We start from the raw sequence: 57,671 nt of genomic DNA, 5'->3' as shown, positions 1-57,671 counted from the left end.
TGTTGGGAAAGTGGCTGGCGTACCGCTCTGGATTGTGAAGTTCGACGACAAAGACAAGCGCTTGTTCAATTCGTAGATGGCTACGGCGGTAATGTTATGCGGTTTGTCGAAACGTGCGGGGAACCAATCATCATTATTAATAGATTCCACCAAACGCTCTGTTCTGGAAAGCGTGTAGCTTACCCAACCGGTCAGTCTGCCTTTATTTTTCTTAACATAAAACTCCGCCCCGTAAGCGCGACCTTTGCCAAACAGGAGGTCGCCGGTGAAATATTCGTTCAGGAGCAGGTCGGAAGCCGGTACATAATCGATTTGATTATACAGTTTTTTGTAATACACTTCCACAGAAGCTTCGTAGGTATTATCCTTGAAATTCTGGAACCAGCCTAATGCAACCTGGTCGGCCTTTTCGGGCTTGATATTAATGCCGCTCAAAGTCCAGACGTCGAGTGGTGAACTGGCTGCGGTGTTGGAAAGCAAGTGCAAATATTGCGATGTGCGGTTATAGCTGGCCTTAATGGACGCATTGCTGGTAATACCGATGTTCAATGCCGCCCTTGGTTCCAGGTTGCCGTAGCTTTTGATCACATCCCCTCTTTTATATTCTGTACCCGGGAAGATAGGGTCTTTCCGGACGCCTTTGCCCTTGTCGGCGTACTCATATTCTGTGGCCGGCCCGAGGCTGCGGAAGTAGGAGTACCGCGCGCCATACTGCAATGAAATGCGGTCGCCGAATTTCAATTCATTACCTATATATAAGGCAGATTCGTCGGCATAGCGTGGTTCGAGGCTGATGTCCTGCATATCGCCTTCCGAAACGAACGTCGCTTTACCGGGGCGTGTATCATAATAAATGTACTGGCCGCCGAATGTCAACTGGTTGTTAGGGGTGATGTAGAATGTGAAATCAGGTTTGATACTCGTGCTGATAATCTTCGATTTCCAGTCGAACTTGTCCTTCGCGTCGGGTTTGTTCTGGTTCTGGCCAAGGTTATAGTCGTAGTTGCTGTAATAACCGGTCAGGTTCATGAAAAGCTTGTTGGAGAAAATGTGGTTCCAACGTGCCGTTGCCGTTTTGTTGCCCCATCCGAAGCCGAAGTCACCACCGCCAAATACGTCTTTCCCAAAGTAGCCTGATGCGTAGAAGGTGTCTTTATCACCCAATTGATAATTGACCTTCGCCGTCAGATCATAGAAATAGAATTTCGAATCCTTCAAATCCGAGTTGAGAAACGGTTTGGCCAGAATGTCAATGTACGAACGACGACCAGCCACGATGAACGACCCTTTTCCTTTTGCAAATGGCTGTTCGTAGGTCAAACGGGAGAATATCGAACCGATACCACCGTTGATCTCGCGCTTTTTGGCATTACCTTCTTTCATACGCACATCGAGAATGGAGGAAATACGGCCACCATATTGCGAGGGAATACCGCCTTTGATGAGCTTCACATCCTTCACCGCATCCGGGTTGAATACCGAGAAGAAGCCGAACAAGTGCGAAGAGTTGTAAACCGGCGCTTCATCGAGCAATACCAGGTTTTGAGAAACATCTCCACCGCGTACGTTGAAGCCCGAGGCACCTTCACCGACGGTCGTCACGCCGGGAAGCAGCTGAATGCTGCGGATCAAATCCACCTCGCCGAGCAATGCGGGCATTTTGCGGATGGTTTTCATCTCCACCTTGTTTACCGACATTTCAATGCTGCGAACGTTCTCGTCCTCTTTTTTAGTCGAAATCGTCACCTCCGCGAGCTGGCTGCTCTCGTCGGACATTTCGATGCTCACAGTCTTGTCGCCGTCGAGCACCACTTCACGGGTCACTTTCTGGTAGCCGATATAGGTAAATACCAGCGTGTACTTGCCGTCGGGGAGGGTTAGTGAATAAAACCCATAAGGGTTCGTAACAACACCGGTTTCGGCTTCACGGACGTAAACGGATACACCGATAAGCCCTTCTCCGTTCGAGTTGTCTTTCACATAACCGCTCACCGAGTGCCGGTTCTGTGCGAGCGCCGGCAGGCTGATCAAGGCTAATAGAAGGCATTTGAGTATTCTGTTTTTCATGGACTGGATTTGTTTACTATCAAATTGGTTTATGTTGTTGTCGGCCGAGGCAGTCATTCTTACAGACGATCAAATTGAATTTTTCCTTTTCTCCGTGACAACTCAGTGTGGATATACCCCCTTTCAATGACTAAAAAATATTTCGACATTTTTTAGAAGGCCTGACAAAGCACGTGTTAATCAGCCTAAAAAGACAGCAAAAAATGATGAACTGGTAAAAAACCTGAATAAATGGCTTTAAGCCCGAAATGAAACAGAGAAAATACTTATGGTACTATTTCAAGGTATTTTTGACACGGCAGAGGTGTCGGGGCATTGTTCCAGTAGTTGGGAGGAGGTTTTTTGTAAAAGGGGATGAACAAAGTCGGGCGCGATCTCGGCTAGTGGCGCCAATACAAAACGACGGTCCTGAATGCGTGGGTGCGGTAATGTGAGTCGGGCGGAATCCATGACGACTTCGCCAAAATACAAAATGTCGATATCGATCACACGTGCGCCCCAGCGCTCGTAGCGTACACGCCCGAGGTCGTGCTCGATGTTGAGAATGATCCTGAGCAAATCCTCAGGCAGGAGGGAAGTTGTAATTTCGAGTACCTGGTTGAGGAATGCCGGTTGGTCGGTAATGCCCCAGGGTGCGGTTTCGTAGATCGCGGATTGACGGGTGATGTTTCCGGCCTGTTCGGCAATGGTCTCACGCGCGGCTGCGAGCACCTGCGGGCGATCGCCGAGGTTGGAGCCTAACAACAGAAAGACCTGGCCGGTTGCTGCCATCACGGAATTGGTTTGGAATAATCAATCCACGAAAAAAAGGACTTCCCGATGGAGGAAAGTCCTTTTCCAAATAAATTCGTAAAATTCCTTTTAGAACGTAAGCGTTCCTTTGTCGTATGCTTTTTGTATAGTTGCTTCGATACCGTTTTTGTTGATGGTACGAAGAGCAGAAGCTGCTACTTTCAACGTAACCCACTCTCCTGATGAAGGAAGGAAGAAACGTTTCTTTTGCAAATTCGGGAAGAATTTACGTTTTGTTTTATTGTTAGCGTGGGAAACGTTATTTCCGACGCGAGTTCTTTTACCTGTTATTTGACAAACCTTAGCCATGACTTACAATTTTTCCAAATGAGGGTGCAAAGATGCGTAATTAATTTTTGTTGAGCAAGTAACGGCAAAACAAATTTTCAAAAAAACTCCATTTTACCATCTCATCCTGAAACCTACACCGTGCACATTATCAATGCGAATATCCGGATCGCCCGAAAGATATTTGCGTAATCTCGAAATGAAAACATCAAGGCTGCGGCCCATAAAATAGTCGTCATCGCCCCAGATAGCCTTTAAAAGCTCGTCGCGGCGGATCACCTGATCGGTTCGTTCGGCCATAAATTTCAGCACTTCGGCTTCGCGGAATGTGAGGCTTTGCGACTTGCCGTCCAGCGTCAATGTCAGTTTCTGAAAATCAAATACATATTTCCCGATCTGTTTGCTGCCGGGTTTGACGACGAGTATCGAATCCGCTTTGCTGCGACGGAGGAAAACATCGATCCGGAGTTTCAGCTCCTCGATACTGAATGGCTTGGTAACATAATCGTCGGCGCCGAGTTTGAGGCCTTTGATCTTGTCCTCCTGCATCGAGCGAGCCGAGAGAAAGAGGATAGGTACCTGGCTATCGGAGCTGCGGATCTTCTCCGCTAATGTGAAGCCGTCCATTTTGGGCAGCATGATGTCGAGCACGCAAATGTCGAAATGTTCTTTTCCAAAAAACTCCAGCGCTTCTGCACCATCTGTCGCGTGCACGACTTCGTAATCGTATTGTTCGAGGTTATCCTTGGTGGCAAATGCCAGATTGGGGTCGTCTTCGACGTACAGGATTCTCTTTTTCATCAAGCGTGTTTCTGCGGAATAGTGATTTTAAATGTACTGCCTTTGCCCAGGGCGCTTTCCAGTCCGAGGTGCCAGCGGTGTGCCCGGACGATTTGTTTGACATAACTCAAACCGATCCCGAAGCCCTTCACATTATGCACATCGCCGTAAGGAATGCGGAAAAACTGGTTGAAAACCTTCTTCTGGTATTCGGGCGCGATGCCGATGCCCTGGTCGCGGACAGCTATAACGAGGTTATTGCCTTTATTGTATGTTTCGACGACCACATCCGGCACATCGTCGGAATATTTCAAAGCATTATCTACCAGGTTGCTGATCAGGCAGCGGAGGTGGAACGGGTCGGCGTCGATCATACTGTTGGTTGCATTGGCCTGGAAGCGAACTTTTTCCTCATGAGGCAGCAGAATGGATTCGATCATCTGCCGCGCGTCGAGCCGTTCTTTTTGCAAATGCAGGGCGTCGCGCTCAGCCTTGGCCATGGACAGTACCATTTCCACCTGGCCCTGCAAGCGGAGTATTTCGTCTTGCACGATCTGGACATAGCGCTTATGCCGCACGGGTTGGGACACGATACTGTCGGAATTGAGCACATCGGCGGCAATGCGAATGGTCGAAATGGGCGTTTGCAGCTCATGGGTCATGTTATTGACAAAATCGCGCTGTACTTCCGACAGTTGTTTTTGCCTTAAAATCACGAACAATGCATACGCAAAGAACGACACCGCCACCATGACCAACGCCGACGACCATATGGCGCCATTGATACTGCCCGCGAAATAGGTCTCCTGTTCCGGGAAGCGCACGCCGAAGTAATAGGGATACTTGTCGGTTTTTACCCAGTTAGTCGTTTTGGCGGGAATTTTATCGTTGTTCTTCGTACTCAACGACATGGCGTAGCGAATGCGGTTGGTAGTACAATCGTAAATTCCGATCTCGAAATTCGTGATCAGGTTATGTTTCTGAAAACTGTCCTTGATAAAGTGTTCCAGCATTTCGGGCTGGGTGGTGGCATTGGTATTCACCAGAAAATACTCCGGCGAAAGCTGCTCTACGGGATTGGTGGTTTGCATGACCCCGCACACATGGGCGAGTTTTCCTGCCACGTCCTGCAATGCTATGTGGGCATTCTGGTTGAACTGCCGGTGCCGGAGGTCGAGCGCCTGTTTTACCCAATAAATCTGCGTGATAACGACGCCGATAATGAGTAATGCAGAAAAAACCGTGAGGGATTGAATGGTACGTCTTGACATAACTAACTCGAAATGACCAATAAATATACGGCCATTCGTTCAATTAAACAGCCGTGCCAGCCGTAACATGACCGGCGCTGCGCTGTTTAACATTTCATTAACTTTTTAAGCTTTCAAATCGGTAAGATGGTAACCGATTAATCCTTCCAAAGGCGATTTCAAAATGCGCCCGGTTTTTAAACCATTATTTTCCAGCACTGTTCGAAGAATATCCTGGTAATAATAGGCAATAGAACCGGTGAAATGCACGGGATATTGTACTGCATTCGCATGTTTCAAAACGTATTTTTTTACAAATAACCCGAATGCATTACTGAGCAAATCCCGGATAAATTCATGGGTACGGTTTTCAGCAATGAATTTGGAATAGGAAGCGAAGTACCGGTTCGGATAAGGCTTTTTGTAGGCATGGTCGAGTACGGTAAGGCGGTCGAGGCCGGGGTATTCTTTGGTGAAACTTTCGTGAAGATCCGCTGGCAGCTCGTTTTGGAGATAATGCACAACCAATGTCTTACCCAGGTAGGAGCCGCTACCCTCGTCGCCCAGCCAGAAACCCAGTGAGCCAATGGAATGCGTAATACGGCTGCCGTCGAAAAATGCATTATTCGCACCCGTGCCCAATATGCACGCAAGTCCGGGCTCATGCCCGCATAACCCGCGCGCCGCGCCGAGCATGTCGGAAGCCACTTCCACAACCGCAGCGGAAGAGAAGCAGTGTTTCAAGGCATTGGTAACCGGCAGGCTCGACTGCTCGTTGGCGCAGCCGGCGCCGTAGAAATGGATTTCCCCGATATCCCCGCCAATGCCGGGCACGACCTCGCTTTGCAGGACAGGGATAATTTCCCCGGTTGTCTGGTAAAACGGGTTAATGCCTGCGGACTGCACCGTTTGATAATTGCCGGTTTCGGTGTGAATGTAAGCCCAGTCTGTTTTGGTGGAGCCGCTGTCGGCAATGAGGATGTATTTGGAAGACATGAAGGATCGTTCGGGTTATTCAGGTAATTGCAGTTTGCCAATGATATTGAACCGCTCGAAAACGCGGTCGGTATGCGGGGCGTCGCCGAGTTCTTTGGTGAGATCCTGGCCGGCCCAGTGCTCATAATGGTGGCCGTTGCGCCAGAGACGCGACGAGCTTACATCATAAATCATTCCTTTATATGCACACCATATTTCTTCCCGGTCCTGCCCATTGCGAAGCGCCAGTTGTGCCCTGGTATATACTTTCATTATATTGTTTTAGCGCGCAATTTAGCGATAAGGGTATTCCGTTGGAAAATTTAGAAAACGATCTGTCATGAATATTTTGATTATAAGACTAAAAAGTAAGAACTTGGCGTTTTGAAAAGACATTTACGAAAAATAAAATATGAGAAAAAGTTACGCTCTTCTTTGGTGTTCAGTGATGATTCTGGGACTGTTGGCTGCTGGTTGCAAAAAGAAAGTTGCGCCGGTATCCGAACGGATCGCAAAGGCCTGGACGGCAGAATCTGTTAAGCACGGTGCAACGGTGGTTTATACCCGTGGCGGTTCGGGCAATATCGAAGCCGCTTACTCCGGCTTCCGGCTGACGCTTACCAACAGCGGTGGTACTAAAACAGTGAGCCTGACCGACGTTGATGGCAAAACTTTCACAGGGAACTGGGATCTGGAAGGAGATACCAAGCTGGTACTCACCAACCTTACTCCGCAACCAACCGGCTCGGGAGGCAAACTGGAATTTACGATCAGCGGGCTGGAAGATTCGCGGGTGATACTTACGCGTCTCTCAGCAAGCCCGAAAACGGGAGGCACTATTAATGAATATACTTTGAGCAACCCGTAAGCGGAAAGTCAATATTACATATCCATCGCGAAGCCATTTCCAATGCGGGAATGGCTTCGCTTTTTTTGTCTAATTTTGCGGCATGGAAACAAGAACTGAAATCAGCAGCCTGGGGGAATTCGGGCTGATTCAACGAATAAATAAAGGGATACGGACGACATTGCCGGATAGCGTCCGCGGGATAGGCGACGACGCGGCGGTAATCGATCTGGGCGAAGAATTCGGGTTGCTCACCACCGATATGTTTCTCGAAGGAGTCCATTTCGATCTCACGTTTTTCCCGCTCAAACATCTTGGATACAAAATCATCGCAGCCGGCATTTCCGACATTGCTGCCATGAACGGTATCCCGCGCCAGGTTACGATCAATCTCGCATTGAGCAACCGCTTTTCGGTAGAAGCGGTGGACGAGCTTTATGAAGGAATGAAGCTGGCTTGCAAGGATTTTAATGTAGACCTGGTAGGTGGTGATACTACGTCATCCCGTTCGGGGCTGATTATATCCGTGAGTGTTTTCGGCAAGGTTAAAAAAGGCAAGATCGCGTACCGGAATACCGCGCAGCCGAACGACCTGCTTTGCGTAACCGGCGACCTGGGCGGTGCCTATATGGGCCTGCAATTGCTCGAAAGAGAAAAGCAGGTGTTCCTGGCCAACCCGAATATGCAGCCGGAACTGGAAGGAAAGGACTACGTAATCCAGCGACAGCTGCGCCCGGAAGCGCGAATGGACGTGGTTTACGAGCTCGACGAGGCCGGAGTGACACCCACCTCGATGATCGACTTATCGGACGGCCTCGCTTCCGATCTCCTGCACATATGCGCGCAATCGGGCGTAGGTGCGGTGATTTTCGAGGAACGACTGCCGATCGACGAGCAAACTTACCTGGCAGCCTCCGAACTGAATATCGGCGCGGCTACGGCGGCATTGAACGGCGGCGAAGATTACGAGCTGTTGTTCACGGTTTCGCAATCGGCCTACGAGCAGATTAAGAACAACCCCAAGATCACCTTTATCGGTTATATAACGGATAAAAAAGGTGAAGTGGAGCTCCATACGAAAGGCGATTCCCGCGTGCCGCTTACGGCGCAGGGTTGGTCTGCCTGAGTTGTCCCTGGTCCTAAAAGCCTTAAAGCATAACCCTCACCGGTTATGCTTTTTTGTTTTAATCCATACACGCAACCATCGGAAAGGTTTGGTCGTAATCGCGACGTATCCAATTCATCTTTAACAAATCACAATTAAATCCGATGAAAATCTTTTCAACTTCCAGAATGCTGGTTGCATTGGGACTGTTAATGGCCGTCAGCTTTTCCTGCTCGGACGACGACGACAAAACCGATCCTACACCAACCCCCACCAACGATGTTCAATTGAAAGACAATGCGACGCTGGGCAAGATCCTGACCGACAAAAATGGTAAAACACTTTATTACTTTTCAAAGGATGCATCCGGAGCCTCGGCTTGCTCGGGACAGTGCTTAGTTAACTGGCCAATCTATTCGGCAGGCGATCTGGCGGCGATTAAGCTCGATGCGGGTTTGGATAAGGCCGATTTCGCTACAATTACGACGAATGGGCAGTCGCAAACGACTTACAAAGGTTGGCCGCTTTATTATTACAAAGACGACGCGGTTGCGGGAGATGTGAAGGGAGAGAATGTGGGTACTATTTGGTTCGTTGCCAAAACAGACTACACCCTTATGATTGCCAGCGGCCAGCTCGTGGGCAATGATGGGAAATCGTACAAATCGGATTACACCGAGGGTACCGGTGCCACCCAATTTTTCACCGATGGAAAGGGCCGGACATTGTATGCATTTGCCAAGGACAAAAACAACAAGAATAACTACACCAAATCCGATTTCTCGAATGATGCGACCTGGCCTATTTACACGGCCGACCTGAAATCGCTGCCAACGGGCGTAGATAAGGCATTGTTCAGTACGATTGATGTGTTTGGAAAGAAACAGCTTACTTATAAAGGTTGGCCACTGTACTATTTCGGACCCGACGCTGCTACCAGGGGCGCCACAAAAGGCGTGAGTGTTCCTACGCCGGGAATCTGGCCAATCGTCAATTTGCAATCACCTATTGCGCCTAACTAAATTTGTGCTTATTACGAAGTGTAGTGGAAAAGTGGCTTTCCTGCCAGGAAAGCCACTTTTTTGTTATTTGCCCCAGCGGGCTACGAGGTCTTCAAATTGCTTTTGCAAATGTAAAGTCCGCTTGCCGGCCAGGCCATTTGCGACAGGCTGGTCACCGATTTGAACTACGGGCATGACCCATTTGGTGGTGCTGGTAGTAAATACTTCGTCGGCTGTCATAACCTCTTTGTAGGTTACCGGTCGTATTTCCACTTTAAAATCTGCCTTGGCAAGTTCGATCACCGCACGGCGGGTCACACCGTTGAGGACATTGCGGTCGGAGGTGATGAGCTTATCGCCCTGGAATGCGAACAAGTTGCTCCGTGTGAGTTCGCTTACTTCGCCGTCTTTGTGAAAAAGCAAATCGGCTGCATTCTGGCGTTTCATTTCGTCGGCCATAAGCACCATATGCACATAATTAGTGCTTTTGATCTCCGGCAAATCGCGAACATATTCGTAGGGTAGCACCTTGATGCCTTTCAAACGGCCGGCTGGGTTATCCTGCGGCAATGCTTCCGTGCGGATCAGCAAATTGGGCTGCACCACGTGCACGCCATCCGGCGCATAACCGCCCGTGAGTACAAACCGGAACGCTACTTCGGCCTCCCCGGACAGGGAATGCAAATCGGCCAGGATCTTTTCCGTCTCGCGCTGCGTCACCGGAAGCGGTAGTTTCAGTAACCGTGCCGAATTTTCAAAACGTTGCCAGTAATCGTCCCACCGGAACGGTACGCCATTATAAGTCCTGAAAAAATCGAATAATCCGTAACCCCGCAGTAAACCGAGGTCGCTGGTCTGGAAAACGGGCCGGTCGAGCGGCACAATTTCGCCGTTAAAATATTGATGAAAAGGCATTGAAAGCGGATTTTGTTGATTGGGGTAAAGTTATTGATAAAGGCTTTTCAAATACTGCTTTTGTAAATGTAAATGCCAATTTTTAGGTTTTATCTTTGCGGTTCACATAACCCGCCGGGCCAGCCATGAACCCGGCAATATTACGCTTCGCATGATCCAACCCACATCATTACTTGAAAAACTTCAGATTGAATTCGACGGGCATTCCTATGGCGACGCGCCTGTGGAGCTTTATGAGCCGATAACCTATATTATGTCGCTCGGGGGAAAGCGTTTCCGTCCGTTGCTGACGTTGCTTGCCGCTTCTATTTTTGATACGGATATTAAAAAGGCCCTGAAACCCGCCATGGCGGTGGAAGTTTTCCACAATTTCACGCTTATGCACGACGATATCATGGACCGCGCACCCCTGCGCAGGGGTATGCCTACCGTGCACGAGAAATGGGACGCGAATACCGCTATTCTGTCCGGGGATGTAATGCTGATTCGTGCTTACGATCTGTTGCTGGATGTGGCTCAAGACAAACTACGGGCCGTACTGAACCGTTTTAACCAGACCGCCGCCGAAGTATGTGAAGGCCAGCAGCTCGATATGAATTTCGAGACACGCTGGGATGTGACGGAGGAGGAGTACATTGGTATGATCCGTTTGAAAACTTCGGTACTACTCGGTTTTGCGTTGGAACTGGGCGGGATGATCGCCGGGGCTGATGAAGAAACTACGAAACTCTTGTACTCGGCAGGTGAGAATATGGGCATCGGCTTTCAGCTGAAAGACGATCTGCTGGATGTTTACGGCGATCCTGCGAAGTTTGGAAAGCAGGTAGGCGGCGATATTATCGCCAATAAAAAGACATTCCTGCTGATTGAAGCATTATCGAAAGCGGAAGGAAGTTTGAAAACGGAACTCGATCATTGGATAAGTCTTGAAACATTTGACAATGCGGAGAAAGTAGCGGCCGTGACCGGTATTTACGATGCGCTGGGCATCCGGACATTTACCGAACATAAAATAAATGAATATTTCTCGCGCGGAATGGCTAGTTTACAGCAACTGCGTACGGATAGCGTTCAGAAGGAAGTGCTTTTACAGTTTGTGGAGCAGCTGGTGGCGCGGGAAAAGTAATCTTATCAACCAATAACCCATTATATGTCGATTACCCTCATTTTAGTGATCATAACTTCGGGGATCAGCTATTACGCTTTCAATAATTACAGCTTGATGGACAAGCTGATCCTGAACCCTTACCGCGTGACGCAGCGCAACGAATATTACCGGTTCGTGACGTCGGGTTTTGTGCATGCTGATTTCGGGCACTTGATTTTTAATATGCTCAGCTTGTGGTTTGTGGGTGAAAGCATCGAGCGGCTGTTCGGCATGCTTTTCGGCCCGAGCGGGACCTATTACTATTTGTTTCTGTACCTGGTGGGCATTATAGTGTCCGACATTCCTACATTTCTGAAACACAGGAAAAACTCGAAATACAACTCACTAGGTGCCTCGGGCGGCGTGTCGGCGGTACTTTTCGCAGCCATCCTTTATGCGCCTTTGATGCAGATTTGCCTCTATTTCTTCATCTGTATGCCCGGATTCATATTCGGCTTGCTGTTCCTCGGCTATTCCTTTTATGAAGCGCGGCGCGGTACGAGCTATGTCAATCACAGCGCGCACATGTACGGGGCCATTTTCGGGATGGTTTTCATGGCTGTGGTATATCCGAGTGCGGTACCACAGTTTTTTGAGCAGATTCTGAGCTGGCGCTTATTTTAATGTAGCCAGCACAGTGACGCTACCTACTGTCTTGTCTTGAAGATTCACATTGATTTCGGCGTCCAGGGGAATGTAAAGATCGACTCTGGACCCGAATTTGATAAAGCCCATTTCGGTGCTTTGCTCCACTTTATCGCCTTCCTTCACATACCAGCGAATGCGGCGTGCCGCTGCACCTGCAATCTGGCGGAATAACACTTCGATACCTTCCTTATTGCGGATTACTACCGTCGTGCGTTCGTTTTCGGTACTGGATTTCGGATGCCAGGCCACGAGGTACAAACCCGGGTGGTATTTAAAATATTGAATCACTCCGCTGATCGGGTTCCAGTTGACGTGGACATTCAGCGGCGACATGAAGATGCTGATCTGGCGGCGTGGTCCTTTGAAATACTCTGTTTCCACTACTTCTTCAATCACAACGACCTTACCATCGCAAGGAGCCACGATTTCGCGGTCGCTTTGGCGTACCACGCGCGTAGGTACGCGGAAAAACTGCACGACGAGGAAGAAAATGACGACGCTGGCGATGAGCGTAAGGCGGGGGATCCAGTAGCCGTCGGGAAGGAGATAGTTGATCCCTAAATTGATCATGATCAGTACAATGGCCGTTACAGCCATGATCGTATATCCTTCTCTATGCAGTTTCATGCAGGCTTGTTTTTTGTTAATGATGGTCTCCGAAATGCAAATATCGCATAAATCCTGATTTTTCCGGCAACGAAAAAGCCCCGGCGCTCGGCGCCAGGGCTGTATTTTACCGACAGCTTTTGTCAAGTGTGGTCATTTTTAGTCATGTATTGTAGGGAGGTCATTTTTTGTTGTCAAGAGTAGTCATTTGTAGTCAGGTCTTGTCATTATTGTTTTGAGAAATTATTCTTCTCCCGCATTACTATCAATGTCAACAATTGACTATAAGTGACTACTCTTGACTAAAATAACAATTCTTGACTATTAATGACCACACCTGACCATAAATGACTACTCCTCGTGCACGTCAACCACGACGCAGTCGCCGTTTTTCACCTCGTGCTCCACTTTCTTGAACTTCACATCGCGGACAATGCGGCCATCGCGGTACTGAACCGAAACGCGCTGGTTACGGTCGGCGATTTTAATGGTGCGCACAGGCTGTGCTTTGGTAGTCGATTCCTGCGAATGGAATGTGTCCGTTTCTACGTCGTAGTCCTCTTCACGGTTGGTATGCAGTTCAGGTGTGGGCTCCGGCCTGCGTACCTGTTGCGCTACGGCGGTCGGTGGCGCGGCTTCCTCCTGTGGAATATCAGCCTTCATCAGGAAGGAAATCATATCAAAGTTCACTTTGCTCAGGAATCGCTTGAAGAGCTCCACCGATTCGAATTTATAGATCAGCAATGGATCTTTCTGTTCGAATACTGCATTCTGAACCGACTGTTTCAAATCGTCCATTTCACGCAAATGCTCTTTCCATTCCTGGTCGATGAGCGAAAGCACGATTGCCTTCTCCATTTCGCGGGTAATGTCTTTGCCTTCGCTTTCGATGGCTTTTTGAAGGCCTACTACGACACCTGCCTGACGGATACCGTCCGTGAACGGGATCATGATTTCGGAAATCACCGCGCCGCGCTCTGCGTAAATCGAGCGGAGGACCGGCAATGCTTTGCCTGAAATCGAGTCGTTTTTATCCTGGTATTGTTTTTCAGCAGCGTCGTAAAGTTTTTGCGAGCGATCGGAAGGCTTCATAGAGCCATATTCGCTCTCGGTGAAAGGCACTTCCATACCTAATGTGGTAATGGCTGCGAGTTCGAGCTCCGCGTAGCTTCCTGCGGTAGTAGCGATTTCGTCGCATACATCGAACAACGTGTTGGCAATATCCACTGCCAGACGATCCCCGAACAATGCATTGCGGCGACGGGTGTAGATCGCGTCACGCTGATAGTTCATCACGTCGTCATATTCGAGCAGGCGCTTACGCATTCCGAAGTTGTTCTCTTCTACTTTTTTCTGAGCTCTCTCGATTGATTTCGTGATCATGCTGCTCTGGATCACTTCGCCTTCTTCAAGGCCCATGCGGTCCATTACTTTTGCCATCCGGTCGGAACCGAACAAACGCATGAGGTTGTCTTCCAGAGACACGAAGAATTGAGATGAACCCGGGTCACCCTGACGTCCCGAACGACCACGCAGCTGGCGGTCGACGCGACGGCTTTCGTGGCGTTCCGTACCGATGATCGCCAAACCGCCTGCCGCTTTTGACTCAGGGGTAAGTTTAATATCGGTACCACGACCGGCCATGTTAGTCGCGATGGTCACCGTTCCTGGCTTACCTGCCTCTGAAACAACTTCCGCTTCGCGCTGGTGTTGTTTCGCATTCAAAACCTGGTGTGGAATCTTGCGGAGGGTGAGCATCCGGCTGATGATCTCGGAGTTTTCAACCGAAGTAGTTCCCACGAGTACCGGGCGGCCTGCTTCCACGAGTTCTACGATCTCGTCGGTTACCGCATTGTATTTCTCGCGAACCGAGCGGTATACTTTATCTTCCTGGTCTTTACGAACGATTCCACGGTTAGTAGGGATCGTTACCACGTCGAGTTTGTAGATTTCCCAGAACTCGCCCGCTTCCGTTTCCGCGGTACCGGTCATACCAGCCAGTTTGTGGTACATCCGGAAATAGTTTTGCAAGGTGACCGTCGCGTAAGTCTGCGTCGCGTCTTCCACGCGTACACTTTCTTTGGCTTCAATCGCCTGGTGCAAGCCGTCGGAATAGCGGCGACCTTCCATGATACGGCCGGTTTGCTCATCGACGATCTTTACCTTCCCGTCCATGATCACGTATTCCACGTCTTTTTCAAACAATGTAAATGCTTTCAAAAGCTGGTTAACCGTGTGGATGCGGGCTGTTTTTACAGAATAATCGCGGATCAATGCTTCTTTCGCGATCACACGGTCGTGCTCGCTGAGTGAAGTGTCTTTTTCGATTGCATCGAGGTCAACCGCGATGTCGGGGAGAATGAAGAAGTTGGACTCTTCCGATTCGCCGGTCAGGAAGTCGATCCCTTTTTCGGTCAGTTCGATGCTGTTGTGGCGCTCGTCTATCGTAAAGTAGAGCGGAGCGTCGGCTTGCGGCATCAGTTTCTGGTTTTCCGCGAGGTAAATCGATTCCGATTCCTGCATAATGGCCTTCACACCGCCTTCACTAAGGTATTTGATCAAAGGCTTGTATTTCGGCATACCGCGGTGCGCGCGGAACAATGCCAAACCGCCTTCTTTCTTGTCTCCTGCCTGGATTTTCTTTTTAGCGTCGTTGAGGAAATCCATCGCAAGGCGTTTTTGGGCCTCCACGATCCTCGAAACGCGTGGTTTCAATTCCAAAAATTCCTGCTCGTCGCCGCGCGGTACCGGACCGCTGATGATCAATGGCGTACGCGCATCGTCAATCAAAACGGAGTCGACCTCATCGACCATCGCGAAATGGTGCTTGCGCTGAACGAGCTCTTCCGGCGTCCGTGACATATTGTCACGCAGGTAGTCGAAACCGAATTCGTTGTTGGTACCGTAAGTAAGATCTGCTTTATAGGCATTGCGGCGTGCAATGGTGTTTGGCTGGTGGCGGTCGATACAGTCGACGCTCATGCCGTGGAATTCGAAAAGCGGTGCATTCCACTCGGCGTCACGCTTGGCGAGGTAATCGTTCACGGTTACAATGTGAACGCCTTGTCCTGCGAGCGCATTCAGGAAGGAAGGCAGCGTAGCCACGAGGGTTTTACCTTCGCCCGTTGCCATTTCGGAAATTTTTCCCTGGTGCAACACCACACCACCGATCAGCTGCACATCATAATGGACCATATTCCATTTGATAGGCTGGCCGATCACGTCCCAGGTTGTATTCCAAAGTGCCTTGTCGCCGTTAATGGTCACATTCGACTTCTTAGTAGCGATTTCACGGTCAAAAAAGTTGGCGGTTACTTCCAGTTTATCATTTTCTGTAAAACGGCGCGCGGTGTCCTTCACAATCGCAAATGCTTTTGGGAGAATATCCAGCAACACTTTTTCCAGTTCTTTATTTCTTTCCAGTTCGAGTGCGTCAATTTTCTTGAAGATCGCCTCTTTGCTGTCCACATTCGGTTCGTCGGCTGCCTGCTGTCTCAACGCTGCGATTTGCTCATCGACAGATTTCAGTTGATCGGCAATATGTTGTTTCAAGTTCGCGGACTGCGCCCGGAGCTCATCGTTCGACAGAGAGGCTAGCAATGCATATTCGGCATTCACCTTTTCAACGTACGGGGTCAACTCCTTCAAGTCCCGTTCCGATTTCGTGCCAAATAGCTTGGAAAATATTTTAAACATGATGTGATGTATGTTTTTTAACCGGTTTTTCCTTATAAAATATTGAGCCTGCCACAAATCGCGTGTCACATTGTCAGCAAAACCCGCATTTACAATCCCAAAGGTAATTCATTGCCAATAGTATTACGCAACATCCGGCAGAATCCTAATGCATATCTAATCTTTTAACAGCCATTTATCTATCCTCAAAAATCACCCGTGCCAACGGTGTAGAACCGTTTGTACAGATTTAAAACCACTACTGGGTAATGCATAGTACCTTTGAAACATCAAAACGATTTAAACAGATATAGCCATGAACCACAATAGATTGTTCCGTAACACCAGCAACAAAATGATCGGCGGTGTAGCCTCAGGGTTAGCCGAATACTTCGAAATCGACGCCACTATTATCCGTGTGTTGTTCGTACTCGCAGTCTTTATCCCGGTTACCTTTCCTGTCATTTTGTTTTACATCATCCTTTGGATCGTCATGCCCGACATCGCAAAACGCCCCAAAGAGCTGGAACAAGGGCACATCCCTTCCTAAAATTTAAAACTTCCATCAGCAAAGACTTGGTAGTTGCAAACCGCCGGAAAACAAACTCCGGCGGTTTGTTGTTTTAGTATTAATACCTATTTTTACGAATGGTATGCAGGCATACTAATTGATGTACCTGCTTTAATATCGATTCCAAAAACAGATCCAATATGAACGCATACATTGTTGCGGGCTATCGCACCGCGGTGGGCAAGGCGCCGAGAGGCGGGTTCCGGTTTACACGTCCCGACGACCTCGGTGCGGCGGTGATCAAACATTTGCTGGAACAAACCCCGCAGCTTGATCCCACCCGCGTGGATGATGTGATTGTGGGAAATGCGGTGCCGGAAGCCGAGCAAGGCATGCAAATGGGCCGGTACGTGGCTTTGCTTTCGTTGCCCAAAAATGTGTCCGGGATTACCATCAACCGGTATTGCGGCTCGGGCGTGGAGGCAATAGCGATGGCGTCGGCGAAAATCCACGCCGGAATGGCCGAATGCATTATCGCAGGCGGCACCGAATCGATGTCGCTCGTCCCCACAATGGGCTGGAAAACTGCCTTGAACTACGAAATAGCCCATACCAATCCCGACTACTACCTCAGCATGGGCCTTACGGCCGAGCAGGTGGCACAGGATTTCAAAATCAGCCGCGAAGCGCAGGATGAATTTTCATTTCAATCTCATCAAAAAGCATTGCGTGCGCAGAAAGAAGGCTGGTTTGCGGACGGCATTGTGCCGGTGATCGTAAAGGAAACGTATTTCGACCAGGCTTCGGGCAAGAAGAAAACGAAAGAAACGGTGATCAACCAGGATGAAGGTCCGCGCGCGGACACGACTGTGGAGGCATTAAATAAACTGAAACCTGTTTTTGCAGCAGGAGGTTCGGTAACGGCCGGTAACTCGTCGCAAACTTCCGACGGTGCTGCATTTGTAATCGTGATGTCGGAAAGATTGGTGAATGAATTGGGCTTGAAACCCATCGCACGTATGATGTCGTACGCTACGGCGGGTGTGGACCCACGCATTATGGGCATCGGGCCCGTAGCAGCCGTGCCGTTGGCATTGAAGCAGGCGGGGTTGAAACTGGGCGATATTCAGCAGGTGGAATTGAATGAGGCATTTGCGGCGCAATCGCTGGCGGTGATCCAGGAATTGGGGATCGATCCGGCGATCGTCAACCCGAATGGCGGCGCCATTGCGTTAGGGCATGCATTAGGCTCGACGGGCGCCCGACTTTCCGTCCAGCTTTTCAACGAAATGAAGCGTCAAGGCCAGAAATACGGCATGGTAACTGCCTGTGTTGGTGGCGGCCAGGGCGTTGCCGGTATTTATGAAAGGCTCAATTAGGCCGTAGACTAACATTCGACTTGATTTTAAAGGTCTCCCCGGAATGGTTACCCATCTTCCGGGGAGATTTTTTATTTTTGCCCTTTCATCATGCACGCCCGCTTTCATGGATGTATCCATTATTATCATTAATTACAGGACGCCTCAACTCATTATCAATTGCTTAGATTCGATCAAACGGTTTACTTCCGGAGTAACCTTCGAGGTGGTAGTAGTAGACAATGATCCGGCAAATGGCGGCGGCGCGTTGGTGAGGGAGGTCCATCCGGAAGTTCGGTGGGTCGACATGGAGTTCAATGCGGGTTTCGGTATTGCCAATAACCGTGGCATGGAAATCGCCCAAGGGAAATATCTGTTGTTGTTGAATGCCGATACACTGCTGACCGATAATGTGATCGGCCGTTGTTTCGAACGCATGAACCAGCGGACGGATATTATTGCCTGCGGCGCGTTACAATATTACCCAGACGGCACTCCGATGCCTTTCTACCGGAGTTTTAACGAGTTCCGGAAGACGTTTTTCATACTTCCTCCGAGCGGCCTGGTAGATAAGATCGTTAATAAACTTTATCCTGAACCGGCCTATTCCGATCCCGATCAGCACGACTGGCTCGTGGGTGCGTTCATGTTTGTAAGAAGGGAAGGTTTTGAAAAAACAGGCGGTTTCAGCAAAGAGTTTTTCATGTATGGCGAAGACGTGGAATGGTCGGGTCGATTGGGAAAGCTCGGCAAGCTGTGTTATTTTCAGGATTGCACTTTTATCCATCTTGAAAACAATAACCCGTTCCGCCGGACGAATATATCGTGGATCAATCGGTTCAGTACCCAGATGCAGGTTTCTAATTTCCTCTGGGTAAGGAAGCAATACGGCATCTTTCACTATATCATGCTGATCCTGCATTACATTTTCATGGTGCCGGTGGTTTACGGATGGAAAATGCTGTTTAATTTGAGAAAAAGCGGAAATCCGTTCTCGGAACTTCGCACACAACATATATATGTAAGGAAGACACGCGTTCTTTTAAAATATTTCTGGAAAACGCTGTTCCTCCGGGAGGGGCTGTACAAAATCAAGCCCCAGGAGAACATCGACCTCTTAACTGCCTCTGCATGAATCAATCCAAGAAGAGAATCCTCTTTTTTACGCCCTATGCCACACGAACAGGATCGGAAATGATGCTGTTGTACATTTTGAAAAAAATAGACCGCTCGCGGTTTGACGTTGGTATCGTCAGTTTCGCGAATGGCGAACTGCTCGCCGAGTTTCCCCAGGACATTCCCGTCCATATTGCCCCGCGCAAATTCAATACAATCGAGAAAATTTCCTTTCACCTGGGCATTAATCCCACGCTCCGCGCATTGAGAAAGCTTGCCAAAAGTTTCCAAGCGGACTTCTGGTATGTGAATACGACGATGATTCCGGAGACGATTGTCGTAGCAAAGGAATTTGGAATAAAAGTAATCACCCATTTCCACGAAATGCCGCTCACATACGCGTACCTGAGCGCCCCCGACTTCAAAAGCATTGTGGATTATTCGGAGCTGCTGATAGGCTGCTCACAAACGACTTGCGATTCATTGAAAGATGCCGGAGGGAAAAACGTAGGATTGCTTTACTCATTCATTGATCCTTCCCTGGTCAAAAAGGATGATAATCGTTCGGCGGAATTGCGAAAAAAGCTCGGTATTCCGGCGGATGCATTCGTGTGGATATTGTCGGGTATGACTTCCGAACGCAAAGGCTTCGATCTGCTGCCCGACATTGCCGCGGAAGTAAATGACCCGCGGGTACATCTGGTGTGGGTTGGTGCAACGATCGACGACGGATTGGTGTATTATACCGAGCAACGCTGCGCCAACAACACGTCGGCGACCAAAATTCACCTGACCGGCAAGCAGAAAGAAGATTATTATGCCTATCTTAATATGGGAAATGGTTTTCTGCTTACCTCACGGCAGGATCCTTTTCCACTGGTGATGATAGAAGCTGCGTTGCTGGGTAAGCCTATTGTTGCATTTCCTTCCGGGGGTGTTTCCGAGTTTGTCAAAGATGGGATGGGTGTGGTTACGGACGATCTGAGCGTCAGACAAATGGTTGCGGCCATGCGCTCGGTGATGAACGGAGAAACCAAAACCGACAGTGCCCGGAGCATCGAGGTAGCGAGCCGGTTCAATGTGGAAAACGGATATAATGAGTGGATCGAATTAATTGACAAAACCCGTTAGTATGCTCAATTCTACGTGCGCGTTTAAGTTTTTGACCCGTATTGCCTTGTTGCTGACAGTCCTCGCATGGGCCGGTCCTGTATCGGCGCAAAGCCCGCAGAGAACTACTGAAACAGATAACCAGCGCTACCTTGCGCTGATGCTCCTGAACCTCACTAACCCGGACGATATCGGTCCGGAGCCGGACCTGATCCGGTCGGCAAAGAGTTACGGGCTTAACGCAGTATATATTACCATTCCCTGGGATAAAATTTATCTCAATTCTCCTACCGACAAGCCGCAATGGGCCAAGTACGATCAGCAGATCCAAATCGCCACCGACCTGGGCATGAAAGTGGCATTGCGCATTCACCTTGGCCGGCACAGTACGCGTATCAAAGGTTTCTGGGATGTTTCCGACAGCCAGTTCAGTCATTCCGGCAAGCCGTTACTCAGTGGTTATGAGGATACTTTTTTCGGATTTGATAACCAGCCTATTCTGGATAAGGGAGTTGCCTTCGTGAAAGAGGTGATGAACCATTACAAGTATTTGCAAACAGAAAAGAAACTGCTGTATGTGTCGGTGACCTGCACGGGTACGCAGGAAGGCGAGTATGGCGGCGGTTTGATCGAAAACGGTAAGGAAAACGCCGCTGTTTACGACTATTCTCCCTCGATGGTGAAGGGTTTTAAGGAATTTGTCAAAGGAAAGTACAAAAAAATCGAGCGGATCAATTACCTGTGGGGGATGACTTTCAAGTCGTTCGACGAGGCGAATCCACCTGCAACTGCCTGGGAGCCCAACCTTTCGTTCCGCCAGCGCTATGGAAAGGATTGGTACATCTATCGTCATATGATGCTCAAAAGATTTACCGAGCAAATGGTAGCGGTGGTCAAAGGCGTCGATCCGGGCATTAAATATGTGTCTGATTATGGGTCGGTATTTGATGCGCAATCAGCGACGCGGGGGACATTGGGCTTTCGCGATCTCAACGAAAAGACGGACGGGATCAAGGTCAACGACAACCTGGCAGCACACGATCACCGGTGGTCGGTGGATATTATCAAAAGCGACGCACCGGCGGGTTTTATCACGGCCAATGAGCTTTTTGTGAGTTCATACCTTGATAATGCCGCCCACATGAAGCAGATCAACGAGAACTTCGAGCATGGGGCGAATGTGGTGGCTGCGGTGATTTCTACCAAAGACCAGATGGCACGCGCCGAAGGTTTTTTGAGACAGGGCGCTGTTTCCTGGCTGAATAAACCGATGACCCCGATCGTGTATGCCGATTCGGTGTCGTATCGTTTGTCGGCAGCGACGGAAAAAGGCGGTGCGCAGGGAGTGGTTTACGATGAATGGGCCAAACGTGCCTACGCGGACCCAGCGAAGCCGCGTCCGGTCAGGATTCGATTGATCGAAGACATTCTCGCACCCAGTTACTGGGATGATGCGTCCAATTATATGCCTTACGTTTTCAGGCCGGTGCCGATGCAGATTATTCCGGTCAACAAGGATTTTGAATACCGGCTTCCTATCGATACCTTCTCGGATGTGGATGGCAAGATCGTGCGCGTGGATGTGGGCACGCTGCCCGCGTGGCTGCGTTACGAAAACGGCGTTCTGCGCGGAAGACCTACGACGCTCGGCGATTATCGCATTTCAGTGAAGGGTATCGACGACGAGGGCGGTTCGGCCGAAGCGTTTTTCACTATTCGTGTGGATACCCGCGAGAATGCGAACAAACCGCCGACCGTGGACAGTAATTTCTCGAACCAGCTGGTGGCAGTGGATAAGCCATTTACTATTACCATTCCTAAAACCGCATTCGTTGATCCGGATGGAAGCATTACCAAAGTGGAAGCCAGTGAACTGCCTTCCTGGCTGACGTTTTCGAACGGCGTATTGAGCGGCACGCCTACCAAGCTGGGCGACTACCGCATTATCCTAAAAGCATATGATGATCTGAATGCGTTTGTAGAAACTTACTTTACAGTTAAAGTCGTGGAGCCGCAGTTTCTGAACTCACCGCCATTCGCCACGAGCGGTCTGCCTACCAAATATGCGCAGATCAACATGCCGTTCAATTACATTCTGCCGACTAATATTTTCGGGGATGCGGATGGCTACATTTCATCGGTTACCGTACAGAACCGGCCGTCGTGGCTCACTTTTGCGCTGAACGAGTTTTCGGGAACACCTACCGAAGAGGGCGAGTACCGGCTGATCATCCGCGCGTACGACAACGCGGGCGCCTATGTGGAAATCCCGTTGGTATTGCTTGTGCAAACCCCAGAGCTCCGCTTCGAGCTCGTTCAGGGAGGAAGCAAGGTGGATCAGCGTGTGATCAGGAAATTGTCCGGCGATGATGTGATCCCCTCCGATTCGCTGCCTTCGAAGCTGAACATGTACGCATATGGAAATTTCGAGTATGATAAAGTTTCGTTCGATCTGAACGGTCCTTTCCGCAGAAAAGCAACGACTGCGATTTTCCCCTACGCATTGTATGAAGATGCTTCGGGCTTTGCACCCTATGTGGGGAGGTATACATTGACGGTTACCGCGTTCCGGGAAGATTCCGCGGTGGTTACGAACTCCATCGAATTTGGTATTTCGGCTGGCGACAAGGTGGATATCAGCAAGAATATGGAAGACTGGGCGTTTTATCCGAACCCGGTTGAAAGCATTGTAAACATCAAACTGCCCGAATACCAGCCGGGAGACAATCTGAGCTGGGAGATTGTCACGGTGGCTGGTAAGCGAATCCCTATTGCCGGTTCGCTCGTGAAGGTGTCCGACGAGCTCGCAAACCTGGATCTGGATGCCATCGGGCTCTCGGCCGGGATTTACTTTATCAGGGTTGAAAATAACGGGGAACTGGTTAAGCAATTCAGAATTTTCAAGCAGTAGCGAATACCAGCACAGCATTGTGAGTGACCGCCCGTTGAAGGCGGTCATTTTCATTTATTTCGACAATAGTATGCTTGCATAATAATTTTTATAATCTATATTTGCATCAACCTCTAATGGTATGCAAGCATACTCAATACTTTCCCGACTAACCCGCATTCAGCTATGTCCGTTGCAGCAGTAAACCAGACGTCCATCAAAGGAGGTGAATTTCTGATCAAGGAAACCCTGGCGAACCAGATTTTTATCCCGGAAGAATTCAATGAAGAACAGCGAATGATCGCTGATACTTGCCGTGATTTCCTCGCAAAGGAAGTCTGGCCGCGTTTGGATGAGATCGACCAGGCCAAAAGCCCGGCATTGATTTCAGGCCTGATGGACAAAGCGGGCGAGCTCGGCTTACTCGGGACTGCGGTGCCGGAGGAGTTCGGAGGTTTTGGGATGAATTTCAATACTTCGATGCTGGTAGCGGAAGCGACCGGTGCCGGTAATTCGTTTTCAGTGGCGCTTTCTGCACACACAGGCATCGGAACACTCCCCATTCTCTATTATGGCAATGAGGAGCAGAAATCTCAATACCTGCCGAAGCTCGCCTCCGGCGAATGGAAAGCTGCATACTGTCTCACTGAGCCTGATTCAGGTTCGGATGCCAATTCGGGTAAAACAAAGGCTAAACTGAGCGCCGACGGACAGCATTATGTGATCAATGGTCAGAAGATGTGGATCACGAACGGCGGTTTTGCAGATGTATTCATTGTTTTTGCCAAAATAGAGGACAATGGCGAAACCGATAAAAACCTAACCGCATTCATCATCGAGAAGTCGTTTGGCGGCATTACGATGAACGAACCCGAGCACAAAATGGGCATCAAGGGTTCGGATACGCGTCAGTTGTTCTTCAACGATTGCCAGGTGCCGGTAGCGAATATGCTTTCCGAGCGTGGTAACGGGTTTAAAATAGCGGTTAATATCCTCAATATCGGCCGTATTAAGCTGGCAGCGGCGGCCTTGGGCGGCTCGAAACGAGTGGCTTCGCAAGCGATACAATATGCCAACGAGCGCAAGCAGTTCGGTACCGCGATCGCCAATTTCGGCGCTATCAAACACAAACTCGCTGAAATGGCGGTGGGAATGTTCGCGACGGAATCGGCGGCCTACCGGGTAGGACAAAATATAGATGATCTCATCCAGGCCTTCAAAGACAAGGGGATGAACGATGCCGAGGCGAAATTGAAGGCTCTGGAAGAATTTGCGATTGAGTGCGCGATCATGAAGGTGCATGGGTCGGAAGTGCTGGATTTTGTGGTGGACGAAGGTGTGCAGGTGTATGGAGGGATGGGTTTCTCGGCCGATGCGCCCATGGATCGCGCCTATCGCGATAGCCGGATCAACCGGATTTTTGAAGGTACCAACGAAATCAACCGCCTGTTGGTGGTAGATATGCTCCTGAAACGCGCCATGAAAGGCCAGCTTGACCTCATGGGGCCGGCGATGGCGGTGGGCAAGGAAATTTTATCGATCCCCGATTTCAGCTCGGATGAGGATGAAACATTGTTCGCAGCGGAGAAAAAAGTGATCAAAAACCTGAAAAAAGCAGCGTTGATGATAGCGGGTGCCGCGGTGCAGAAGTTTATGATGAAACTTTCTGAGGAACAGGAGATTATCATGAACGTGGCTGATATGGTAATTGAAATTTATGTGGCCGAATCCGTGTTATTGCGGGTGGAGAAACGGATCGGACTACTAGGCGAGGAGGCGAATGCATTGCAAAAAGACATAGCGCTCATTTACCTCAATCGCGCCGTTGAAAGGGTCAACAATGCGGGGCGCTCGGCTATTACCAGTTTTGCAGAGAGCGATGAGCTCCGCGTAATGCTGATGGGACTGAAAAGATTCACCAAGATCGAACCTATGAATCTCAAAGACGCGCGCCGCCGGATCGCTGATGAGCTGATAGCCAAAAATGACTACGTCTTTTAAAAAAACTATAAATATCTCAGGCGAATAACCTGCTACAACTGAAAACCAAAATGTACACGTTCGAAAGCCGCATCTGACTCGGATGCGGCTTTTTTGTATCTTGGTGAAAGGTTTTCGATTATTGGTCAAAATGCGCAATTTTGGGAAACCAAAAACGGCGCCTTTCTCGTTAGATATTTGGTTTCTTTTTTGAGTCAATTAGCAAAAATTAATACGTTGGATTCTCTACTAGCTACTGAAAAACCACCTTTCATGACCTTGCATTCCGTGGATCTGCGTACCACAGGCCAGTTTCCTGCATTACTACTCGATTACCTCGATCAGAAACCTACGCTTGAATCATTTTACGGCATCTTTCCGACGTTGGAAAACGCAGAGAAGGCTATTTTGAACAAAACAGCCTTCACGGCCGACAAACGCAAGACGCTTGTGGATGTGCTCACGAAGCAATACCATGGCCTGCCTTACCTCCCCGATTTTTCGGTTTTATTACAAGAAAATACATTTACCGTAACAACCGGCCACCAGCTGAATATTTTCACAGGGCCGTTGTACATCATCTATAAGATCGTCACGATCATCAAGCTTGCCGAAGCATTAAAGACGAAGTACCCGGAATACAATTTTGTACCCATTTATTGGATGGCTACGGAGGACCATGATTTTGAGGAAATCGCATCCTTCCACCTTTTCGGGCAGACGCACAAATGGACGGGCGAGCACAAAGGCGCCGTTGGAAAGCTGAATCCGAAAGAATTGGCGGGCATTTTGAAGCAATTGCCGGACAAGCCGCTGCTTTTTGCAAAGGCTTATCTCGAAAATACTACATTGGCTGACGCCGTGCGATGTTACATGCACGAGCTCTTCGGACGTTACGGGCTGATCAGCCTCGATGCCGACCATGCAGATTTGAAGCGGCACTTCCTGCCGGTAATTAAGGAAGAACTGAAAGATTCTATTTCAGAAAAACTCGTTACAGAAACCACTTCCCGCTTGAATGCGCTCGGCTATCACACTCCCCTGCACGCGCGCGAAATCAATTTCTTTTACCTCGACGACAACCTGCGCGAACGCATCGTGCGCGAGGGCGACGTGTTCAAAGTGCTGAATACCGAGCTGGAATTCAGTGAAACCGAGCTGTTAGCACTTGCGGAAAGTAACCCGGAACGGTTCAGTCCGAATGTGATCCTGCGGCCGCTGTACGAAGAAGTGATTTTACCCAACCTTGCGTATATAGGCGGGCCGTCAGAAGTGCCTTACTGGATGCAGCTGAAAGGTGTTTTCGACCATTTTGGCGTGCCTTATCCCATGCTGATGCCGCGGAATTTCGCGTTGTATATGAACGGGCATCAGTATAAGAAAGCGCAGAAGCTGAAAATCGATTACAAAGACCTGTTCCTGGACGAAATTGCATTGCGCAAGACATTCATCGAGCGCAATACCGAGCACGAGCTCAACCTGAGCGATCAGAAAGAAGCGTTCAATGCCATTTTTGAGCAGATACTCGCGAAGGCAACGGATGTAGATCAGACGATGCACGGTGCGGTGAAAGCGGAGCAAACGCGCCTTCTAAATTCATTGAAACACCTCGAAAAGCGCATTATCCGTGCAGAGGAACGCAATCATGAATCGGAGATCGAGCAATTATTGACCCTTAAAAACAAACTGTTCCCGAACGGAATCGCCCAGGAACGGTATGATAATTTGCTGAACTTCTATATTAACGACCCTCAGTTCATTCAGAAGCTTTACCATGCCTTTGATCCTCTGGATTTCCGGTATAATGTGCTGCTGGAAGAGTAGGAGAGGGGCTAATTTTTCAATTTTACATCTCCAAAGACCGAGGTCACGGTAATTTTGGTCCCGCCACCGGAGCCGACTTTGCCCTGGTAATGCTTCATTTTGTCGGGACGGCCGTCTTTATCGGGCTGCATCGAGAAATTGACATTCTCAGTCGGGTAACTAAACTTGCCATACGTTACGCTCACATTGAACTGATTGGCCTCCGCCGGCAGCACGATTGACGAGTACTGCGCCTGGATATCTACATTCTGCGCGGAATGCGTCAGTTCGTCGATTTTGAAATTACCCGAATAATTGAGCTTGATTTTGCCGGTACCCCGGATCGTCCCGATTTTAGCCCCTGAATAATCGATGGCTGCGTCCAGATTCACCACATCGCCGATAGTCAGCTCACCGAATTTGTTGCTCAACCATACCTTTTTAGCCTGATCGAGCTTTACATTGGAGTACTGGCAATCCAGCTTTCCGCCATCCATTTTGCCGATTTTGGCACTTCCAAACTGGATATCGATCACATTATCCGGGTTTTCGAGGAGCATGGCCATGAAGTTACCGTGCTTGGAGTCGACGGTCAGCGGAGCGTAGAACGACGGGATATCGGTATTCCCGAATTTGTTGCGAACGGTCAGTGAATTTTCCTTCGGCATGTAGATCGTATAATCGATCTGGATGAAATTCTTGTCGCCCTTGCTTTTATTCCAGCCATTGTTGCCGAACTGGTTACGGTCAATGCGGGTAGTAAGGCTGATGACATTTTTGACGCGTTTTTCATCGATATTCACCGAGCTGAGGTATTCCGTGGCGCGGGAGTCGGAAGGGGCATTGGCGGTAACCACAATCTCCACCTTAATCTCTTCCTTCGCCCACAGATTTACTTTCACAAGGCCAAACTGATTGTCAACTTCGAGCGCATCGCTCTTTCTGACGTCGAACACTTTCACAATATTCCTTCGCTTCTCTATCAGTCCGTTCTGTTCTGAATCGTGGGGATCGAGGGCTGCGCTGGCTACCTGCGGGAGTACGGCGATCGCACTAAATAACAGGAGCTTCGCTATTTTCTTTATCGTTGTCATTTTTCACTTTGTTAATGCGTTGCAAAATTTCCAGTTGTTGGTTCAGTAGGTCAACCTGTAATTGCAGGTTCTGAACCATTGCTTCAAGCAGTGCTTCCTGGTTAGGGGCGTTAGATAAGTTGGAGCGAAGGTTTTTATAGTTCGACTCCAGACTTTCCAAATCAGCGGAGAAATCTTTGTACAGCTCCGGATTGTTCCGGGCCAGCTTGATGATCTCCTCCCTTTTTTGGTCTATTGCAACATTGTATTGATTGAATTCGCGGGCATATGCGGGAACTTTCAGGGCCACGCGCGGATCACGGGTAATGCCGTATTCGTTATTGAGGTAAACCAGAAACCCGATTCCGAGCGCCAGGAATACCCCCGCGGCAATACGCCAGTCGAAATAGGGGTTACTCAGACGCCTGATTTTTTTTTTCGATTTCTCAGGAACTATCGGAATTTCGTTATGTAGTTGGCTCTCAATCTGGCTCCATAAAGAATCCTGCGGTAAGAAAGTATCAAATCCATCCCTGTTATCACGCACAAACCGCTCCAATCGATCCTTTTTATCAGAAGAATTTTTCATAGATTAATTAACTTGTCAAGTGTAAATAATAGTCTCAAATCCGTAATAGTTTAAGGGTCAATATTCTTTAACTCCTGGTGCTTATTTATTTGTCACTTGTTGTCAGGGATTGTCATTTGTTGTCATGTTTTGCGGTCCGCCGCGCGGTCAAGCATTGTCATTTGTTGTTTCTCTCTCATTTGACTATCCTTGACCACACCTGACTAATTTCCTGACCATACATGACTACTTCCTGACTACACATGACCACAACCGACGGCTCCGTCACCGTACCAGCATCTCGGTCAATTTACGCTTCGCCCTCATGTATTGCGTCCGGGAGGTGGTTTCACTGATCCCGAGCACTTCGCCGATTTCTTCGTGGTCGTAGCCTTCGAACAAATACAGACTTAGTACCACCCGGTAACCATCCGGCAATTTCTGTACCGCATTGCGGACCCTTTCTATTTCGAGCGTCGTGTCGCTCTCGTCCAGTCCGAAAGAATCCTCATTCCGGTCACTTTGCTCCAAAGTCTCGTGGAATTCGTCGATTTCCACCCATTTTACCTTCCTGCTGCGCATGTGGTTGATAGCCTTATTGACCACGATTTGCTTCAACCATGCCCCAAACGTCGACTGCTGCCTGAACTGGTGGAGGTTCGTGAATGCATCCACGAAGGCCTCCTGCAAAGCGTCCTCAGCCTCTCCCAAATGGTTCAGTATCCGCATGCAGATGTTGAACATGGCTTTTGAGTAATGTTTATAAAGCTCGTATTGCGCTTTGCGCTCTCCGAGTTTACAACGCTCCACCAGTTCGACGTGCCGGTCGGGGTAAATTTGTGTTTTCAAGCAGAAGGTTTATATTTTGAACGTTCTGAATCAAAGACAAGCGATTCTTCGGCAAGTTGCATTTGTTTTAAAAAATTTTTCAAAATGCCGCATACCGAACAAAGGAGGCATACCATGTTGTTCTTAGAAAAGGCGGGGTTATCTTTGTGCCGCTTGTTGCAATCTACCGATTTTAGTACATGAAAACTTTCAATATCCCCGATTTTTACCGGAGCCGCATTATCACGCCAATCAAGGAGTTCCGCCGTAAAAACGACAAGCTGAAAAGGGATTATTCACCCACCGTGCTTGATTTCGGGCCGGTGCAATTTCTTATTGCGCGCCATTTTGGGTTCTGTTACGGGGTAGAGAATGCGATCGATATTGCGTACAAGGCCATCGCCGAAAACCCGGGCAAGCGAATCTTTCTTTTGAGTGAAATGATTCACAACCCCGACGTGAACCGTGACCTGATCGAGCGTGGCGTGCAGTTTATCATGGACACGAAAGGCAAGCAGCTGATCGGCTGGGAACAATTGACGGCCGAGGACATTGTAATCGTTCCGGCATTTGGCACTACGGTCGAAAATCAGCAAAAAATTGCCGAATTAGGCGTGGGCGAATACGTCTACGACACGACCTGCCCATTCGTTGAAAAGGTCTGGAACCGTGCGGCGCAGATTGGCGAGAAGGATTACACCATTGTAGTCCACGGAAAGCCCAATCACGAAGAAACCCGTGCGACATTCTCGCATAGCAAAGAAAATGCGCCGACCGTGGTGGTAGAAAACATGAAGCAGGCTCAGATTTTGGCTGAATATATGACCGGCGCAAGACCGGCATTGCAGTTTTTTGAGGACTTCAAAAACCAGTATTCCGAAGGTTTTGACCCTGCAAAAGACTTGCAGCGGATCGGCGTCGTGAATCAGACCACCATGCTGGCCTCCGACACGCAAGGCATTGCCGACTACCTCAAAAATGTGATGATAAAGCATTACAGCCTGCGTCCCGAGCAGGTGGAGGACCGTTTCGCGAACACGCGCGACACCTTATGCTACGCGACGAACGATAACCAGGATGCTACTTATGCATTGCTCACCCACGATGCCGATCTGGTGGTTGTCGCAGGCGGGTATAACAGCTCTAATACTTCGCATTTGGTGGAGCTGTGCGAGCAGAAGTTCCCGACATACTTTATTGAATCCGTAAATAAAATCCTGGACAGGCAACTGATCCGCCATTTTGACCTGCATAAAAAAGAAGAAGTGGTCACTGAAAACTATATTCCGGCAAAAACACCTGTGCGTATCATGCTTACGTGCGGCGCGTCCTGCCCGGATGCGGTGGTGGAAGGAATTCTCGTGCGGCTGCTGTCGTTTTTCGAAGGAGCGAAGCCGATTGAGGAGGTGATGCAGGCATTTTGAGGTAACGGTTACCGCTAAATCTGGCAGGGACACCGTTGAATCATTTGAAAGAGGTTATTAAGAGCGAATTAACTTGTATAGTTTAATTTAGGCGGATGGTTTTGGTTACAAAAATCATCCGTTTTTTATATCTGCTTTCCTATGAAAAAGACTGCCATCCTAAGTTCTTTTTGCTTCCTCTTTTTTGTCTGGGTTTTCAGTAGCTGTTCTTCCTTCAATGAAATCCGCGTCGCGGGTACCAACTTCACGGAAGAGGTAGGGCAATCGCAAAATCTGGTATTTACGTTCAACAAAGACCTCGTTACGACGGCCGAGCTGAACAACTGGGACTCGACGCAATATGTGACGTTCGAGCCGGCTGTTCGGGGTAAGTTCAAATGGACCGCGCCGAATGAGCTCGTGTTTTCGCCCGTCGCGGGGTTTGGAGCTGCTACGTCCTATAAGGCGCAGCTGACGGACCTGATCACTGAAAAAACGGATAAGGACAAGAAATACAAACTTTCCCAAGACCCGATCTCCTTCCACACGCCGTATTTACAGCTCGTCGAAACGGAAAGCTGGTGGACATTATCACAGGAATCAGGCAGGCAGGAGGCCCGGCTGCGATTGCATTTCAACTATCCGGTGAATGGGCAGAATGTGGCTGAAAAATTGAAGGTTTTATCAGGAAGTCAAACATTGGATTACAGGGTGCTGCCTTCGCAGGACGAATCGTCGGTGACGCTGGCGCTTGCCAAGGTAGGCAACGCGGATAATAATGAAACGCCGGTCAGCATTGCGATAGACAAGGGAGTGAAAGTGCAGAACACTTCGTACAGCAGCCAGGAAGCATTGTCGAGAACCGTGAGTATTCCGTCGCCGCTGCATTTGGAAGTGGTGGATATTAAAACCGGTTTTGATAACAATGCGGGTTATGCGCGGATCGTGACCACACAGGAGCTTGACAAGGAAAGCATTGCCGGCAGTTTCACTGTAAATCCCGAAGCGGCGGTAGAAACGGAACCGACGGAGAATGGCTTCATTCTTAGGGGGAATTTCAACGAAACGGAAACTTATGTGCTGCAACTGAAACAATCTCTGAAAGGGATTCTGGGGCAGAATTTGGAAGAAGAAGTTTCCCGAGACCTGTTTTTTGGCAAAATGCCTGCGGCAATCTCCTTCGCGAACAAAAAGGGGCTGTATTTGTCTTCCAAAAGTTCTCGGAATATCGGTGTCAATATTGTGAATGTACCGAAGGTGCAGGTGCGCATTTCGAAGCTTTACGCCAATAATATCCTGCATTATATCCACAACAACCGTTGGAGCGACTATGCATACGTGGGTGACGACTGGCAGCCGACGGGTAATTTCAATTACAGCGACGACCGGGAAAGCCAGCTGAGCGACGTGATCGTGAACAAGACAGTCGAGACCGGGAATCTATCTAAAAGTAAGGGCGTATCCGCATTGAACATCGCATTACCAGACGATAACAAACGGCAGGGAGTATATCTGGTGGCAGTGAATTCGGAGGAAGAAGCATACCTCGGTGCAACCAAGCTGGTCTCCATTTCCGATATCGGCCTCATTGCCAAGCAGGGCAAAGATGAATTATGGGTTTTTGCGAATTCCATTAAAACCAATGACCCGATCAAAGATCTTGAATTGACGCTCGTAAGCTCCAACAATCAGACGGTACACACGGTCAAGACCGATGGCGATGGCATTGCGCATGTTGATAAGTTAAGCGAAAAGGCACCGGGCTTTAAAATAGCGATGATTACCGCGAGCTCGGAGGATGATTTCAATTACTTGCTGCTGGAAGACACTCAGGTGCTGACCTCGCGGTTCGATGTGGAAGGTTTGAGGGATAATGCGTCGGGTTATCAGGTTTTCATTTACGGCCAGCGTGACATTTATCGTCCGGGTGAAACCATGCATTTCAACACGGTACTGCGGACGCAGGATTGGAAAACCGCAGGAAAGGTGCCATTGAAACTGCGGTTGTTAACTCCGAATGGCCGCGAATTCCGCACATGGCGCAAGATCACCAATGACCAGGGGGCGATAGAATCCGAAATTCCGCTTGACGCCGGTGTGCTCACAGGTACCTATATTCTCGAAGTGTACAATGGGAATGAAGTGCTGCTGGGGTCGCAAGCGGTGAGTGTGGAGGAGTTCATGCCCGATCGTATCAAAGTCGATCTTAGTGGGGCGGCCAAAGATTATGTCTCGGGGCAGAAAGTATCACTTACTGCTACTGCCACGAATTTATTTGGCCCTCCTGCAAGCAACCGCACCTACGAAATGGATTTCCAGTTGCAGCGAAAAGGCTTTTCGGCCAAAGGTTTCCCGGAATACACGTTTGACATCCCGGCCGAAACTACTTTCGAGCGCGACAGTCGCCACGGTACCACCAATGAGCAGGGACAAGCGAATGAGCAGTTTACATTATTGTCTGGTTTACAGGACATCGGCGTACTCGAAGGGAAGATTTACGTAACCGTTTTTGATGAAAACGGGCGGCCTGTCAACAGGTTGCAACGCTTCGACGTGTATACGCAGCCGGTATTTTACGGAATCCGCCTGCCGGATGCCTACGTTGGTACCAATGCGCCGGTTCCGGTTGATATTGTAGGGGTAGGCAAGAGCGGCGCATTGCAGAATGGCGCAACAGCGAGCATCGAAGTGGTGCGGCTGGAATACCAGACCGTCGTGGAAAAGAAGTATGATCGTTTGCAATACACTTCGCGGAAGAGTGAGAAACTGGTGTATTCCAATAAACTGACGCTTTCCGGTGGAAAAGGTACGTTCCGGTACGTGCCAACGGTTTCGGGCGAGTATGAGGTACGCGTGCGACGTCCGGGAGCGGCGCATTATACGCTCGCGAATTTCTATGCTTACGGCTACGGTTACACCCAGTATTCGTCTTTCGAAGTAAGTAACGAAGGCCGGGTGTTGATGGAAACCGATAAGGACCGCTACAAAACCGGCGAATCGGCGAAAGTATTGTTCAAAACGCCGTTTGACGGACGACTGCTCGTAACTGTGGAGCGTAACAACGTGCTGGAACAGCACATTCTGACAACCGAGAAAAAGGCGGCTGAATTGACCTTCAAAATTAAAGAAGAGCATTTGCCAAACGTATTTGTTACGGCGACGCTCATCCGGCCGCTGGACGCGTCGGATATGCCGCTCACGGTGGCACACGGCTACCAGCCCATTTTGGTGGAAGATCCTGACCGGAAACTGAATGTGGCTATTACAGCCGTTGAAAAATCCCGGTCGAAGATGAAGCAGCAGATACGTATCAAAACCGAGGCGAATGCGGAAGTGACGCTGGCTGTGGTGGATGAGGGTATTTTGCAGATCAAAAACTCCAAAACACCGGATATTCACGGACATTTCTATCAAAAACGGGCATTGGAAGTTGCCAGTCATGATTTGTACGCCCAGCTTTTTCCTGAACTGACTGTTTCAGGAACGTCGACCTCCGGTGGTGACGGATATGATCTGGAAAGGAGAATCAATCCGCTGAGTAATGGCCGTACCGAGCTCGTGTCGTTTTGGAGCGGCCAGTTGAAAGCAAATGGCAGCGGCGATGTGACTTTCGATGTCAATATCCCGCAATTTAGCGGCGACTTGCGCATTATGGCCGTTGCTTACAAGGATAATGCATTCGGTTCGGCTACCAAAAATATGAAAGTAGCCGACCCGATCGTAATCAGCGCCGGCCTGCCGCGGTTCCTGAGTCCGGGCGACGAGCTGGTTTTGCCTGTCAACGTCAGCAATACCGAAGCGAAAGCGACAACAGCGACAGTTTCCGTCCAACTCTCGGGCCCGCTGGCAGCAGGTGCGGCACCAGTTACCCAAAATATTACAATACCGGCCGGAAAAGAAAGTCGCGCTATGTTTGCGGTAAAAGCCGCGACGGCCATCGGCATCGGGAAGGTGGTGGTAAAGGTGAATGCATTTAAAGAAACGTTCGTCAATCAGACCGAAATTACAGTTCGCCCCGCATCGCCATTGCTGAAAACCAGTACATCCGGCCTTATTGCTGGCGATAAACAAGGGCTGATCGACCTTAAATCCTCGTTTATCCCTGCCACAAGCAGCAGTCAGATCGTATTGAGCCGTTCGCCGCTGGCACAAGGCGGAGGAAAGGCATTATCGACACTGCTCGGCTATCCTTATGGTTGCCTGGAACAAACGGTTTCCAAGGCGTTCCCGCAAATTTACTTCGCAGACCTTACCAAAGCCATGGCGGCGCCGGTTTACACGGTCAGAAGCGGCGAAAGTGACTTTAATCCGATGACCAACGTGCAGCAGGCCATTCGTAAAGTGGAATCGCAGCAGCTTTTCAACGGAGGTATGGGCATGTGGCCAGGTGCGCAGCTCGAAGACTGGTGGGCCACTGCCTACGCGGTTCATTTCCTGGAAGAGGCGCGGCGGGCAGGTTTTGAAGTTAATGCCAAAACGCTGAGCCGTGCGGTCGAATACCTGACAGCACAAAGTGGCTCGACGGCCAATAAGGAAGTCGTGATTGCGAGTACCAACAACGGATTAGCCTACGAAGGGCAGCCGAAAGGTACGCAGACCAAAAAGACCGTCGCTCGTCGTGAAGCCATTTATTCGCTTTATGTGCTGGCACTGAACGGTCACCCGAATCGCGCATCGATGAATTATTACAAGCAAAATCCGCATTTGCTCACGCAGGATTCCCAATACCTGCTCGCGGGGGCATTCCAGCTCGCGGGCGATGCCCGGAGTTTCAATGCGTTGCTACCTAAAAAGTATGTTCCTGAAAACGCCGGGCATTACTATGACAACAGCTATTCCTCGCCGCTGCGGAATATGTCTCTGGTTTTGAATACATTAATTGAATCGGATCCTTCCAATACACAAATCCCCGTATTGGGCCGACAGCTTTCACTAGCCATTCAATCAGCTTCGTATCTCAATACGCAGGAAGCGGCATTTGCGGTGCTGGCTCTGGGTAAACTGGCGAAAAAGACAGCCAACTCGACAGTAACAGCTTCCGTTTCGGCCAATGGAAAGTCGCTCGGCCAGTTTTCAGGTAAGGAGTTGAAGATTTCAAAAGGCATTTTGAACCAAAAACTGCTGGTCAAAACGCAAGGTAAAGGCGATTTGTATTGGTTCGCGCAGACGGACGGCATGTCGGCGACGGGAAGCTACACAGAGGAGGATCAGGGGATCAGTATCCGCCGCCAGTTCCTGACACGTAATGGACAGCCGGTGCAAACTTTTCATCAGAACGATCTGGTGGTAGTGAAACTGACACTCAACAGCACTAATGGCCTGCCCGTAGAGGACATCGTCGTCACCGATCTGCTGCCCGCAGGCTTTGAAATCGAAAACCCGAGGATTACCGAGCCGCGCGATATGCCGTGGATCACCAATGCAGCCGTTCCGGAATACTACGATATCCGCGACGACCGCATTCATTTCTTCACCAATGCCGATGGCCAGCCACGAACCTTCTACTATCAGGTGCGAATCGTAGCCAAAGGCACATTTACGATTGGGCCGGCAGCGGCGGACGCAATGTACCGGGGCGAATACCGCAGCTATTCAGGCGGCGGTAAAATCACGGTTGAATAAATCAGAAAGAGAAACTACGCAAAATCAGTCCACCGATGATGGCTCCCGCAATGGGGGCCACAACGGGGATCCAGCCGTAACCCCAATCGGAGCTTCCTTTGTTTGGGATAGGCAGAATGGCGTGCGCGATGCGCGGCCCCAGGTCGCGTACGGGGTTGATCGCGTAGCCGGTGGTGCCGCCGAGGGATAAACCGATGCTCCAAACAAGCATACCCACCAGGTAAGGCGCCACACCGGACGGAATACCTCCTTTTTCGGGATCGGAAGTGCCGGCGTAGCCAATAGCTACAATGCCGACGATCAGTATAATCGTTGCGATAAATTCACTCAGAAAATTAGCGCCGGTACTTTTAATGGCAGGACCGGTTGAGAAACAAGCCAGCTTGGACCCGCCATCTTCGGTGGCGCCCCAGTGCGGCAGATATTGCAGCCATACCAGCACAGCGCCCAGGAATGCGCCGATCAGCTGAGCCGGAATGAAAGTTGAAACAAGGCTGTAATCATTTTGAAGTACCGCAAAGCCCACGGTTACCGCGGGATTCAGATGCGCAGCCGCGCTGCCGAACGCATTGGCCGTGAACACCCCGAACATCACCGCAAATGCCCATCCAGCCGTAATGACGATCCAGCCGCCGCTCTCGCCTTTGGTTTTTTTCAACACGACATTGGCGACTACGCCGTTGCCTAACAAAATAAGGACCATTGTTCCGACTAATTCTCCAATGAAAGGCGAAGGCTGCATGTGCTAGGTATAATCAAGGTTAGTAAACGAATATGCGAATAGTTTTATAATTTCTATTTCCAATCCCAAAAAGAATTTTTCGTTTCGGTTTTACCATTTTAGGACCGTGAATTCTGCTAACTTTGCCTGATAATCAATTTTTGTATTGAAAATCATGTCATTAAATCAGCTTACGGCGATCTCTCCGGTTGATGGCCGTTATTACAAACAAGTATCTGAACTTTCGGCTTATTTCTCGGAATATGCCCTGATTTATTACCGGGTGTATGTGGAAATCGAGTATTTCATTGCACTCTGCGAAATCCCCCTCCCTCAGCTATCAGAATTTGACAAGAAGAAATACGCGTCGCTGCGCAAAATCTATGAGGATTTCAGCGAGGCTGACGCGCTGCATATAAAGGACATCGAAAAGGTGACCAACCACGATGTAAAGGCTGTCGAGTACTTCATTAAGGAGCAATTCGAGAAGCTGGGCATCGAATCTTACCAGGAATTTATTCACTTCGGTCTCACTTCCCAGGATATCAACAACACGGCGATCCCGCTTTCACTGAAAGACGCGATGGAGCGGCAGATTAAGCCATTATTCCGCCAGGTGCTTTTTGTGTTGAAAAGAATGTCGATCGAATGGAAGAATGTGCCGATGCTCGCGTTCACGCACGGGCAACCTGCGTCGCCTACACGCGTGGGTAAGGAGTTCTTGGTTTTTGTGGAACGTCTGGAACGCCAGCTCGAAATGCTCGATAAAATCCCACATTCGGCGAAATTCGGTGGCGCTACCGGTAACTTCAACGCGCACCACGTCGCTTATCCGAAGCAGGACTGGATGGCATTCGGCCACCATTTTGTAGAAGGGTTGGGATTAAAAAGAAGCCGCCACACGACACAGATTGAGCATTACGACAACCTGGCCGCTACTTTCGACTGCCTGAAACGCCTCAATACGATCCTCACGGACCTTAACCGTGACATGTGGACGTACATTTCAATGGGTTATTTCAAACAGAAAATCAAAGCCGGCGAAGTTGGTTCATCGGCTATGCCGCACAAGGTGAACCCGATCGATTTCGAAAATTCCGAAGGTAACCTGGGCCTTGCATCCGCATTGTTCGAGCATTTCGCGTCCAAGCTGCCCGTTTCACGCCTGCAACGCGACCTTACCGACTCTACGGTGTTGCGCAACATCGGCGTGCCTATCGCACATTTGGCCATCGCCTTGAACTCCCTGTTGAAAGGTCTCGGCAAAGTAGAATTGAATGGCGAGGTATTGAAAGCGGAGCTGGAAGAAAACTGGGCCGTAGTATCCGAAGCGATCCAGACGATCCTGCGTCGCGAAAGCTATCCGAAGCCTTACGAGGCGTTGAAAGAGCTGACGCGCACCAACGAAAAAATCACCCACGACTCGATCTCGCGTTTCATCGAAACACTGGACGTCTCTGAAAAAATACGGGAAGAACTTCGCGCATTGAGCCCATTCAACTACCTGGGCGTTGTAGAAGATACTTTTTAAGGAAGTCATACTCCCAATTCATCCCTGATCTTCTCCTGCCAGTCGCGCGGGAGAAGATCCAGCAAACTCACATCACACAACGTCGCGATGCGGCAATAATGCTCCATTTCAATTTTGGTGGTGCCGGTTTCCCATTTGTGGTAACCTACCTGCGAAACGCCGAGCAAATCGGACATTTGCTTCTGGGAGAGCGCATTATCTCTGCGGTACCTGATCAGGATTTTCGAAATAACCATGGTGTCGGTTTAAAGCGTGAATGCTTTGAACCGGGGCAGGCGAGGCGGTAGATGAGTAGCGTGAGTGGTAGTAATTTTGAATGACTGAATGATTGAATGACTGAATGATTGAATGACTGAATAGAAATTATTCGGTCATTCAATCATTCAATCATTCAAAATTAAAAAATTATCCGCATTTGGACGAGCCGCAATCCTTGCACGTCAAACATCCTTCCTGGTACAGCAAATTCGTCGAGCCGCAGTTCTGGCATTTCTGCTTCGCCGCTTCGGTACCATCCGGGATGTAACGTTTCAAGGCGCGGGCAACGCCGGCTTTCCAGGTATTGATCGCTTCGTCGAGTTGGAGACTGCTGATCAGGTCTACCACTTTTTCAATCGGCATTCCATGGCGCAATGTGCTGGAAATGAGCTTCGCGTAGTTCCAGTATTCAGGATTGAATTTGTAGGACAACCCTTCGATCGTGGTTTTGTAGCCGCGTGTGTTTTTGTATTGAAAATCATAGCGCGAGCTGCCGTCGGCTTCCCGGTTTTTGATAATCAAACCTTCATTTACCCAGCGCGGGATCAGGATACCGTCTTCATCATCGGCAAAACCGGTGAAGATCTCGTACGGGCGTCCGTCGATCAGGCCGATGAATGCAATCCATTTATCCTTTTTATTCTGAAAACGTACTACGTCGGCTTCGAGCGTTTGCGGGCGCTCGGTCGGGAACGGCATTGGGCTGCCGTCTTTCGGCTCTTCTTTTTTCTCTGTATTGGAAATCAAAACGCCCGAACGTGAGCCGTCGCGGTACACGGTAACGCCTTTGCAACCCGCTTTCCAGGCTTCCATGTAGCACTCGCCCACGAGTTCTTCGGTGACGTCGTTCGGCATGTTGATGGTCACGCTGATCGAGTGGTCCACCCATTGCTGAATCGCGCCCTGCATTTTCACCTTTTTGAGGTAATCCACATCATTGGAGGTGGCTTTGTAGTAAGGCGATTTTTTAACCAGCTCATCGAGGTCTTTCTGCGCGTAATTTTTAGAGGTATCGAAGCCATTAACCTCCATCCATTCCTTGAAACGGTGATGGAAAACCACATATTCCTCCCACGAATCGCCTACCTCATCGACAAAATCCACGCGAACGTCCTTGTCGTTCGGGTTGACTTTTCTTCTTCTTTTATAAACTGGCAGGAAAACCGGCTCGATACCCGAAGTCGTTTGCGACATTAAGCTCGTCGTGCCAGTAGGTGCGATCGTCAGCAATGCGATGTTCCGGCGACCGTATTCCAGCATTTCGTAATAAAGCTGCGCATCGGCTTCTTTCAGGCGGTTGATGAACGGGTTGTTTTTCTCTCTTTCCGAATCGAAAATCGTAAACGGACCGCGTTCTTTGGCGGTATGAACCGATCCGCGGTAAGCTTCCAGCGCAACGGTTTTATGGATTTCAACGGCAAATGCATTGCCCTCGTCGCTTCCGTAACGCAGGCCCAATGCAGCCAGCATATCGCCTTCCGCGGTGATACCGATACCGGTACGACGGCCTTCTTTGGCTTTTGTCTGGATATTTAACCAAAGATTGCGCTCCACGCGCTTCACTTCGGCATCTTCCGGATCTTCATCAATTTTTTGCAGAATCGCATCGATCTTTTCGAGTTCAAGGTCGATAATGTCGTCCATCATGCGCTGTGCGGCAGCAATATGTTTTTTGAACAGCTCCCAGTTGAATTTTGCTTTGGCAGTGAATGCGTCTTCTACGTACGAGAAGAGGTTAATGGCCAGCAAACGACAAGAATCATAGGCGCAAAGCGGGATTTCGCCGCATGGGTTGGTCGAAATGGTCTCGTAACCAAGGTCGGCGTAGCAATCGGGTACGGATTCGCGGATGATCGTATCCCAGAAGAGGATGCCCGGCTCGGCCGACTGCCATGCATTATGCACGATTTTCTTCCAGAGCGCCGTCGCGTCGATGTCCTTGATATGTGAAGGACTATCGCTTTTGATAGGATATTGCTGGCGGTAGGCGGTTCCTGCGTCGACCGCTTTCATAAATTCATCGTCGATTCGCACCGAAACATTGGCGCCGGTAACCTTTCCCTGCTCCATTTTAGCATCGATGAAGCTTTCGGAATCGGGGTGTTTGATGGAAACCGAGAGCATCAATGCACCCCTGCGGCCATCCTGAGCCACTTCACGGGTGGAATTGGAGAAGCGCTCCATGAACGGCACGATACCGGTCGATGTCAGCGCCGAATTTTTCACAGGCGAGCCTTTCGGGCGGATATGCGAGAGGTCGTGCCCCACGCCGCCGCGACGTTTCATCAATTGTACCTGTTCCTGGTCGATCTTCATAATGCCGCCATAGGAATCCGAGACGCCATTGTTGCCGATTACAAAGCAGTTGGAAAGCGAGGCGATCTGGTAAGGATTACCGATGCCCGTCATGGGGCTGCCTTGCGGGATAATGTATTTGAAATCTTTGATCAAATCGAAAATCTCCGCTTCGCTCAATGGATTCGGATAGCGCTGCTCGATGCGCGCAATTTCGGAAGCAATGCGGCGGTGCATGTCGTTCGGCGTTGCTTCATAGATGGCCCCGAACGAATCTTTCAAGGCATATTTATTCACCCAAACGCGGGCCGCAAGATCGTCGCCCCGGAAGTATTCCAGCGACGCCTGATAGGCTTCGTCACTGGTGTAGGTTCTTTCTGATTGTGAAGATTTTATGGATTCCATTAGGTGGTATCAGACGTTTTTTGAAGAAGTTGAGAGTTTCAAATTTACATATTTCGGAACTTAAATGAAAAATGTTTCGAGAAAAAGTTTTCAAATATTTTGAACTAACTAACTGTATTTCAGTTAATTAATATTTTTAGAAACTAAAAAAGTTTACAAATTTTGTTTTGACTTGAAAAATGCGCCTGAAAATTTTGACAAAAAAATACCGGCTCACTAATGAAGCCGGCAATTTCTAAATTACTATGGCGAAATTTAATCTTAATATGCTTGTACAAATGCTTTCGGTCAAAATTTGATCGAATGCTGCTCGATCAGCGCAGGCCATTCGGTCAGTTCGGGGATACCCGGCTTGCGCTTGCCGAAGAACTGGTTGAACATCACTCCATCCTTATCGATGAGCTCGATGCCGGTCACGATGCCGTCTTCGGTAGGCTTCCGCACCACCCAGGCCTCGTCGATAGCGTCCTCCCGCAAATGCAGGTTGAACTCCGGATCCATTACATTCAGCCACGGGCCCATGACGAAGATCTTTTTGATCGGGCCGGTATGGATTTGAATGCAGTTCGGGTTCGAAACAAATACCATAATAGGCAGTTCGGTCTCCGAAATCGCGTCGAACAGCGGCTTCATGCTTTCCGGCTTGATGCGGTGCGCGTAGCCTTCCGGCGCATTGCGCAATGCCTGTTTTCTCGATAGTTTATGTTTCCGCAGCAGCGTGAAAAAGTCGTGGGTATCTTTCAAAGCGAGCCATTCTTGCTGAAATGCAGCTTGATCGAAGTCCGCAGCCTCGTCGGTCTCGGCTACTTTCTCTTTTTTCTCGCTGACAAACAGGTTTACGTCCTGATCGGCCGCCAGGTATTTGGTAACCAGCGTGTCGTAGGCTTCCTTGTTGCTCTTCTCCGTAAGGTAAATTTTATGGGCTGCCTCGCCGAAGCTGTTGAAAAATTGCAGGCTATGACGCTCGTTTTCTGAAACTGCGAAACCGAATTTCCAGTCGCCCAGGAACAGGCGGAGGTCGATATCCTCGCCGAGTACCAGGCCGACGTGGTTATTGAAGGATATTTTCTCATACACACCCTTGCGCTCGTGCACGACGTGGTCGTTGCGCGTGAGCGCCATCACGTGTCCGAGCGAGCCCATTTCCTTGATCAACTCCCTGAAATCGCCGTCCAGTAGCTGTACATGGGTGCCAAGGCCGGTGGCGAGGAGTTCGGCTTCTGACGTGCCGAGTGCTTTGGCATCGTCGCGGATGCGCGATTTGGGGTTGGCGAGCTTGTACGCTGCCCAGCGTTCTTTTAGTTCAGTTCTGTCCGGTGAAAGGGTTGACTTCATCTTTGGGTATTTTAATAGTTGCTAATCAGGGTAAATGGTACGAAACGGGCGCCACTTGCGGTACTATTACGGGGTAGGGCGTCATTTCCGGTTGGATAATCTGCACCGGTAGGCCGAAAGCTTCCTGGATGGCCTGCTCGGTCAGCACGTTTTCGGGTAGACCGATGGCATGCATATGGCCGTTTTTGAGCATCAGTACGCGGTCGGCGTATTGCAATGCCTGGTTCAGGTCGTGGATCACGGCGATCACCGCGAAATTCTTACGGGTAAGCTCCTTCGCCAGCTGGAATGTCTCGTACTGGTGCAAGAGGTCCATTCCGGTAGTAGGTTCGTCGAGCAGGAGCAGGCCGTTATCGATTTCCCACACCTGCGCCAGTGCGCGGGCGAGTTGGACGCGCTGCTGCTCTCCGCCGGATAATGTGGGGTAAAGGCGGCCTTTCAGATGGCCGATACCTACTTTTTTCAGGCACATATCGACAATCGCCAGGTCGCGCTGGGTAGGATCGGCGTCGTAAAACGGATAGCGGCCCATCAACACGATTTCCTGCGTGGTGAAGGAGAGCGTGATATTGTTTTTCTGGGACAACACCGCCCGTTTTCGGGCCAGTTCTTTCAGCTTGTATTTCCGGAGCTCGCGGTCGTGGAAATGGACCGAACCGGTCGTAACGCTGTGCTCCGCGGAAAGCAGTTTGATCAATGTCGATTTGCCGGCACCGTTTGCGCCCACGATCGCCCAGAATTCACCGGGGTTGACCGAAAAACTGACATTTTCAAGCAGTTTTCGGCCCCTTACTTCAAATCCCGCATTCCTGACCTCGATCATAGCCGCTTGCGTTTTTGTTCCCACAAAATATAAATGAAGAACGGCGTGCCGAGCATGGCCGTAAGGATGCCGATCGGGAGCTCCGACGGCGCTACGATGGTGCGGGAGAGGGTGTCGGCCAATGTGAGCACAATGGCGCCCGACAATGCCGACCCGATAATTAGCGTCCGGTGATTTGGCCCAAACAATGTGCGTATAATGTGTGGTACTACCAATCCTACAAAGCCAATCGTACCCGCAACCGCTACGGACGCGCCTACGCCCATTGTTGCGAGGATGATCACCTTTTGCTTCAATGATTTCATATTGACGCCGAGGCTCGCGGCCTGGCTTTCGCCCAGCACGAGCAGGTTCAATGCTTTGGAAAGATAAGGCATGAAGAAAATTGAAATCGCTACAAACGGCCCTACGGCCATGACCGATGTCCAGTTGGCGCCGCCGAGACTGCCCAAATTCCAGAAGGTAATGCTACGGAGCTGCGCGTCGTCGGCGAGGTAGGTCATCAGGCCCGTCATTGCTCCTACGAATGCATTGATCGCGATCCCGCAGAGCAGCAATGTGGTGACGCCGCCGTCGCCGGTGAGCTTCGATAGCTGGTACACGAGTAATGTCGTGCAGGCGGCACCGACGAAGGCGACAAACGAAATGCTGTACGCGCCGGCGAGCTCGTTCAGCATTCCGAAGTATTTAACGTTGAGCATAATGACGAATACGGCAAAAAGCGATGCGCCCGAAGTGACGCCGATGAGCGTGGCGTCGGCGATGGGATTACGGAAAAGCCCTTGCAGCGATGCGCCCGCAATGCCCAATCCAGCGCCGATCAGCACTGCCAGGCATACCCTGGGCAGGCGTATGATCCAGAAAACGATCGACTTTTGTTCCTCCACCTGCATTTCGGAAATCCAGCCGAGTTTGAATGCGACGATCTGCCATAGCTCACTTACGGAAATCGATAACGCTCCGGTGCAGGCCGCGAAAATCACGCAAGCCAGCAGGATCGAGCCCAGTATCCATACCATTTTGCCCATCGAAGAAGGCAGAATGTGTTTTTGGAACGTCTCCGCTTTCGTTGTTTCCCGCTCGTTTACCGTTTCTGTCAGCATGGCTTCCTATTTTACTTTTTGAGCAAGTTCAATGGCTGCCTTGCCGACCCTCGGCCCGAAGCCTGTCAGGAACTGGCCGTCCATGGTCACGATCCTGCGGTTCTTACCTGCATTGGTATTGGCAACTCCGGGTACTTTCAGCAGGCCGTCCATGCCTTCCAGGCTTTCGAGTCCGCTGGAAAACAGCACCAGCACGTCGGGATTAGCCGCGATAAGTGATTCGGCGGTCAACGGTTTGAAATCGGTAAAGCCACCGATGGCATTCTTGTGCCCGGCCAATGCAAACATTTTGTCCAGCGATGTGCCGGTACCGGAAACCATTAATGTCCCCGCGCCGCGGGCGTAGATGAAGAGTAATTTTTTGGGATTAGCCGGAGCAGGAATTTTTGCCAGGTCGGCCTGCAATGCCTTGACCATTTTTTCGGCCTGTGCCTGGGCATTAAAGTAGGCGCCCACCTCGCGGATCAGTTTGATAGCGCCATCTTTGGAATATTCATGCTTGAATTCGACCAGCTTTTTGCCGCTGCTGTTGAGCTGCTTCACAACGGCCGGCGAAAGCATGCTTTGGTCGGTGTATAGGATTACGTCGGGATTCAGGGCCAGGATGCCTTCGGCTGCGATGGTTCGGTTATGACCGATTTTCGGGAGCTTTTCGAGGGAGGCAGGGAATGTGCTCGTCACGTCCACGCCCACGATTTGTTTTTCCAAACCAAGCCCCACAAGAATTTCACTCAAAGTACCATTCGCCGAAACGATCCGGAGTGCCCTGGCATACCCGGAACCCATTGTGGCCAGGGTTAGTATTAAAAAAATATAGAATCTTGAAACTGACTGCATTTCAGGGTTTTACTTTTTGTAGGAAAATATTTTATCTACTTCCAAAACCAGCAGCGCCTCCTGGAACATCGTGCGGATCTCTTCCAGTTCGGTATCGTCGAAAGTGAGCATGAAATTCGGAATGGGCGATGGTAACAAATGGGTTTTGCCGTGCGGAAGCGCTTCGCCGATGCTTTGCAGGTGGTATTCGTCGTATAAAATGGATTGAAACCCCCGTAAGCCGTCCTCTGTGAACACAAACAGCACATTGCCGTACGCGAAGTTGAAATGCGTGCAGCAATGGCACTGCCCGATGTAACCCTTGCCGGTGTGGCTCAAAATCCGTAGCGAATTGTATGAATGCGAATCCTCCTGCATAGCCTGTTAATGATCATGGATGTGAATGCCCGCCATTTGTCTGTGGCAAATATATGGTATTAATTTAGACCAAGTATAAATAATTGAGAAAAATTTACTTCTGCCTTCCCGGAATCGTCTGGCAGACTTCTTATTATTGTAATCTGTATCATTCCTATTACCTGAACGCCCTTGAAAAAGCTTGTTACCAATCTGACCTTCTGGGTCCTTACCGCCATTACTGCCGGTGCCCTACTGGGCCATTATCTCCCCGAAAAGGCGGTCGAAATGAAGATTCTCGGCGAAGGTTTCATTTCGGTGGTGAAGCTTTTTATCAACCCCATCATCTTCCTGACGATCACGTTGGGTATTGTGGGGATGGGTGACCTGAAAAAGGTGGGAAAAGTGGGAGCGAAGGCACTACTCTATTTCGAAGTAGTGACTACCCTTGCGCTTGTGGTCGGGATTATCGTCGCCAACATCATTCGCCCCGGTCACGGCGTGGTCACCGATTCATTGGAAAAGGGCGATATCTCCAAATATGCCGGCAAAGCCCACGATTTCAGCTGGCTGCAATTTTTCTTCGATAATGTCACTTTGCAAGTTTTGCTTTTTGCATTGGTTTTTGGCTCGGTGCTAAGCCGCATTGAAGCCAAGCAGCGCATTGTCGACGGCCTGAATTTTGTGTCCAAATACGTTTTCAAAGCCTTGCACCTCGTCATGATATTTGCGCCGATCGGTGCATTCGGCGGGATGGCATTCACGATCGGGAAATATGGCATTCACACGCTGCTGCCGCTCGCGAAGCTGATGGGGACCGTCTACGCTACCATGGCTGTATTCATTTTCGGGGTTTTGGGATTGATTTTAAGGACTTACAAAATCAGCCTTTGGCGCTTTTTGAAATACATCAGGGAAGAGCTGCTGATTGTACTCGGTACTTCCTCTTCCGAAGCCGGATTGCCTTCGTTAATGGCCAAGCTCGAAAGGATGGGGTGTTCGAAACCGGTCGTTGGCCTTGTGGTACCGGCCGGATATTCCTTCAATCTGGATGGAACCACCATTTACCTCTCCATGGCGACCATCTTTCTCGCGCAGGTTTTCAATGTGCATTTGAATATGGGCCAGATATTATCGCTGATCGGCATATTAATGGTTACCTCGAAAGGCGCCGCTGGCGTAACCGGGAGCGGTTTCGTCGTGCTCGCCTCGACTTTGACGGCCATTAAGGTAATTCCGGTAGAAGGGCTGGCACTTCTTTTGGGCGTCGACCGTTTCATGTCGGAGGCCCGCGCCATCACGAATTTCATCGGCAATGGCGTCGCCACGATCTGGCTCGCGAACAACGAAAAAGAGTTTGACCGCAGCAAAATGGAATACGCGTTCAACAATATCCAGGAAACCGAGAATGTTGTTACCGATAATTTGAGTGATGTAACGCAGCCGGAACAGACGAAGTTATAGTGGTAAAAGTCGTATTTTAATGTTCTGTGCTTGAAAATTGATACCTATGACTTACAGGGACTTTATAACATCCGACCATAAGGTAATGCTGGGTAAACCGGTCATTAAGGGAACGCGACTGACCGTTGAGCTGATTTTGAGGAAGCTGGGAGAGGGTGCTACACAGGCGGATCTGATGCATATGTACCCCGATTTGAATTCCGAGTCCATTCAGGCTGTGCTACAATATGCAGCGGAAGTGATTGCTAATGAGGAAAATCTGGAAGCGGCTCGATGATCCTCGCCGATGAAAATATAGATTTTACATTTGATTTATTAACAAAGTACCTCTTATATGTCCAATCAGGAAACACTTCATATACCTACGCGGTCGAAAAGACCTTTTATTGGGGAAGAATTTGATTTGAAGAAATGGGATGACGTTCAGCCGTTCTTCGAAAATCTGAAAAACAGGGAGATCAATTCGCTGGAAGATTTGAAACAGTGGTTCTCGGACCGGAGCGAGATTGAATCGTACCTCTCTGAAAATTTCGCGTGGCGCTACATCCGCCAGACTTGCGATACAGCCAACACAGGCCTCATTAATGCATTGCAGTTCTTCATCACCGAAATCCAGCCGAAACTGGCGGAATACGGCAATGCGCTCGACAAGAAAATCGTCGATAACCCATTCCTAAGTGAGCTGACCGAGCCCGGTTTCGCAATCACATTGCGGGGGATGAAGAAGGCGATCGAGATTTTCCGGGAAGAGAATATCCCGGTTATTACCGAAATGCAGACCGAGGAGCGCAAATACGGCGCTATCGCGGGTGCTATGACGGTAACGCTCGATGGCGAGGAGATGACGCTGCAACGTGCCGCGGACCGCTTGCAATCGACCGACCGCCATGTGCGCGAGGAGGCATGGCGAGCGATCAGCGGACGTCGTTATGAAGACCATGATAAACTGGACGATCTGCTGAACAAGCTCGTAACCCTGCGCGACACCGTGGGCCGTAATGCCGGTTTCAGCAATTACCGAGACTATATGTTCGCCGCAATGGGCCGTTTCGATTACACACCGCAGGATTGCTTCAACTTCCACGGCTCGGTGAAGAAGGCAGTTGTGCCGATTTTGAATGAAATGGCCGCTGAGCGTAAGGCTGCATTGCAGTTGGATGCGCTGCGCCCGTGGGATACGAAGGTTGATCCGAAGGGATTACCGCCTTTGAAGCCATTCGAAACCGGCGAGGAACTGCTCGACAAGACCATCCGTGCTTTCTCGCGCCTTGATCCGTTCCTGGGCGACTGCCTGCGCATCATGAAAACCATGAAGCATCTCGACCTGGAATCGCGGAAGGGCAAAGCGCCGGGCGGTTATAACTATCCTCTCGACGAAATTGGTGTGCCATTTATCTTCATGAATGCGACTTCGAACCTGCGCGACATGGTTACGCTCCTGCACGAGGGCGGGCACGCCGTGCACTCGCTGGTGACGCGCGACCTGGCCTTGAATTCGTTCAAACATACGCCTTCGGAAGTGGCCGAGCTGGCTTCTATGTCGATGGAGCTGATCACGATGGATTTCTGGGACGAGTTTTTCGAGCATGAGGAAGACCTGAAACGTGCGAAAATCACGCATTTGGAATCGATCATCGAAACGCTTCCATGGGTGGCGACGGTGGATAAGTTCCAGCACTGGATGTACGAGAATCCGCAGCATACGCCCGAGCAACGTACCGAAGCATGGGTGCGCATTTACGAGGAGTTTACGGACACGGTGATGGACTGGTCGGGATTGGAAAACTTCAAGAAATACCTGTGGCAGCGCCAATTGCATATTTACGAAGTGCCATTCTATTACATCGAGTACGGCATTGCGCAGCTGGGGGCGATCGGCGTTTGGAAAAACTACCGGGAGGATGCGGCGAAAGGTTTGAAGGGTTACCTCGATGCGCTGAAGCTGGGGTATACGGCCACGATCGGTGAAATTTACCAGGCGGCGAACATCCCGTTCGATTTCTCGGAGCGGCATATCGCTGAGCTGATGCAGTTTGTGCGCGACGAATTGGCCGAGTTAAAAAAATAATATTTCAGCCGCCCGCAATTTGGTGGTTATGAAATTGGCGGTTATTTTTGCGCACAATACTATGAACGATCAAAGAAATGAAATTCAATAAAATAGTTGCTTTTGTTGCGTGTGTGGTGCTTCTTTCTTCTTGTGAATACCAAAAGTATAACCGCAAGGATCAGAAAGATCTGAATGCAGGTAATGAGTGGGTGTACGGTGTAAGCCCTGATTCCCTGCCACGTCAGATGTCATTCAAGTATGATGCGAAGCCTGAGCTCGACGCCCGCGTAAACGATATCCGCGCGAAACTTTACGGTGGTAAAATTCCTAGCTCGCTGGTGAAAGAATAGCAACCATTCATTGATAAAATATAGGAGATATCCCCACGAAATGGGGATATCTTTTTTTTGGCCTATTTTTTTAGTTATTGAACAATTTTAATATTGCCTTGCGCGTATTATCCTTCTGGATTCTGCCCATTGACTAAGTGAAGTTGTGACGATTGAACATTTTTAATTTACTTTACGTATTCGAGGCAGGGCGAAGCCGAAATTTTAGATAGAAATAAGCGATTAAAAAGTATTCAAAACATGAACATAGCTTTGGTCACCGGCTCTGCCGGACTAATTGGAAGTGAGTCAGTTGCTTTTTTGGCTGGCAAGTTTGATCTGGTCATCGGAGTTGATAACAACCTTCGTCAATACTTCTTCGGCGCGGATGGAAACACCGAGTGGAACCGTAACCGTATCGAGGAGGCTTTCGGCAACTATAAGCATTACGCTGCGGACATTCGCGAGGTGAGCCAGCTCGAACCTATTTTCAAGGAGTACGGAACGGACATTAAGATGATCGTTCACGCCGCAGCACAGCCAAGCCACGACTGGGCGGCCCGCGAGCCTTTCACCGATTTCGGTGTGAATGCGGTAGGTACATTGAATATGCTCGAAATGACCCGCCTGCACGCTCCTGAGGCAGTGTTTATTTTCACTTCTACCAACAAGGTTTATGGGGATAACCCTAACTACCTGCCATTGGTAGAGCTCGAAACACGTTGGGAAATCGACGAGAACCACCCGTATTTCGAGAATGGTATTGACGAAAACCATAGTATCGACCACACGAAACACTCTATTTTCGGAGCTTCCAAAGTGGCTGCTGATATTATGGTGCAGGAATATGGCCGCTATTTCGGCATGAAAACGGCTGTTTTCCGCGGAGGATGCCTCACAGGTCCTAACCACTCCGGCGCACAGCTGCACGGCTTCCTGGCTTACCTGATGAAATGTGCCATTACCGGAACGCATTACACGATTTTCGGATACAAAGGCAAGCAGGTACGCGACAATATCCATAGCCATGACCTGGTGAACATGTTCTGGCATTATTACCAAAACCCACGTCCGGGCGAAGTTTATAACGCCGGCGGCGGCCGTTTTGCCAACTGCTCGATGCTGGAAGCGATTGCATTGTGCGAGCAGATCACCGGAAACAAACTTTCTTACTCTTACTCAGAGACCAACCGTATCGGTGACCACATTTGGTACGTGAGTGACCTTTCGAAGTTCAAGTCGCATTACCCGGATTGGAACTGGGAGTACGGCCTGGTGGAAACGCTCACCCAGATCCACGACGGAATCTCGTCGCGATTGGGTGTAAAAACGGTTTAAATCACACTTAAAGCCTCCGGAACTACTTTCCGGGGGCTTTCGTAACTCTCTCCAATGCCAGAAAATTACGTCATTATTATCCCCCAATTCAATGACTGGGAGGCATTGAATCTGCTGATTCAAAAGATTAATGCGGATTTAAATACCCCGATCCTTCAAAATACTACGCTACTCATCGTCGACGACTGCTCTTCGCGTGCTAGAATAGCGCCATTTGCGGCTTTTGGTGGAAAAGAACTGAAAGTGTTGCGGCTATACCGCAATCTTGGTCACCAGAAAGCGATTGCGATCGGGCTGTCATATGCCGCCGAAAACTTGAAAGCAGACAAGGTGATTGTAATGGATGCGGATGGAGAGGATGCGCCTGGTGATATTAACAAGCTGGCGGAGAGGTCGGTAGAGGAGCCTGATAAGATCATCTTTGCGGAGCGGAACAAGCGTACCGAGGGCTTCCTGTTCCGTTTTTTTTATGTGATTTATAAATATGTTTTCAAACTCCTGACCGGCAAAGTGATTACCTTCGGCAATTTCAGCCTGGTGCCGCAAAGCCGGTTGCAGAACCTCGTGCGTGTTTCCGAAATCTGGAACAACTATCCGGGCGGCGTGATCAAATCCCGCATTCCTTACGATTCGGTATTGACGAACCGCGCTAAAAGGCTCGCTGGTGAGAGCAAAATGAATTTCGTGTCGCTCGTGCTGCACGGTTTGAGCGCCATTTCGGTGATGGTCGATACCACGGCGGTGCGTATCCTGATCTTCTCGATCTTCATGTCGGCGGTCGCCATCGGATTTATATTCTTCATTCTTTTCCTGAAACTGATCGGGAATGCTACGCCCGGTTGGGCATCGACATTGGGTAGTACACTCATGATTCTCATGCTGCAATCCTTCCTCATTTCGCTATTTCTGGTGTTTATGGTGTTGCAATACCGGTCGCAGCAGCATTTTATCCCCGCCGTTCATTACCGCGATTTTGTCGAGAAAGTAGAGTCTTTTAGCTAATCGTATGTTGAGCTTCGACAATTCTCCACCCATTTACTGGTTCCTGGGTTACTTATTGGCAGGCGTTGTCATTTTTGCCTCACAAAACAAATCACTGTCCACCCGGGCGTACCTGTCGTTGGGTGTTCTGTTGCTGGTGATGATGCGCTTGCCGGTGATCGTCTTCAACCGCGAGCTCAACCAGGACGAGAGCCAGATGCTCAGTCACGCGATTACCCTGTTGCAGGACCCGGTGTATTGGCGGTCGGTAGATGGCACGACCATCGGCCCGTTGGATAACTATCTGCTGGTACTTCCCAAGCTGCTGGGTTTTCAGATCGATTACACTGCTGCCCGTTTGATGGGCTTGCTTTGTGTTGCAGGAGCCTGGCTTTTGCTGTTTTCTGTATTGAAAAACTGGTTTGGTGCCAGCATAGCGCGTGGTGTTTCTATCGTGCCGCTGCTTTTCGTGGCTTTTACGCAGGAAATCGATTTCGTGCATTATTCGAGTGAGCAGCTTCCGGTTCTGTTGCTCGCCTTTTGCCTGTACCAACTCTCGCGCCTCGATCCGAAAGCGGCGCCTTCGCCAGGCGGCGTTTATCTCCTGGGATTAGCGGCGGGAGCGGTTCCTTTTGGAAAATTGCAGGCGGTACCTATTGTCGCCGTAATGGTCCTGTCGGCATTCTGGGTATTGTTCAGCCGTTTTCAAAGATATGGTGAGTTCAAATCCGCAGGAGCGTTGATTTTGGGCGGGCTTACCGTGCCGCTTTTTTTCCTTGCATTTACATTGGCGTTCGGTGTTTTCGACGACCTTATTGATTTTTATGTACTCGGAAATGCGATTTACGCAGGAGGAAGTACTTTCGCTGAGATCCCTTCGCAGTTCTATAAAATTGTTTCCTTATCAACCGATTTTCAGTTTTTCAGCCTTGCATTGATCGTTCCGATCGTGATCGGGTTGGTCAGGATTGTAAGACTTTACGTTCCCGGCAAAATGGATTTCCATGTGCCGTTTACCATTCTGTTCCTCATTCTGGCGAGCATTTACGCCGTTACCAAGTCGGGCAACGATTTTATCCATTACCTCAATTTCTGCATTATCCCCTGGACATTGCTGGCCGCCTACGGCTTTTCGGCTGTCGAAAGCTGGTCGCTTGCATTTCCCGCGGTTATGGTGATGTGGTTTGGCGGTTATGACGCACTGCATTACGTGAAAGAGCGCCGGTTGAATGCATTCGATTCGGTGGGCAAAACGACATTGCAGCAAAGCCCGGTAGTAATTGAAATTCTGAAACGGAAGAAAGATGGTGACTATATGGTTGTGTGGGGCTGGAATTGCTCCTATTATGTAGAATCGCAGCTGGCGCAGGGAACTGCCGAGAACCACTCCGAACGCTCTATTTTTGAACATCCGATGCGCGATACCTATCGCAAGCGCTACATGTCGGATCTGGAAAGGACAAAGCCTGCATTTGTCGTCGACGCCGTGGGCAAAAACAGTCACTGGGTACAGGACAAAAAAACTCAGGGCATCGAAAGCTACCCTGAGTTAAATCAATATATCCGTAATCACTACACTTTGCTGGGCGAATATGACGATGTGCGGCTTTACATCCGCAATGATCGCCGGGCGACCCCGCGGCACGCAACGACCTTACAATAGAATGTCGGTCGACGCGGCGTTTTCAGCCTGCAACAGGTCATTCAGCGTTGTTTTGTCCAAAACAGCCAGGTTGGCATCCCTCCACCTTTCGAGGACGGTGCGCAAGCTGCATGTTTCTTCATCCTTGCAGTCGTCGCATTTGCCATAGAAGAACATGGAAACGCAGAGTGCAGGGGCGATAGGGCCGTCGATGATCCGCAGTACCTTCGAGAAATTGACTTCCCCGGGAGGTACGCGAAGCAGGTAGCCGCCACCTTTTCCTTTTTGGCTTTGCAGTACGCCGTTGTTCCGCAAATCGAGCAGGATCGCTTCCAGGAATTTTTTCGGAATCTTCTCTTTTTCAGCAATGTAAGAGATCAATACCGGTCCTTTTCCATATTGTTCTGCCAGAACTTTGAGGGCCTTGAGCGCGTATTTAGCTTTTTTCGAAATCATTGTTGATCAAATGTACTTTTGGGTCAGCAACCGTAAAGATGAAACATAATTTGGTGAAACAATAATTCCCGATCAGTTTCTGGGTGGTTTTCCGCCGTTGAGAAGCCCCTGCATTCTTTCCAAGGTCTTTTTCTCTCCGCACAAGGAAAGGAAGGCCTCCCGTTCAAGATCGATCAGGTATTGTTCCGAAACCAGCTGCGGGTAGCTCAAATCCCCACCGTTGATCACATAGGCCAGTTTGCCCGCGATTTTAGCGTCGTGGTCGGTGATGTAATTTGCGAGGCGCATTTGGGTAATGCCTGCCAGGAACAATGCAATGCCCGTTTTGCCCTGCACTTTAATATCATGGCGTGGTTTGGGTTGCGTATAGCCGTTTTCAGCCAGGTCAATCGCCGCCTGTTTCGCCTCGGCGATCAACCGGGAGCGGTTGAGTACGATCTGGTCTTTGTCCTGCAAGTAATTCATCGCCTTCGCCTCGTGCGCTGAAGTGGATACCTTCGCTTGCGCGATGTTCATGAATGCGTTTTGCAGGATATTCAACTCGGGATCGCCCGCCTGGTACATATCCGAGCAGCGCAGCGCCATTTCTTTGGTACCGCCCCCGGCAGGGATTAATCCCACGCCAAATTCCACCAGACCGATATAGGTTTCCGCGTGCGCCACCACCTTATCCGCGTGTAACGTGAGCTCGCAGCCGCCCCCGAGCGCAAGCGTGTGAGGCGCCACCACTACTGGGACCGACGAGTACCGGGCACGCATCATCGTTTGCTGGAATTGTGAAATCACGAGGTTGATCTCGTCAAACTCCTGCTCGACGGCGTACATGAACAGCATTGCCAGGTTAGCACCCGCAGAAAATGCTTCGACGGCCTCATTACCGATCACCAATCCGCGAAAATCCTTTTCCGCAAGGCTGATACTTTTCTGAATGCTCTCGATCACCTCCGAGCCCATCGTATTCATTTTGGATTTGAATTCGAGGTTCAGAATGCCGTCGCCGATGTCGTAGACGTTTGCTCCTGCATTTTTCCACACAATATTGTTGGACAAATTGCTGAGCAAAATGAAGCTGTCCTGACCTGGGATCCTTTTGTAAGATTTGGAAGGAATATCATAATACAGCCGCTTGCCGTTCTCGACTTTATAGAACGATTCGTTACCAGCCGCGAGCATTTCGTAAACCCACGCAGCCGGTTTCAGATCCAGCGATTCCATGATCGCCAGCATATTTTTCACACCAATGGCGTCCCAGGTTTCAAAGAGACCATATTGCCAGCCGAAACCGGCGGTAATGGCCTGGTCGATGCGGAATATCTCGTCTGAAATTTCAGGAATGCGGAATGTCGCGTATTTGAAAACATCCGCGAATGTCTTTCTGTAAAAATCGCCGGCTTTATCCTTACCCGCTACCAGCGCACTGAAGCGTTTGTACACGTCGCTGATATTCTTGGTGCCTTCCAGCGTTTCGAATTTCACTTTGCCCGACGGCACGTATTCCAGCGTTTTGAAATCCAGCGCCAGGATTACCGACTTGCCTTTTTCATCTTTGATCTTTTTATAAAAACCCTGTCCCGTTTTGTCGCCTAGCCATTTGTTATCAAACAGCTTCTGCATGATTTCGGGCAATACAAATGCATCGCGCGATTCATCTTTACCTTCGCCGGAGGCATACAGGTTATTAGCCACATGCACCGTCGTATCGAGCCCTACCACATCCGAAAGCCGGTAAGTGCCCGATTTCGGCCTTCCGGCAACGGGGCCGGTCAGTTTATCCACTTCATCCACGCTCAGCCCCATTTCTTCGGCTACGCGGATGGTTTGTATCAATGCATAAATTCCTAATCTGTTGGCGATGAAGCCCGGCGTGTCTTTGCAGAGCACGGTAGTTTTCCCTAAAAACAGCTCGCCGTAATGCATCAGGAAATCCACCACGCTCTGGTCGGTAGCGGCCGTCGGGATAATTTCCAGCAGACGCAGGTAGCGTGGCGGGTTGAAGAAATGCGTTCCGGCGAAGTTTTTGCGGAAATCCTCGCTCCGGCCTTCGGCCATCAGGTGAATGGGAATACCGGATGTATTGGAAGTAACGAGCGTACCCGGCTTGCGGAGCGCGTCCACTTTTTCGTAAAGGCTTTTTTTGATATCCAGCTTTTCGACCACTACCTCAATTACCCAGTCGTAATTTTTGATGTCGGCCAGGTTATCGTCGAAGTTGCCGAGCTTGATCCGTGAGGCAAATGCCGGGCTGTACAACGATGCCGGTGTGGCTTTGAGCGTCGCCTGGAACGAATCGTTCACGATCCGGTTGCGGAACGCAGGGTGGTCGGTCGTAATACCCTTCGCTTTTTCAGCGTCGGTAAGGTCTTTTGGAACGATGTCCAGCAGGAGCACCTCAACGCCTATATTGGCAAAATGGCAGGCAATGCGCGAGCCCATAATGCCTGAACCAAGAACAGCTACTTTACGAATGGAACGATTCATTTTTACTCAGGTTGGTTTTCAGGATGGGATTGATGGTTATTCCAGATCTTCGGCGACTTCGCCGGCTTTGAGCTTCTGGTTCTCTTCTTCCACCAATCGGTTTATATCTTTAATGACGTCAAAAAACACGACCAGCTTGTCGAGCGGTATCTTGTCGCGGATCATTGTGTTGAAGGAAATGACTCCCTCGCGGGCGAGTTCACGTTTCTCCTTGCCCAGCTCAGTGAGCACAATGCGGACGAAACGCTTGTCGTCCTTACTCACTTCCCGGCGGATAAGACCCTTTTCTTCGAGGTTTTTGAGCATCCGCACGAGGCTCCGCGGCTCCATACCGAGCAATGGCGCTATTTTGGTGGCCGGCGTGCCGTGCTCAATGTCGATGTTCAGCAGGACATACCCGACGGCCATGGTCGTGTCAAAACGGGCGGCATAGGCATTGTACATCCGCGATATGGAATGCCAGGCCCATTTGATCTGGAAATCGATTGTTTTTTCCTTGCGCATCGTTTCAAAAAGCTATTGGTATCAGGTAATGCCCTTATCACAAATGTAAGCAATGTGCTTACTATTATGCAAGCATACTAATTTGGGATCAATAAAAAACACACCGCCTCAAATTGTGACGGTGTGCCTGTGTATTTGTTACTTCTTACTTCTCGCTGATAAGCTTATCCATTAAGGTATTGAAGTCGGTTACGAACTCATCGTAATAATGGCCCGTGCCCGGACCATTGAAGCCGGTATGGATTTCGCGGACTTTACCGTGCTTGTCGATGAAAATGGTAGTCGGATACGACATCACCTTGTTGAGCATCGGCAATGCCTTTGCCGTGGAAGCATCCGAGCTGGTGCCTGCGAGTACAACCGGGTAGTCGATGCCGAAGCGGCTCACCATTTTGTCGATTTTCGGATTAGCAATCTCGGGCTTGTC

Annotated in this window: 47 protein-coding genes (2 of these 47 running past the window's edge); 22 read left to right on the top strand and 25 right to left on the bottom strand. The window is 49.7% G+C overall.

What is annotated here, in order from left to right:
- The 7 genes from CLV60_RS12370 to CLV60_RS12340 all read right to left on the bottom strand — a co-directional run.
- Positions 1-2,067, bottom strand: partial view of a TonB-dependent receptor gene (locus tag CLV60_RS12370; RefSeq protein WP_106595858.1) — the 5' portion only. Its footprint begins 297 nt before the window's first position; the window shows 2,067 of its 2,364 coding nt (coding positions 1-2,067); its start codon is at positions 2,065-2,067; its stop codon lies off the left edge, out of view.
- A gap of 279 nt (positions 2,068-2,346) precedes the next feature.
- On the bottom strand, positions 2,347-2,838 hold the full coding sequence (folK, locus tag CLV60_RS12365; RefSeq protein WP_106595689.1) for a 2-amino-4-hydroxy-6-hydroxymethyldihydropteridine diphosphokinase: 492 nt from the start codon (positions 2,836-2,838) through the stop codon (positions 2,347-2,349).
- A gap of 90 nt (positions 2,839-2,928) precedes the next feature.
- Complete coding sequence (gene rpmB / locus CLV60_RS12360; RefSeq protein ID WP_090384950.1) at positions 2,929-3,168, bottom strand: 50S ribosomal protein L28; 240 nt, start codon at positions 3,166-3,168, stop codon at positions 2,929-2,931.
- 93 nt (positions 3,169-3,261) lie between these two features.
- Complete coding sequence (locus CLV60_RS12355) at positions 3,262-3,948, bottom strand: response regulator transcription factor (protein ID WP_106595688.1); 687 nt, start codon at positions 3,946-3,948, stop codon at positions 3,262-3,264.
- Positions 3,948-5,198: a sensor histidine kinase gene (locus CLV60_RS12350; protein ID WP_106595687.1), complete on the bottom strand. Its 1,251-nt coding sequence runs from the start codon at positions 5,196-5,198 to the stop codon at positions 3,948-3,950. Before CLV60_RS12350 ends, CLV60_RS12355 begins: the two co-directional genes overlap by 1 nt.
- A gap of 105 nt (positions 5,199-5,303) precedes the next feature.
- Positions 5,304-6,173 (bottom strand): N-acetylglucosamine kinase, encoded by an 870-nt coding sequence (locus CLV60_RS12345; protein WP_106595686.1) that lies wholly within the window; start codon positions 6,171-6,173, stop codon positions 5,304-5,306.
- A 15-nt stretch (positions 6,174-6,188) separates the two neighbouring features.
- Positions 6,189-6,425 (bottom strand): cytochrome b5 domain-containing protein, encoded by a 237-nt coding sequence (locus tag CLV60_RS12340; RefSeq protein WP_106595685.1) that lies wholly within the window; start codon positions 6,423-6,425, stop codon positions 6,189-6,191.
- 139 nt (positions 6,426-6,564) lie between these two features.
- Between CLV60_RS12340 and CLV60_RS12335 the strand changes: the two genes are divergently transcribed.
- The 3 genes from CLV60_RS12335 (at position 6,565) to CLV60_RS12325 (ending at position 9,126) form a co-directional block, all read left to right on the top strand.
- Positions 6,565-7,020, top strand: coding sequence for a hypothetical protein (locus CLV60_RS12335; RefSeq protein ID WP_229210937.1), 456 nt, complete (start codon positions 6,565-6,567; stop codon positions 7,018-7,020).
- Between the two features lie 82 nt (positions 7,021-7,102).
- Positions 7,103-8,125: a thiamine-phosphate kinase gene (thiL, locus tag CLV60_RS12330; protein WP_106595683.1), complete on the top strand. Its 1,023-nt coding sequence runs from the start codon at positions 7,103-7,105 to the stop codon at positions 8,123-8,125.
- Between the two features lie 143 nt (positions 8,126-8,268).
- Complete coding sequence (locus tag CLV60_RS12325; protein ID WP_229210936.1) at positions 8,269-9,126, top strand: hypothetical protein; 858 nt, start codon at positions 8,269-8,271, stop codon at positions 9,124-9,126.
- A 63-nt stretch (positions 9,127-9,189) separates the two neighbouring features.
- Here CLV60_RS12325 and CLV60_RS12320 read toward each other — a convergent pair whose 3' ends face one another.
- On the bottom strand, positions 9,190-10,020 hold the full coding sequence (locus tag CLV60_RS12320; RefSeq protein WP_106595682.1) for an aminotransferase class IV: 831 nt from the start codon (positions 10,018-10,020) through the stop codon (positions 9,190-9,192).
- 151 nt (positions 10,021-10,171) lie between these two features.
- Between CLV60_RS12320 and CLV60_RS12315 the strand changes: the two genes are divergently transcribed.
- Together CLV60_RS12315 and CLV60_RS12310 are read left to right on the top strand one after the other, a co-directional pair.
- Complete coding sequence (locus tag CLV60_RS12315) at positions 10,172-11,146, top strand: polyprenyl synthetase family protein (protein ID WP_106595681.1); 975 nt, start codon at positions 10,172-10,174, stop codon at positions 11,144-11,146.
- 24 nt (positions 11,147-11,170) lie between these two features.
- A complete protein-coding gene (locus tag CLV60_RS12310) occupies positions 11,171-11,791 on the top strand; it encodes a rhomboid family intramembrane serine protease (protein WP_106595680.1) in 621 nt (206 codons plus the stop codon).
- Here CLV60_RS12310 and CLV60_RS12305 read toward each other — a convergent pair.
- Positions 11,783-12,442, bottom strand: coding sequence for a phosphatidylserine decarboxylase family protein (locus CLV60_RS12305; protein WP_106595856.1), 660 nt, complete (start codon positions 12,440-12,442; stop codon positions 11,783-11,785). The two genes, CLV60_RS12310 and CLV60_RS12305, sit on opposite strands and share 9 nt — an antisense overlap.
- A 330-nt stretch (positions 12,443-12,772) precedes the next feature.
- Positions 12,773-16,117, bottom strand: coding sequence for a preprotein translocase subunit SecA (secA, locus tag CLV60_RS12300; protein ID WP_106595679.1), 3,345 nt, complete (start codon positions 16,115-16,117; stop codon positions 12,773-12,775).
- 295 nt (positions 16,118-16,412) lie between these two features.
- On the opposite strand from secA, the gene CLV60_RS12295 reads away from it, so the two are divergent.
- The 7 genes from CLV60_RS12295 (at position 16,413) to bshC (ending at position 26,885) form a co-directional block, all read left to right on the top strand.
- On the top strand, positions 16,413-16,646 hold the full coding sequence (locus CLV60_RS12295; RefSeq protein ID WP_106595678.1) for a PspC domain-containing protein: 234 nt from the start codon (positions 16,413-16,415) through the stop codon (positions 16,644-16,646).
- A gap of 161 nt (positions 16,647-16,807) precedes the next feature.
- Positions 16,808-17,986, top strand: a complete 1,179-nt coding sequence (locus CLV60_RS12290) for an acetyl-CoA C-acyltransferase (RefSeq protein WP_106595677.1) — start codon at positions 16,808-16,810, stop codon at positions 17,984-17,986.
- Positions 17,987-18,092: 106 nt separating this feature from the next.
- Positions 18,093-19,100 carry a glycosyltransferase family 2 protein gene (locus CLV60_RS12285; protein ID WP_106595855.1) on the top strand — a complete coding sequence of 336 codons (1,008 nt, stop codon included), beginning with the start codon at positions 18,093-18,095 and terminating at the stop codon, positions 19,098-19,100.
- A complete protein-coding gene (locus CLV60_RS12280; protein ID WP_106595676.1) occupies positions 19,097-20,212 on the top strand; it encodes a glycosyltransferase in 1,116 nt (371 codons plus the stop codon). The genes CLV60_RS12285 and CLV60_RS12280 overlap by 4 nt, the downstream gene beginning before the upstream one ends.
- Position 20,213: 1 nt before the next feature.
- A complete protein-coding gene (locus CLV60_RS12275; protein ID WP_106595675.1) occupies positions 20,214-23,102 on the top strand; it encodes a putative Ig domain-containing protein in 2,889 nt (962 codons plus the stop codon).
- A 165-nt stretch (positions 23,103-23,267) separates the two neighbouring features.
- Positions 23,268-25,082, top strand: a complete 1,815-nt coding sequence (locus CLV60_RS12270) for an acyl-CoA dehydrogenase FadE (protein WP_106595674.1) — start codon at positions 23,268-23,270, stop codon at positions 25,080-25,082.
- A gap of 252 nt (positions 25,083-25,334) precedes the next feature.
- On the top strand, positions 25,335-26,885 hold the full coding sequence (gene bshC, locus CLV60_RS12265) for a bacillithiol biosynthesis cysteine-adding enzyme BshC (RefSeq protein WP_106595673.1): 1,551 nt from the start codon (positions 25,335-25,337) through the stop codon (positions 26,883-26,885).
- Between the two features lie 8 nt (positions 26,886-26,893).
- On the opposite strand, the gene CLV60_RS12260 is transcribed toward bshC, so the two are convergent.
- The 3 genes from CLV60_RS12260 to CLV60_RS12250 all read right to left on the bottom strand — a co-directional run bounded on the left by CLV60_RS12260 (position 26,894) and on the right by CLV60_RS12250 (position 29,354).
- Complete coding sequence (locus tag CLV60_RS12260) at positions 26,894-27,958, bottom strand: hypothetical protein (RefSeq protein WP_170118768.1); 1,065 nt, start codon at positions 27,956-27,958, stop codon at positions 26,894-26,896.
- Positions 27,918-28,526 (bottom strand): restriction endonuclease subunit S domain-containing protein, encoded by a 609-nt coding sequence (locus CLV60_RS12255; RefSeq protein ID WP_106595672.1) that lies wholly within the window; start codon positions 28,524-28,526, stop codon positions 27,918-27,920. Before CLV60_RS12255 ends, CLV60_RS12260 begins: the two co-directional genes overlap by 41 nt.
- A gap of 264 nt (positions 28,527-28,790) precedes the next feature.
- Complete coding sequence (locus tag CLV60_RS12250; RefSeq protein ID WP_090384902.1) at positions 28,791-29,354, bottom strand: RNA polymerase sigma factor; 564 nt, start codon at positions 29,352-29,354, stop codon at positions 28,791-28,793.
- Positions 29,355-29,533: 179 nt separating this feature from the next.
- Between CLV60_RS12250 and CLV60_RS12245 the strand changes: the two genes are divergently transcribed.
- Together CLV60_RS12245 and CLV60_RS12240 are read left to right on the top strand one after the other, a co-directional pair.
- A complete protein-coding gene (locus CLV60_RS12245; protein WP_106595671.1) occupies positions 29,534-30,757 on the top strand; it encodes a 4-hydroxy-3-methylbut-2-enyl diphosphate reductase in 1,224 nt (407 codons plus the stop codon).
- A 141-nt stretch (positions 30,758-30,898) separates the two neighbouring features.
- Positions 30,899-36,358, top strand: coding sequence for an alpha-2-macroglobulin family protein (locus CLV60_RS12240; protein WP_106595670.1), 5,460 nt, complete (start codon positions 30,899-30,901; stop codon positions 36,356-36,358).
- Between the two features lies 1 nt (position 36,359).
- Here the strand turns inward: CLV60_RS12240 and CLV60_RS12235 are convergent, their stop codons facing one another.
- Positions 36,360-37,100, bottom strand: coding sequence for an MIP/aquaporin family protein (locus tag CLV60_RS12235; protein ID WP_106595669.1), 741 nt, complete (start codon positions 37,098-37,100; stop codon positions 36,360-36,362).
- A gap of 154 nt (positions 37,101-37,254) precedes the next feature.
- Between CLV60_RS12235 and purB the strand changes: the two genes are divergently transcribed.
- On the top strand, positions 37,255-38,610 hold the full coding sequence (gene purB, locus CLV60_RS12230; protein ID WP_106595668.1) for an adenylosuccinate lyase: 1,356 nt from the start codon (positions 37,255-37,257) through the stop codon (positions 38,608-38,610).
- A gap of 5 nt (positions 38,611-38,615) precedes the next feature.
- Here the strand turns inward: purB and CLV60_RS12225 are convergent, their stop codons facing one another.
- The 7 genes from CLV60_RS12225 to CLV60_RS12195 all read right to left on the bottom strand — a co-directional run bounded on the left by CLV60_RS12225 (position 38,616) and on the right by CLV60_RS12195 (position 46,023).
- Entirely contained in the window at positions 38,616-38,846 is a 231-nt protein-coding gene (locus tag CLV60_RS12225; RefSeq protein ID WP_106595667.1) for a helix-turn-helix transcriptional regulator, read from the bottom strand.
- Between the two features lie 169 nt (positions 38,847-39,015).
- Positions 39,016-41,568, bottom strand: a complete 2,553-nt coding sequence (locus CLV60_RS12220; RefSeq protein ID WP_106595666.1) for an adenosylcobalamin-dependent ribonucleoside-diphosphate reductase — start codon at positions 41,566-41,568, stop codon at positions 39,016-39,018.
- A 288-nt stretch (positions 41,569-41,856) separates the two neighbouring features.
- Positions 41,857-42,903, bottom strand: a complete 1,047-nt coding sequence (locus CLV60_RS12215; protein WP_106595665.1) for a hemin-degrading factor — start codon at positions 42,901-42,903, stop codon at positions 41,857-41,859.
- A gap of 25 nt (positions 42,904-42,928) precedes the next feature.
- Positions 42,929-43,726, bottom strand: coding sequence for a heme ABC transporter ATP-binding protein (locus tag CLV60_RS12210; protein WP_106595664.1), 798 nt, complete (start codon positions 43,724-43,726; stop codon positions 42,929-42,931).
- Positions 43,723-44,829: a FecCD family ABC transporter permease gene (locus CLV60_RS12205; protein ID WP_106595663.1), complete on the bottom strand. Its 1,107-nt coding sequence runs from the start codon at positions 44,827-44,829 to the stop codon at positions 43,723-43,725. The genes CLV60_RS12210 and CLV60_RS12205 overlap by 4 nt, the downstream gene beginning before the upstream one ends.
- A 6-nt stretch (positions 44,830-44,835) precedes the next feature.
- Positions 44,836-45,615 (bottom strand): heme/hemin ABC transporter substrate-binding protein, encoded by a 780-nt coding sequence (locus CLV60_RS12200; protein WP_229210935.1) that lies wholly within the window; start codon positions 45,613-45,615, stop codon positions 44,836-44,838.
- A 60-nt stretch (positions 45,616-45,675) separates the two neighbouring features.
- Entirely contained in the window at positions 45,676-46,023 is a 348-nt protein-coding gene (locus CLV60_RS12195; protein ID WP_106595661.1) for a DUF6686 family protein, read from the bottom strand.
- Between the two features lie 171 nt (positions 46,024-46,194).
- Between CLV60_RS12195 and dctA the strand changes: the two genes are divergently transcribed.
- The 7 genes from dctA (at position 46,195) to CLV60_RS12160 (ending at position 53,827) form a co-directional block, all read left to right on the top strand.
- The gene (gene dctA, locus CLV60_RS12190; protein WP_106595660.1) at positions 46,195-47,466 is read left to right on the top strand and encodes a C4-dicarboxylate transporter DctA; all 1,272 of its coding nucleotides are present in this window, start codon (positions 46,195-46,197) and stop codon (positions 47,464-47,466) included.
- A 46-nt stretch (positions 47,467-47,512) separates the two neighbouring features.
- Complete coding sequence (locus tag CLV60_RS12185) at positions 47,513-47,743, top strand: DUF433 domain-containing protein (RefSeq protein WP_106595659.1); 231 nt, start codon at positions 47,513-47,515, stop codon at positions 47,741-47,743.
- Between the two features lie 57 nt (positions 47,744-47,800).
- Positions 47,801-49,534 carry a M3 family oligoendopeptidase gene (locus tag CLV60_RS12180; RefSeq protein WP_106595658.1) on the top strand — a complete coding sequence of 578 codons (1,734 nt, stop codon included), beginning with the start codon at positions 47,801-47,803 and terminating at the stop codon, positions 49,532-49,534.
- A gap of 77 nt (positions 49,535-49,611) precedes the next feature.
- Complete coding sequence (locus CLV60_RS12175; RefSeq protein WP_106595657.1) at positions 49,612-49,866, top strand: hypothetical protein; 255 nt, start codon at positions 49,612-49,614, stop codon at positions 49,864-49,866.
- Between the two features lie 240 nt (positions 49,867-50,106).
- Entirely contained in the window at positions 50,107-51,183 is a 1,077-nt protein-coding gene (locus CLV60_RS12170) for an NAD-dependent epimerase/dehydratase family protein (protein WP_106595656.1), read from the top strand.
- A gap of 54 nt (positions 51,184-51,237) precedes the next feature.
- Positions 51,238-52,185, top strand: coding sequence for a glycosyltransferase (locus CLV60_RS12165; RefSeq protein ID WP_106595655.1), 948 nt, complete (start codon positions 51,238-51,240; stop codon positions 52,183-52,185).
- 4 nt (positions 52,186-52,189) lie between these two features.
- Complete coding sequence (locus CLV60_RS12160) at positions 52,190-53,827, top strand: hypothetical protein (RefSeq protein ID WP_106595654.1); 1,638 nt, start codon at positions 52,190-52,192, stop codon at positions 53,825-53,827.
- Here the strand turns inward: CLV60_RS12160 and CLV60_RS12155 are convergent.
- From CLV60_RS12155 to CLV60_RS12140, 4 genes are all read right to left on the bottom strand, one after another.
- Complete coding sequence (locus CLV60_RS12155; RefSeq protein WP_106595653.1) at positions 53,819-54,262, bottom strand: RrF2 family transcriptional regulator; 444 nt, start codon at positions 54,260-54,262, stop codon at positions 53,819-53,821. The two genes, CLV60_RS12160 and CLV60_RS12155, sit on opposite strands and share 9 nt — an antisense overlap.
- Positions 54,263-54,334: 72 nt before the next feature.
- Positions 54,335-56,740: a 3-hydroxyacyl-CoA dehydrogenase/enoyl-CoA hydratase family protein gene (locus tag CLV60_RS12150; protein WP_106595652.1), complete on the bottom strand. Its 2,406-nt coding sequence runs from the start codon at positions 56,738-56,740 to the stop codon at positions 54,335-54,337.
- A 36-nt stretch (positions 56,741-56,776) separates the two neighbouring features.
- Complete coding sequence (locus CLV60_RS12145) at positions 56,777-57,244, bottom strand: MarR family winged helix-turn-helix transcriptional regulator (RefSeq protein WP_106595651.1); 468 nt, start codon at positions 57,242-57,244, stop codon at positions 56,777-56,779.
- Between the two features lie 145 nt (positions 57,245-57,389).
- Positions 57,390-57,671, bottom strand: the end of a protein-coding gene (locus tag CLV60_RS12140) for a TlpA disulfide reductase family protein (RefSeq protein WP_106595650.1). Its footprint extends 966 nt past the window's final position; only the last 282 of its 1,248 coding nucleotides appear in the window; its start codon lies beyond the right edge, outside the window; its stop codon occupies positions 57,390-57,392.

Source organism: Dyadobacter jiangsuensis, assembly GCF_003014695.1.
Classification (GTDB): Bacteria; Bacteroidota; Bacteroidia; order Cytophagales; family Spirosomataceae; genus Dyadobacter; species Dyadobacter jiangsuensis.
Note: the sequence above shows the minus strand (reverse complement) of the source record. Positions and strands in the feature narration are given on the sequence as shown.

What these genes read in the sequence shown, in the direction of transcription:
- purB (WP_106595668.1), top strand. Translation starts at nt 37,255, where the DNA reads ATGTCATTAAATCAGCTTACGGCGATCTCTCCGGTTGATGGCCGTTAT.
- CLV60_RS12255 (WP_106595672.1), bottom strand. Translation starts at nt 28,526, where the DNA reads ATGAAAAATTCTTCTGATAAAAAGGATCGATTGGAGCGGTTTGTGCGT.
- CLV60_RS12245 (WP_106595671.1), top strand. Translation starts at nt 29,534, where the DNA reads ATGAAAACTTTCAATATCCCCGATTTTTACCGGAGCCGCATTATCACG.
- CLV60_RS12290 (WP_106595677.1), top strand. Translation starts at nt 16,808, where the DNA reads ATGAACGCATACATTGTTGCGGGCTATCGCACCGCGGTGGGCAAGGCG.
- CLV60_RS12315 (WP_106595681.1), top strand. Translation starts at nt 10,172, where the DNA reads ATGATCCAACCCACATCATTACTTGAAAAACTTCAGATTGAATTCGAC.
- CLV60_RS12145 (WP_106595651.1), bottom strand. Translation starts at nt 57,244, where the DNA reads ATGCGCAAGGAAAAAACAATCGATTTCCAGATCAAATGGGCCTGGCAT.
- CLV60_RS12275 (WP_106595675.1), top strand. Translation starts at nt 20,214, where the DNA reads ATGCTCAATTCTACGTGCGCGTTTAAGTTTTTGACCCGTATTGCCTTG.
- CLV60_RS12210 (WP_106595664.1), bottom strand. Translation starts at nt 43,726, where the DNA reads ATGATCGAGGTCAGGAATGCGGGATTTGAAGTAAGGGGCCGAAAACTG.
- CLV60_RS12225 (WP_106595667.1), bottom strand. Translation starts at nt 38,846, where the DNA reads ATGGTTATTTCGAAAATCCTGATCAGGTACCGCAGAGATAATGCGCTC.
- CLV60_RS12260 (WP_170118768.1), bottom strand. Translation starts at nt 27,958, where the DNA reads ATGACAACGATAAAGAAAATAGCGAAGCTCCTGTTATTTAGTGCGATC.
- CLV60_RS12320 (WP_106595682.1), bottom strand. Translation starts at nt 10,020, where the DNA reads ATGCCTTTTCATCAATATTTTAACGGCGAAATTGTGCCGCTCGACCGG.
- CLV60_RS12155 (WP_106595653.1), bottom strand. Translation starts at nt 54,262, where the DNA reads ATGATTTCGAAAAAAGCTAAATACGCGCTCAAGGCCCTCAAAGTTCTG.
- CLV60_RS12350 (WP_106595687.1), bottom strand. Translation starts at nt 5,198, where the DNA reads ATGTCAAGACGTACCATTCAATCCCTCACGGTTTTTTCTGCATTACTC.
- CLV60_RS12305 (WP_106595856.1), bottom strand. Translation starts at nt 12,442, where the DNA reads ATGAAACTGCATAGAGAAGGATATACGATCATGGCTGTAACGGCCATT.
- rpmB (WP_090384950.1), bottom strand. Translation starts at nt 3,168, where the DNA reads ATGGCTAAGGTTTGTCAAATAACAGGTAAAAGAACTCGCGTCGGAAAT.
- CLV60_RS12345 (WP_106595686.1), bottom strand. Translation starts at nt 6,173, where the DNA reads ATGTCTTCCAAATACATCCTCATTGCCGACAGCGGCTCCACCAAAACA.
- thiL (WP_106595683.1), top strand. Translation starts at nt 7,103, where the DNA reads ATGGAAACAAGAACTGAAATCAGCAGCCTGGGGGAATTCGGGCTGATT.
- CLV60_RS12335 (WP_229210937.1), top strand. Translation starts at nt 6,565, where the DNA reads ATGAGAAAAAGTTACGCTCTTCTTTGGTGTTCAGTGATGATTCTGGGA.
- CLV60_RS12280 (WP_106595676.1), top strand. Translation starts at nt 19,097, where the DNA reads ATGAATCAATCCAAGAAGAGAATCCTCTTTTTTACGCCCTATGCCACA.
- CLV60_RS12240 (WP_106595670.1), top strand. Translation starts at nt 30,899, where the DNA reads ATGAAAAAGACTGCCATCCTAAGTTCTTTTTGCTTCCTCTTTTTTGTC.
- CLV60_RS12325 (WP_229210936.1), top strand. Translation starts at nt 8,269, where the DNA reads ATGAAAATCTTTTCAACTTCCAGAATGCTGGTTGCATTGGGACTGTTA.
- CLV60_RS12180 (WP_106595658.1), top strand. Translation starts at nt 47,801, where the DNA reads ATGTCCAATCAGGAAACACTTCATATACCTACGCGGTCGAAAAGACCT.
- CLV60_RS12270 (WP_106595674.1), top strand. Translation starts at nt 23,268, where the DNA reads ATGTCCGTTGCAGCAGTAAACCAGACGTCCATCAAAGGAGGTGAATTT.
- CLV60_RS12150 (WP_106595652.1), bottom strand. Translation starts at nt 56,740, where the DNA reads ATGAATCGTTCCATTCGTAAAGTAGCTGTTCTTGGTTCAGGCATTATG.
- CLV60_RS12355 (WP_106595688.1), bottom strand. Translation starts at nt 3,948, where the DNA reads ATGAAAAAGAGAATCCTGTACGTCGAAGACGACCCCAATCTGGCATTT.
- CLV60_RS12285 (WP_106595855.1), top strand. Translation starts at nt 18,093, where the DNA reads ATGGATGTATCCATTATTATCATTAATTACAGGACGCCTCAACTCATT.
- CLV60_RS12235 (WP_106595669.1), bottom strand. Translation starts at nt 37,100, where the DNA reads ATGCAGCCTTCGCCTTTCATTGGAGAATTAGTCGGAACAATGGTCCTT.
- secA (WP_106595679.1), bottom strand. Translation starts at nt 16,117, where the DNA reads ATGTTTAAAATATTTTCCAAGCTATTTGGCACGAAATCGGAACGGGAC.
- CLV60_RS12160 (WP_106595654.1), top strand. Translation starts at nt 52,190, where the DNA reads ATGTTGAGCTTCGACAATTCTCCACCCATTTACTGGTTCCTGGGTTAC.
- CLV60_RS12195 (WP_106595661.1), bottom strand. Translation starts at nt 46,023, where the DNA reads ATGCAGGAGGATTCGCATTCATACAATTCGCTACGGATTTTGAGCCAC.
- CLV60_RS12205 (WP_106595663.1), bottom strand. Translation starts at nt 44,829, where the DNA reads ATGCTGACAGAAACGGTAAACGAGCGGGAAACAACGAAAGCGGAGACG.
- CLV60_RS12215 (WP_106595665.1), bottom strand. Translation starts at nt 42,903, where the DNA reads ATGAAGTCAACCCTTTCACCGGACAGAACTGAACTAAAAGAACGCTGG.
- bshC (WP_106595673.1), top strand. Translation starts at nt 25,335, where the DNA reads ATGACCTTGCATTCCGTGGATCTGCGTACCACAGGCCAGTTTCCTGCA.
- CLV60_RS12340 (WP_106595685.1), bottom strand. Translation starts at nt 6,425, where the DNA reads ATGAAAGTATATACCAGGGCACAACTGGCGCTTCGCAATGGGCAGGAC.
- CLV60_RS12295 (WP_106595678.1), top strand. Translation starts at nt 16,413, where the DNA reads ATGAACCACAATAGATTGTTCCGTAACACCAGCAACAAAATGATCGGC.
- folK (WP_106595689.1), bottom strand. Translation starts at nt 2,838, where the DNA reads ATGGCAGCAACCGGCCAGGTCTTTCTGTTGTTAGGCTCCAACCTCGGC.
- CLV60_RS12200 (WP_229210935.1), bottom strand. Translation starts at nt 45,615, where the DNA reads ATGGGTTCCGGGTATGCCAGGGCACTCCGGATCGTTTCGGCGAATGGT.
- CLV60_RS12185 (WP_106595659.1), top strand. Translation starts at nt 47,513, where the DNA reads ATGACTTACAGGGACTTTATAACATCCGACCATAAGGTAATGCTGGGT.
- CLV60_RS12175 (WP_106595657.1), top strand. Translation starts at nt 49,612, where the DNA reads ATGAAATTCAATAAAATAGTTGCTTTTGTTGCGTGTGTGGTGCTTCTT.
- CLV60_RS12310 (WP_106595680.1), top strand. Translation starts at nt 11,171, where the DNA reads ATGTCGATTACCCTCATTTTAGTGATCATAACTTCGGGGATCAGCTAT.
- CLV60_RS12165 (WP_106595655.1), top strand. Translation starts at nt 51,238, where the DNA reads ATGCCAGAAAATTACGTCATTATTATCCCCCAATTCAATGACTGGGAG.
- CLV60_RS12220 (WP_106595666.1), bottom strand. Translation starts at nt 41,568, where the DNA reads ATGGAATCCATAAAATCTTCACAATCAGAAAGAACCTACACCAGTGAC.
- CLV60_RS12170 (WP_106595656.1), top strand. Translation starts at nt 50,107, where the DNA reads ATGAACATAGCTTTGGTCACCGGCTCTGCCGGACTAATTGGAAGTGAG.